45 protein-coding genes, 2 tRNA genes and 1 pseudogene (2 of these 48 cut by a window edge) are annotated in these 57,671 nt (G+C 54.9%); 30 read left to right on the forward strand and 18 right to left on the reverse strand.

Features of this window, described 5'->3' with window-relative positions; all coding sequences use genetic code 11:
* A protein-coding gene (locus ACK2JC_RS15960) for a carbohydrate kinase family protein (protein ID WP_320936951.1) crosses the window boundary here: on the reverse strand, positions 1-138 show its 5' end (the start). It extends 792 nt beyond the left edge of the window; the window shows 138 of its 930 coding nt (coding positions 1-138); its start codon is at positions 136-138; its stop codon lies beyond the left edge, outside the window.
* Between the two features lie 22 nt (positions 139-160).
* Positions 161-1,315: a hypothetical protein gene (locus ACK2JC_RS15965; RefSeq protein WP_276852161.1), complete on the reverse strand. Its 1,155-nt coding sequence runs from the start codon at positions 1,313-1,315 to the stop codon at positions 161-163.
* A gap of 252 nt (positions 1,316-1,567) precedes the next feature.
* Between ACK2JC_RS15965 and ACK2JC_RS15970 the strand changes: the two genes are divergently transcribed.
* The 5 genes from ACK2JC_RS15970 to ACK2JC_RS15990 all read left to right on the forward strand — a co-directional run bounded on the left by ACK2JC_RS15970 (position 1,568) and on the right by ACK2JC_RS15990 (position 6,082).
* Positions 1,568-2,890 carry an amino acid permease gene (locus ACK2JC_RS15970; RefSeq protein ID WP_092364629.1) on the forward strand — a complete coding sequence of 441 codons (1,323 nt, stop codon included), beginning with the start codon at positions 1,568-1,570 and terminating at the stop codon, positions 2,888-2,890.
* A 156-nt stretch (positions 2,891-3,046) separates the two neighbouring features.
* On the forward strand, positions 3,047-3,769 hold the full coding sequence (locus tag ACK2JC_RS15975) for a GntR family transcriptional regulator (RefSeq protein WP_118754481.1): 723 nt from the start codon (positions 3,047-3,049) through the stop codon (positions 3,767-3,769).
* A gap of 25 nt (positions 3,770-3,794) precedes the next feature.
* Positions 3,795-4,532 carry a BtpA/SgcQ family protein gene (locus ACK2JC_RS15980; protein WP_092364635.1) on the forward strand — a complete coding sequence of 246 codons (738 nt, stop codon included), beginning with the start codon at positions 3,795-3,797 and terminating at the stop codon, positions 4,530-4,532.
* A 62-nt stretch (positions 4,533-4,594) separates the two neighbouring features.
* Positions 4,595-5,554, forward strand: coding sequence for a carbohydrate kinase family protein (locus ACK2JC_RS15985; protein WP_320936952.1), 960 nt, complete (start codon positions 4,595-4,597; stop codon positions 5,552-5,554).
* A 15-nt stretch (positions 5,555-5,569) separates the two neighbouring features.
* On the forward strand, positions 5,570-6,082 hold the full coding sequence (locus tag ACK2JC_RS15990; RefSeq protein WP_320936953.1) for a hypothetical protein: 513 nt from the start codon (positions 5,570-5,572) through the stop codon (positions 6,080-6,082).
* Positions 6,083-6,477: 395 nt separating this feature from the next.
* On the opposite strand, the gene ACK2JC_RS15995 is transcribed toward ACK2JC_RS15990, so the two are convergent.
* From ACK2JC_RS15995 to ACK2JC_RS16005, 3 genes are all read right to left on the reverse strand, one after another.
* A complete protein-coding gene (locus ACK2JC_RS15995; protein WP_320936955.1) occupies positions 6,478-6,729 on the reverse strand; it encodes a hypothetical protein in 252 nt (83 codons plus the stop codon).
* Positions 6,730-7,127: 398 nt separating this feature from the next.
* Positions 7,128-7,198 (reverse strand) — tRNA-Gly (locus ACK2JC_RS16000).
* Between the two features lie 3 nt (positions 7,199-7,201).
* Positions 7,202-7,274 (reverse strand) — tRNA-Phe (locus ACK2JC_RS16005).
* A gap of 213 nt (positions 7,275-7,487) precedes the next feature.
* Here ACK2JC_RS16005 and ACK2JC_RS16010 point away from each other — a divergent pair.
* Both ACK2JC_RS16010 and ACK2JC_RS16015 read left to right on the forward strand, forming a co-directional pair.
* Entirely contained in the window at positions 7,488-7,907 is a 420-nt protein-coding gene (locus ACK2JC_RS16010; protein WP_320937868.1) for a hypothetical protein, read from the forward strand.
* A 1-nt stretch (position 7,908) separates the two neighbouring features.
* Positions 7,909-13,131, forward strand: a complete 5,223-nt coding sequence (locus ACK2JC_RS16015) for a DUF4132 domain-containing protein (RefSeq protein WP_411337420.1) — start codon at positions 7,909-7,911, stop codon at positions 13,129-13,131.
* Between the two features lie 136 nt (positions 13,132-13,267).
* Here ACK2JC_RS16015 and ACK2JC_RS16020 read toward each other — a convergent pair whose 3' ends face one another.
* Both ACK2JC_RS16020 and rpoN read right to left on the reverse strand, forming a co-directional pair.
* On the reverse strand, positions 13,268-13,801 hold the full coding sequence (locus ACK2JC_RS16020) for a DUF6199 family natural product biosynthesis protein (RefSeq protein WP_320937870.1): 534 nt from the start codon (positions 13,799-13,801) through the stop codon (positions 13,268-13,270).
* 41 nt (positions 13,802-13,842) lie between these two features.
* Positions 13,843-15,222 (reverse strand): RNA polymerase factor sigma-54, encoded by a 1,380-nt coding sequence (gene rpoN / locus ACK2JC_RS16025; protein ID WP_118754486.1) that lies wholly within the window; start codon positions 15,220-15,222, stop codon positions 13,843-13,845.
* A gap of 224 nt (positions 15,223-15,446) precedes the next feature.
* Between rpoN and ACK2JC_RS16030 the strand changes: the two genes are divergently transcribed.
* Positions 15,447-16,574 (forward strand): aldo/keto reductase, encoded by a 1,128-nt coding sequence (locus tag ACK2JC_RS16030; protein ID WP_320937871.1) that lies wholly within the window; start codon positions 15,447-15,449, stop codon positions 16,572-16,574.
* Positions 16,575-16,711: 137 nt separating this feature from the next.
* On the opposite strand, the gene ACK2JC_RS16035 is transcribed toward ACK2JC_RS16030, so the two are convergent.
* Positions 16,712-17,575: a YitT family protein gene (locus ACK2JC_RS16035; RefSeq protein ID WP_368271479.1), complete on the reverse strand. Its 864-nt coding sequence runs from the start codon at positions 17,573-17,575 to the stop codon at positions 16,712-16,714.
* A gap of 336 nt (positions 17,576-17,911) precedes the next feature.
* Between ACK2JC_RS16035 and ACK2JC_RS16040 the strand changes: the two genes are divergently transcribed.
* From ACK2JC_RS16040 to ACK2JC_RS16055, 4 genes are all read left to right on the forward strand, one after another.
* On the forward strand, positions 17,912-20,197 hold the full coding sequence (locus ACK2JC_RS16040; protein WP_320937872.1) for a ribonucleoside-diphosphate reductase subunit alpha: 2,286 nt from the start codon (positions 17,912-17,914) through the stop codon (positions 20,195-20,197).
* A 28-nt stretch (positions 20,198-20,225) separates the two neighbouring features.
* The gene (locus tag ACK2JC_RS16045; RefSeq protein ID WP_320937873.1) at positions 20,226-21,269 is read left to right on the forward strand and encodes a ribonucleotide-diphosphate reductase subunit beta; all 1,044 of its coding nucleotides are present in this window, start codon (positions 20,226-20,228) and stop codon (positions 21,267-21,269) included.
* Positions 21,270-21,324: 55 nt separating this feature from the next.
* On the forward strand, positions 21,325-21,708 hold the full coding sequence (locus ACK2JC_RS16050; protein WP_227167022.1) for a hypothetical protein: 384 nt from the start codon (positions 21,325-21,327) through the stop codon (positions 21,706-21,708).
* Positions 21,709-21,801: 93 nt separating this feature from the next.
* Complete coding sequence (locus tag ACK2JC_RS16055) at positions 21,802-23,184, forward strand: M20 family metallopeptidase (protein ID WP_320937874.1); 1,383 nt, start codon at positions 21,802-21,804, stop codon at positions 23,182-23,184.
* Positions 23,185-23,300: 116 nt separating this feature from the next.
* On the opposite strand, the gene ACK2JC_RS16060 is transcribed toward ACK2JC_RS16055, so the two are convergent.
* Positions 23,301-25,097: a sigma-54-dependent transcriptional regulator gene (locus ACK2JC_RS16060; protein ID WP_320937875.1), complete on the reverse strand. Its 1,797-nt coding sequence runs from the start codon at positions 25,095-25,097 to the stop codon at positions 23,301-23,303.
* Between the two features lie 201 nt (positions 25,098-25,298).
* Here ACK2JC_RS16060 and ACK2JC_RS16065 point away from each other — a divergent pair, with 201 nt between their 5' ends.
* The 9 genes from ACK2JC_RS16065 (at position 25,299) to ACK2JC_RS16105 (ending at position 36,179) form a co-directional block, all read left to right on the forward strand.
* Positions 25,299-26,588, forward strand: coding sequence for a four-carbon acid sugar kinase family protein (locus ACK2JC_RS16065; RefSeq protein ID WP_320937876.1), 1,290 nt, complete (start codon positions 25,299-25,301; stop codon positions 26,586-26,588).
* Between the two features lie 42 nt (positions 26,589-26,630).
* A complete protein-coding gene (gene pdxA, locus ACK2JC_RS16070) occupies positions 26,631-27,632 on the forward strand; it encodes a 4-hydroxythreonine-4-phosphate dehydrogenase PdxA (protein ID WP_206197047.1) in 1,002 nt (333 codons plus the stop codon).
* A 15-nt stretch (positions 27,633-27,647) separates the two neighbouring features.
* Positions 27,648-28,754: an Ldh family oxidoreductase gene (locus tag ACK2JC_RS16075; RefSeq protein ID WP_368271478.1), complete on the forward strand. Its 1,107-nt coding sequence runs from the start codon at positions 27,648-27,650 to the stop codon at positions 28,752-28,754.
* A gap of 30 nt (positions 28,755-28,784) precedes the next feature.
* Positions 28,785-30,077: a 2-hydroxycarboxylate transporter family protein gene (locus ACK2JC_RS16080; protein ID WP_320937878.1), complete on the forward strand. Its 1,293-nt coding sequence runs from the start codon at positions 28,785-28,787 to the stop codon at positions 30,075-30,077.
* Between the two features lie 83 nt (positions 30,078-30,160).
* A complete protein-coding gene (locus tag ACK2JC_RS16085) occupies positions 30,161-31,084 on the forward strand; it encodes a nucleotidyltransferase (protein WP_320937879.1) in 924 nt (307 codons plus the stop codon).
* Between the two features lie 263 nt (positions 31,085-31,347).
* Positions 31,348-31,947 carry a spore protease YyaC gene (gene yyaC / locus ACK2JC_RS16090; RefSeq protein WP_007705316.1) on the forward strand — a complete coding sequence of 200 codons (600 nt, stop codon included), beginning with the start codon at positions 31,348-31,350 and terminating at the stop codon, positions 31,945-31,947.
* A gap of 146 nt (positions 31,948-32,093) precedes the next feature.
* Complete coding sequence (locus tag ACK2JC_RS16095) at positions 32,094-33,689, forward strand: LysM peptidoglycan-binding domain-containing protein (RefSeq protein WP_320937880.1); 1,596 nt, start codon at positions 32,094-32,096, stop codon at positions 33,687-33,689.
* A gap of 111 nt (positions 33,690-33,800) precedes the next feature.
* Positions 33,801-35,111: a DUF5711 family protein gene (locus ACK2JC_RS16100; RefSeq protein ID WP_092364681.1), complete on the forward strand. Its 1,311-nt coding sequence runs from the start codon at positions 33,801-33,803 to the stop codon at positions 35,109-35,111.
* A gap of 123 nt (positions 35,112-35,234) precedes the next feature.
* On the forward strand, positions 35,235-36,179 hold the full coding sequence (locus ACK2JC_RS16105; protein WP_320937883.1) for an ROK family glucokinase: 945 nt from the start codon (positions 35,235-35,237) through the stop codon (positions 36,177-36,179).
* 92 nt (positions 36,180-36,271) lie between these two features.
* Here ACK2JC_RS16105 and ACK2JC_RS16110 read toward each other — a convergent pair whose 3' ends face one another.
* The 7 genes and pseudogenes from ACK2JC_RS16110 to ACK2JC_RS16140 form a co-directional block, all read right to left on the reverse strand.
* Positions 36,272-38,434 carry a pyruvate formate lyase family protein gene (locus ACK2JC_RS16110; protein ID WP_320937881.1) on the reverse strand — a complete coding sequence of 721 codons (2,163 nt, stop codon included), beginning with the start codon at positions 38,432-38,434 and terminating at the stop codon, positions 36,272-36,274.
* A gap of 2 nt (positions 38,435-38,436) precedes the next feature.
* Positions 38,437-39,273: a glycyl-radical enzyme activating protein gene (locus ACK2JC_RS16115; RefSeq protein ID WP_320937882.1), complete on the reverse strand. Its 837-nt coding sequence runs from the start codon at positions 39,271-39,273 to the stop codon at positions 38,437-38,439.
* Between the two features lie 585 nt (positions 39,274-39,858).
* Entirely contained in the window at positions 39,859-40,611 is a 753-nt protein-coding gene (locus ACK2JC_RS16120; protein ID WP_368275016.1) for a transposase, read from the reverse strand.
* 144 nt (positions 40,612-40,755) lie between these two features.
* Positions 40,756-40,989: pseudogene (locus ACK2JC_RS16125) on the reverse strand (transposase zinc-binding domain-containing protein); the annotation flags it as partial.
* A 163-nt stretch (positions 40,990-41,152) separates the two neighbouring features.
* Positions 41,153-42,157 (reverse strand): hypothetical protein, encoded by a 1,005-nt coding sequence (locus ACK2JC_RS16130; protein ID WP_320936381.1) that lies wholly within the window; start codon positions 42,155-42,157, stop codon positions 41,153-41,155.
* A 372-nt stretch (positions 42,158-42,529) separates the two neighbouring features.
* Positions 42,530-43,936: a sensor histidine kinase gene (locus ACK2JC_RS16135; RefSeq protein WP_092371006.1), complete on the reverse strand. Its 1,407-nt coding sequence runs from the start codon at positions 43,934-43,936 to the stop codon at positions 42,530-42,532.
* A gap of 38 nt (positions 43,937-43,974) precedes the next feature.
* The gene (locus ACK2JC_RS16140; protein WP_092371002.1) at positions 43,975-44,730 is read right to left on the reverse strand and encodes an AIM24 family protein; all 756 of its coding nucleotides are present in this window, start codon (positions 44,728-44,730) and stop codon (positions 43,975-43,977) included.
* Between the two features lie 177 nt (positions 44,731-44,907).
* On the opposite strand from ACK2JC_RS16140, the gene ACK2JC_RS16145 reads away from it, so the two are divergent.
* The gene (locus ACK2JC_RS16145; RefSeq protein WP_302325947.1) at positions 44,908-45,261 is read left to right on the forward strand and encodes a DUF4190 domain-containing protein; all 354 of its coding nucleotides are present in this window, start codon (positions 44,908-44,910) and stop codon (positions 45,259-45,261) included.
* A gap of 184 nt (positions 45,262-45,445) precedes the next feature.
* On the opposite strand, the gene ACK2JC_RS16150 is transcribed toward ACK2JC_RS16145, so the two are convergent.
* Both ACK2JC_RS16150 and ACK2JC_RS16155 read right to left on the reverse strand, forming a co-directional pair.
* On the reverse strand, positions 45,446-46,156 hold the full coding sequence (locus ACK2JC_RS16150) for a response regulator transcription factor (RefSeq protein ID WP_320936380.1): 711 nt from the start codon (positions 46,154-46,156) through the stop codon (positions 45,446-45,448).
* 36 nt (positions 46,157-46,192) lie between these two features.
* A complete protein-coding gene (locus ACK2JC_RS16155) occupies positions 46,193-48,610 on the reverse strand; it encodes an endonuclease MutS2 (RefSeq protein ID WP_320936379.1) in 2,418 nt (805 codons plus the stop codon).
* 211 nt (positions 48,611-48,821) lie between these two features.
* Between ACK2JC_RS16155 and ACK2JC_RS16160 the strand changes: the two genes are divergently transcribed.
* From ACK2JC_RS16160 to ACK2JC_RS16195, 8 genes are all read left to right on the forward strand, one after another.
* Complete coding sequence (locus tag ACK2JC_RS16160) at positions 48,822-50,132, forward strand: S1C family serine protease (RefSeq protein WP_092370993.1); 1,311 nt, start codon at positions 48,822-48,824, stop codon at positions 50,130-50,132.
* 77 nt (positions 50,133-50,209) lie between these two features.
* Positions 50,210-51,157: a 3'-5' exoribonuclease YhaM family protein gene (locus ACK2JC_RS16165; RefSeq protein WP_007705371.1), complete on the forward strand. Its 948-nt coding sequence runs from the start codon at positions 50,210-50,212 to the stop codon at positions 51,155-51,157.
* A gap of 131 nt (positions 51,158-51,288) precedes the next feature.
* Complete coding sequence (gene rlmD, locus ACK2JC_RS16170) at positions 51,289-52,743, forward strand: 23S rRNA (uracil(1939)-C(5))-methyltransferase RlmD (protein ID WP_368272330.1); 1,455 nt, start codon at positions 51,289-51,291, stop codon at positions 52,741-52,743.
* A 268-nt stretch (positions 52,744-53,011) separates the two neighbouring features.
* Positions 53,012-53,395, forward strand: a complete 384-nt coding sequence (locus ACK2JC_RS16175) for a hypothetical protein (protein WP_320936376.1) — start codon at positions 53,012-53,014, stop codon at positions 53,393-53,395.
* 102 nt (positions 53,396-53,497) lie between these two features.
* Positions 53,498-54,166 carry a hypothetical protein gene (locus ACK2JC_RS16180; protein ID WP_320936375.1) on the forward strand — a complete coding sequence of 223 codons (669 nt, stop codon included), beginning with the start codon at positions 53,498-53,500 and terminating at the stop codon, positions 54,164-54,166.
* The gene (locus ACK2JC_RS16185) at positions 54,160-55,647 is read left to right on the forward strand and encodes a hypothetical protein (protein WP_320936374.1); all 1,488 of its coding nucleotides are present in this window, start codon (positions 54,160-54,162) and stop codon (positions 55,645-55,647) included. The genes ACK2JC_RS16180 and ACK2JC_RS16185 overlap by 7 nt, the downstream gene beginning before the upstream one ends.
* Positions 55,647-56,792 (forward strand): hypothetical protein, encoded by a 1,146-nt coding sequence (locus tag ACK2JC_RS16190; RefSeq protein ID WP_368272528.1) that lies wholly within the window; start codon positions 55,647-55,649, stop codon positions 56,790-56,792. Before ACK2JC_RS16185 ends, ACK2JC_RS16190 begins: the two co-directional genes overlap by 1 nt.
* A gap of 257 nt (positions 56,793-57,049) precedes the next feature.
* A protein-coding gene (locus tag ACK2JC_RS16195; protein WP_368272530.1) for a hypothetical protein crosses the window boundary here: on the forward strand, positions 57,050-57,671 show its 5' portion. The gene runs 122 nt beyond the window's last position; the window shows 622 of its 744 coding nt (coding positions 1-622); its start codon is at positions 57,050-57,052; its stop codon lies beyond the right edge, outside the window.

Below are 57,671 nucleotides of genomic sequence, written 5' to 3' on the forward strand. Positions count from 1 at the left end.
GAGGTACAGGCAGTCGTCGCACCACAGCTTGATGCCCGCCACGCAGAAAATGGAGCCGCCCAGCACCTGATCCTTCCGGCTCTGGTCCGCGAAAATGATGTCGTTGATAATGGTCGGTCCTACTACAAGATATTTCATCGTCGTTTCACCTCGCCTTTCTCTATGCGATGCAGTCCAGCTGCCGCCTCAAATCCTGTTCCAGGTCCGTGCTGTTCTTCAACTCGTGTAAAATGACGCACTCCGGGGAGTGGACGGCCAGGGCGCCGATCATGGCCTTCACGTATTCCGGCTTCAGGGCGCCGGTGCCCAGCACCAGATGGTTGTCATACTTGGAGAGCACGATGCCCACGCCGTACTCCTCCCGCTCTTCCCAGGTCTTTAAGGCGGAAATGTTCTGGTAGTATTCCCCGGTGAAAATACCATTTGTAAAATACTGGGTATCCTTCAGGCCGCAGTCGGACAGATGGATGGACCCCACCTTTCCGGCCAGGTCCGGGTGCAGAATGTTGTGTTCCAGCCATTTGACGGCGAAGCGCTCAGGATCGCGGCCGTACTCCGCCTGGAGCAGAGCCATTTCCGGCGTGATCTCGCTGTCCGGAAGGTAGAAACGGGCCGCGCCGCTGCCGGCGTCCGCGCCCAGAGCGTGGAGCAGGTGGTTGATGTCCCAGCCCAGCTTTACCTTGTGGAAGGGATCGTAAATCTGGCGGTAGAGCATCGCATAATCCTCAGCGGTCTGCATGCCGTGCTCCAGCCCCCACCCCGCATTTTCCAGCTCGATCTGGGGGGAGTCCGGGCCGATCAGACCCCGGTCCAGCAGTTCGTTGAGAAAATGCTGCAGCATGGAGATCATAGCCTGGCGGATGTCCGCCTTGGAAATGGTGAAGTCCCACATGCCGTCGATGGGCGCGTAGTCAATCAGATGGAAGGTGTAGCTCTGCGCGCCCAGGGCCGTTGCCAGCTCGTACTCCTGGCACCAGCGGGCGTACATGTGGGCGCCGGTCAGGTCGCCGTAATATTCGCGCACCGCGGCCAGACCGCCGAACCGCTCTTCCAGCTGGGAAAAGCTGTGTTTGGTCAAAAATGAGGTGGGGTAGGCCCAGTAGGAACAGTGAATCCGCTTCACGCTGCCTGCTGTGAGACGATTTACAAGCTCTTCTTTTTCATGTTCCGCTGCAAATAAGACTTCCGTGCGGTTCTTGACGTCGTCCATAAAAACCTCGATGCCCTCCAGGCCGAAACGGCGGCAGAAGCCGGGGACATCCTGTAAAGCCGCCGGAGTGAGGCAGCCCTCTTTCAATGTGGTGTAATCCTTCATAGTCGGTATGCTCCTTTCGCATTCGCTTAAATACAATATAACACGTCTTAAAATGGGGTTCAATACCCAAAATCACAATATTATGCACAAAAAGTGGACCTAAAAAATGTGCACATTGTGGAAAATGGAAGAGAAAATGCCGTTCTTACCTTAATAAACGGAAAAACAGCTGCGAAATAATCGGTTGACTTTTGATACAAGACGTATTATGATGTATTACACAAAACGAAAATGTAAAGGAGCGGGATTTCAATGGATACTAAGTTGCAAAAGAAGATTGGCCTGGGAACGGCCATCGCGCTGTCGGTGGGAACTACGGTTGGCGCAGGCATTTTCACCTCCATCAGCGAGGTGGCGGCGGCTTCGGGCTGCGCGCTGATCACGATTCTGGCGTTTCTCATCGGAGGACTGATCATGATTCCCCAGAACCTGGTCATGGCTGAGATGGCCACGGCTTACCCGGAGGACGGAGGCCATTACGTGTATATCAAGCATGCGGGATGGAAGAAGCTGGCGTTTCTCTGCGGCTGGACCACCTTCTGGGGAAATGACACCACGGCTATCGCGGTGGTGGCCCTGGCGGGAGCCCAGTACATCGCCTACCTGGTGCCCATGAGCGCCATCGCCATTAAGCTTTTGGCCGTGGCCTCGATCCTGGTGTTTATGACCATCCACGTGGTGTCCGTGGAGGGCGGCGGAAAGTTCCAGACCATCATGACCGCCGTCAAGCTGCTGCCCTTCGTACTGCTCATCGGGGTGGGAGCGTTCTACATGAGAGGCGATTACATCAGCACGCCCGCGGTGGCCGGCGCTCCGGTGGGGCTGGCAGCTCTGCTGGCCGGTATCTCCGCCACCAGCTGGTCCTACGACGGCATGGGCGCCTGCTGCTACATGACCGGCGAGATCAAGGATCCCAAAAAGACCATGCCAAGGGCGTTGATCGGCTCGGTACTGTTCATTATCGTGCTGTACGCGCTGCTGTCTGTCGTGATCACCGGGATTATGCCCTTTGACGCGCTGCAGAGTTCCACGGCTCCTCTGGCTGACGCGGCCGCCATGCTGCCCGGGATCGGCAAGGTTTCCGGTATCTTTGTGGCATTGGCCGGAACCATTGTGACCATGGCGGCCTGCTCGGGAACGATCATGTTCCAGCCCCGTCTGGAGTACCAGATGGCGGTGGACGGACTGTTTTTCAAGAGCTTCGGCAAGGTGCACCCCAAGTACCACACCCCTTATTTCTCCATTATGATCCAGTGCCTGATCGCCTGTATCTTCGTGTTCCTGGGCAGCATCTCCGATCTGCTGGGATACTTTACGCTGGTGCTGCTGTTAAAGAACACCCTGACCTTTGTCACCATGTTCGCGCACCACAAGAATCCGGACTATGATCCCCTGTGGAGATGTCCGGCCTGGATGGTTATGACTCTCATTTCCATCGGCTCCAGCATGATCCTGGTGGTTTCCACCTTCCTCTGGGCGCCCATCCCCGGCCTGGTTGCCGGCGGAATCGCGGTGGCCACCGGAATGCCCGCATACTACATGTGGACCAGGAAAAATCAGTCGAAGTCCGCATAAATAAGCGGCCGCCCGCACCCCGCTGTGTACCCTGCGCCGTTCGCGCTGTGGACAGCAACTTTGTTTGACAGCACCGGGGGTTCGTGATATCCTAAACTTATGATGTGATGTTAAGTGATAATACGATTAAATACAAGGTGTAGGGCGGTCAGGCTTATGAAATTATTAAATTCAGATATTGCAATTCCTCTTTATCAGCAGCTTTACGATTTGCTTCTGGATCAGATTCGGAGCGGCGTATATCCGCCGGGAAGCAAGATTCCCTCGGAGGAGGAGCTTTGCAAGACCTACGACCTCAGCCGTGTCACGGTGCGAAACGCCCTGGGGCGGCTGGTGGACGACAATATTCTGGTGAAGAGGCATGGGAAGGGGACATTTGTGGCGACGCCGGTATTTACGGAGAGCGCCTATGCCAACGGCAGTTTTACCAAATCCTGTGAACAGATGGGGGCCACGCCCAGCACCCAGGTGGTTTCCCGCAAGCAGGTGAAGGCGGGGAAGGCCCTGGCAAAGCAGCTGCAGCTGGAGGAGGGCGCGAAGGCGATCTGCATCAAGCGGCTCCGGTGTATCAACGGGGTGGCGGCGATACTGGAAGTGGACTATTTTAACGGGGACATGGATTTCATGATGGAGGCGGACGTGGAGACGCGGCCCATCCTGGACGTGATCCGGGAGAACAGCGGGCTGGCCGGACGGCAGTACATCGATACCTTCGAGGTCCATTTTGCCAACCGGGAGCAGGCGGGCTGCCTGAAATGCCCGGCCAACACCCCTCTTTTGAAGGTGAGCCAGGTGGTGCTCAATGAGATGAGAGGCGTGTTATATTATAATGAACAGTATATCCGCAGCGATATCTATAAGTACGTTATGGGAAGTTAAATTTTAATGTGAAAGAAGGCAGGGTATGAATCAGTTTTTATCATGTTTTAAGGTTGCAAAGCCGGTGATCGGCGTGATCCACACGAAGGGCACGGACGATGCCGACATGCTTAGACGGGCCAAGGAGGAGATCCGCATCTATAAGGAAAATGGAGTGGACAGCTTTCTGGTGGAGACGTATTTTGGCACCTATTATCAGGTGGAGAAGGTTTTAGACTATGTGGCGGGGGCGGATCTGGGGATGCCTTACGGCGTCAACTGCCTCAATGTGGACGCCATGGGATTCGAGCTGGCGATGAAGTTCGACTGCGATTATTTACAGCTGGATTCGGTGGTGGGCCATGTAAAGCCCAGGGACGAGGATTCTTTGGACGCCTTTTTCAAGCTTTACCGGGAGCGGTGCAAGGCATACGTGATCGGCGGCGTGCGCTTTAAGTACCAGCCGGTGCTCTCCGATCGTACGGTGGAGGAGGATCTGAAGATCGCCATGACCCGCTGCGACGCCATCTGCGTGACCCAGGACGCCACCGGGCAGGAGACTTCCACGGACAAGATCGTGCAGTTCCGGAACGGCATCGGCGATTTCCCGCTGATTATCGGCGCGGGCCTGACCCCGCAGAACGTGGCGGAGAAGCTGGCTTTGGGCGATGGAGCCATTGTGGGCAGCTTCTTTAAGGACAATTATCAGGACAACGGCGACGTGTGCCCGGCCCATGTGGCGGAGATGATGGACGCGGTGAGAAGGTTCAGGGAGAAGCTGTAGGGCTTCCCCTTTTCCGGAATTTTGATAAGACGTGTTAGTACGTTTTGAAAGGAAAGAGATAGATGGGAGAGACGAAGACGGTATTTTTTATCGGGGACGTGGCGATGGATGAGTATTACAGCGCGCCCTATTTTCCGAAGATTAAGGAGAAGATTCTGGTGCAGACCCTGCCTGCGCAGATGGGCGGAATGATCGCCAACGCGGCCTGCGTGTACGCGGGATACGGCGCGCCGGTTTCATTTCTGACGGCCCTGAACCCGGGGGCGGTTTCAAAGGCGCTTTGCAAGGGGCTGAACGAGGCGGGGATCGACACGGAGTTTATGGTGTGGGATGAGTCGCTGCCGGACGCCAAGACCATTATTATTCTGGCGGAGGGGGAGCACACGGTGTTCATTCCAACCCTGAATCTGCAGCGGATCGAGCTGTCGGGGGAGGCCATGGAGGCGCTGCGGCAGGCGGATTATATTTATTCCACCTTCTGCGAGCTGCGGCCCCTGCGGTTCGAGAAAATGACGGCCTGCAAGGTGTTGGAGGATGTGAAGTCCCGGGGCTGCAGGCTGTGGGTGGATTTGGACGTTGCGGATATTCAGGATGGGGACGAAGCGCTGTTCGGGTATGTGGATACGCTGTTTGTCAACGAGAAGGGGTATGAGAACCTGGAGAAGCGGGCCGGGGGCGACGTGTGCGCCTGGCTTTACGGGAAGGGCGTGCAGCGGCTGATCGTGACTCAGGCGGAAAAGGGATGTACGGTGTATTGCCGGGATGAGGAGACTTTTTCCGTGGATGGACTGAAGGTGCCGGTGGTGGACGTGACCGGGGCCGGGGATACGTTTTGCAGTTCGTTCCTCTATGGGTATACCAGGGGGATGGGGCTGCGGCAATGCGCAAAATTTGCCAACTATGCGGCATCCAGGGCGGTGACGGAGCTGGGCGCCAGGGCGGGAGCCGTGGGCGCGGAGGCTGTGCTGGACTGGGTTGAGAGGCACGGGGGCGACCGGGCGGAATTTGAGAAATTTTTATAGTGGGAGGTTGGAAGAATGGGAGATTGCGGGAAGCGCTGCATCGTGAAACGGGCGGTGGAGATTACGGAGATTGATTACAGGCGCTATGGGATTCTTTATAATCTGAGCGGGGAAGGGGTGGATACGGGAAATACGAATCATTCCGCCGGGGACGGCTGGGAGGACACGGATACCAATGTGTCGCTTCTTGATACGCCGGGAGCGCTGGGGTATACGCTGGGCAGCGGGACGCCCTTTGAGGCGGTGGAGATGGAACGGCATCTGCATACCCAGGAGGCGCAGATTCCGGCGGGGGAGGCCATTGTATTCTGCCTGGCCCAGGCGTGCGACGGGGCGCCTAAGGCGGAGGATGTGGTGCCGGTGATTTTGAGGCCGGGGTTTGTGTTTGTGATTCATAGAGGGGTGTGGCATTCGGCTTCCCATGGGATTGGCGGGGCGGTGAGGTATTATTGGCAGGCGTTGGCTTATGTGAATGAGCCTACGGTTTGGGAGGAGATTGAGGGGGGAGCGGTGAGGGTGGAGGCGTAAAAGGGGAAGCGGGTGGGGCGTTGGATGCATCCGTTCGTGAGAGCCAGGAAAGCGGGGCCGGAGGTTCCGGTTTCCGCGGTTTGAGGGACTAAGGTCCCAGGACACGGAAAAGACGGGCACCGCTCCGAGCTCCAGCGCCGGCCTGATGCCGGCTCCTCCGCCTACGCTTTGCTCCGGGCTTTGAGAGCCCTGCGCAATCCCGCCTTTTCCGGGCCCTGGAACCTAAGTCCCTCTAAACCGCTCCAATAGTCACCTCCGGCCCCGCTTTCCTGGCTCTCACCCGCTGGGGGTTGGGACGCCCGCTGGCGTTTTCGGGCCTAGGGGAGAGGCGGGCGCGGGTTCTTTGTTCCTGTTGGATGGGGAGTGGAGCGCCCGCGGGGAGGTGGCTTGGGAAGTTAATAGTCGTCGTAGGTCTCGTTCTCATATAGGATGTAGGGACACCACAGGCCGACTTCGTTGACGTAGTAGCCGTTGGGAGTCCAGGTGTTTGTGACCAGGGCGCCGGTGGTGGCGTCGTGGTAGTACCAGTCGATTCCTTCGGCCTGGTATTCTCCGGCGGTCCAGTAGGCGAAGCTGGAAAAGGCGGTGCCGATGGTGATGGCTGTGGATAGGATGACGGTTGTAAATAGTTTCTTTTTCGTGATTATCCCCCATTTTCTGGATTTTTTTTGTTATCTCTCTTCTAGCGCGGCGGGGGAGAGAATGTAACGGGAATTGAGGGGGAATGGGAGAATTTTGTGGGTGGAGCGTAGCGGAAGTCACAGAAAACCTGAGGTCTACCCCAGGTCTACCCTGCGGGGATGGGAATAAAAAACGGGAAACTTTGATTTTTGCAAAGTTTCCCGTTTTTTGAGAGCGTAGTTTGTGGGGGACGTTTGTGTACTGAAATATCGGCTGCCGTGATGACGGTATTGTCTAAATAATAAGATTCGGGTATTTCATCAGGGATTGTATTAACTGCCATGCGTACTCAAACGTACACATGATAGACAGATAGAAAATCAAAAATCCCTCGATTTTTCGAGGGATTTCGATAAAAAAATAGAGCAGGTGATGGGAATCGAACCCACGTATCTAGCTTGGAAGGCTAGTGTTCTACCATTGAACTACACCTGCATGTGCCCAGAGCCGGAATCGAACCAGCGACACGAGGATTTTCAGTCCTCTGCTCTACCAACTGAGCTATCTGGGCAATTTTGTCGGTTTGAACTGACAACGTTAATATTTTACCCAGTAACGGGGGTTTTGTCAATATTTTTAGAGGAAATATTTTAAATAATTTTCCCGCTCTTTGAGCAGATATTGCTTGACATTTTCCGGTTATTCCCATTCAATAGAAGGTAGAGGTATATCAATGGCTGAGTCATTTTGATACCAGAGAGGAATACGGCGAGGAGGCAGGGACTTGGAAGTCAGGGTGAATGTGAAGCAGATTGGGAAGAAGAAAAATGGGGTGCGGGAGGTTCGGTATGAGATTCCCGGCTGCCCGGGCACGGTGGAGGAGCTGATCCGGGGGGTGACGGCGGCCTGCGTGGGCGATTATAACCGGCGCAAGGAGTCGGCGGAGCTGATCCGGTGCCTGACAAAGGAGCAGATCGAGGAGAGCGCTCAGGCGGGCAAGATCGGGTTCGGGGTCAATTACGGTGAGAAGGAGGCAGATTTGCAGCAGGCGGTGGAGAATGCGCTGCAATCCTTTGAGGACGGGATTTACCGGATTTTCCTGAACGACCGGCCCCTGGAACGGCTGGATGAGGGGATTCGGATAACGGATGAGGACAGTCTGACGTTTGTGCGGCTGACGATGCTGGCGGGAAGGATGTGGTGAGATGGCGGAAGCGGAGTTCAATTATAATTCGAGACAGAATATTACGAAAATGCGGTCTGAGCAGCTGAAGGAGCGGATCAGGCGGCTCACCGGCGAGGATAAGAAGATCGCCGAGGCGCTCTTAAAGAGCGGGGGCCGGTACTGCAATGTCACGGACCCGGGAATCCGGGAGGTGGCAGAGCTGTTCTATCAGAACCCGGGGATGAAACCTTCGGATTGGTTCGGGAAGAAGGGGTGGCTGCCGGGAACACGGGCCCACGGCGGGCTGCTGGACGCTTTTGTGCCTAGGGAAATGCAGGAGAGCTTTCTGTATATTGTGGATAAGCTGAACCGGTTTCCCTATTCCATTGGATGGAACCGCCGCTCGGTGCGCACGGCGGGGTACGGACCACAGACGATGATGGTGTTTACGCTGCTTGCCACGTATGAGAAGCTGTTTTACTGCGGGACCAAGCTGGAGGACGTGATTTTACAGCGCCTGGAGCCGGAGAAGCTGGATTATGTCAGGGCTGACTGGGTGAATTTCCGGCGGTGCTTCAGCTACCTGTACGCGGCGGAGATCGACCGGGGAAACCAGGTGGTGATCGGCGCGCTGAAGGAGCTGGTTTACAGCGAGAATAATACCGCCTATCTGACCCGGAAAATGATTTTGGGGATTCTGCGCTCGGACAACCGGGAGATGCACCGGATGCTGGGCGATCTGCTGCTGGCGGCCCGGCTCCAGGAGGGGCTGCGCCAGGCGATCTGCGAGGCCATGGACGAGGGTACGGTGGAGGCGTTTTTGACGCTGCTTCAGGTGATCGAGGAAAATGATCTGATCCGGTTCGCCTCCGTGAAGCGGGCAGTTTCCACCTGGATCGGCATTTTCGATGAGAACAGCGTGGACCGGGTGAACGGCAAGCTGCTGGGGCTCATGGGGCGCTGCCTGCGGGACGAGGCTTTTCTGCGGGAACAGCTGAAAACCAACGATTCCATCGCCATCAGCGTGGCGCTGTGGGCCCAGGGATTCCGGGATATTGACACGGCCATCGGGTCCATGCGGGAGCTGATCGACCACGGCACGAAAAATCAGCGGTTGACGGCTTCCTTCTATACTCATCTGCTGTATGACGACCGGTTTAAGAGCCGGATCGCGAAGGATGTGATCCTGGGGTATGACGGGGATCTGGAGCTGGCCGCCTGCTTTATGGGCGCGCTGACCTGCACCCTTTCCGGGGATATAGACAGGCTGTTTGAGAAGCGGGAGGGCGTCCGGTATGGGTATTATGAGATTCGAAAGCCCGTGACGCCGCGCCTGGAGAATTTCTATGAGGGGCGGCAGGAGGCGGAAGCCTTGTATGATAACCTGGGGAAGATACTGGCGCAGCTTCCGAAAAAGGGCGTGACTTACGATCCCTGCATTTTCCCGTGGTATCAGGTGTCCCTTGCGCCGTCCCAGGTGATCTGCCAGATGGCGTTGACCGCCTATGTGCTCCAGGACGAGGAGAAAATCACCTGGTGCGGGGAGCGGCTGAAGGATGTGACCACGGACGGGTACGGGGCGTACCGGAGCCGCCTGATCAATCTGCTGCTCTACGAGCCGTCTAATGCCCGGCAGAGGGAGATTTTGATCGGTTATGTGGGAAATGCGGAGGAAATGACGTCGAACAAGGCGTTCCAGATGGTGAAACGCCTGAAGCTGGGGGATAGGGACTTTGCGCTGATCGAGGACATGCTGCGGTTTAAGCGCAGCGCTCTGCGAAAGCAGCTGATCGACCTGCTGATGACGCGGGAGGACGAGGGGCTTAAGGTTTCTCTGGGCCGCCTTTTGGCGGATAAGAAGGAGGAGAAACGCACCGCGGCCCTGGATATGTTGATGCAGATTCGCAAGGACTCCCGGCGGAAGGAATTGGCCGCGTCCCTGGCCGGTCTGGAGCAGTCCATCGAGGCCCCAACTGACAAGGAAAAGATTCTGATCCGGGAGCTGTCCGGGCAGGGCGGGGAACAGGCGGAGAATTCTGTGGACGGGGAATCTGCCCTCTATGATCCGGCTGTGGAGCTTTCGGTGCCGGAGCGGGAGCCGGACCGCGGCGTGATCGGGGGCTGCCTGCCGCTGCCGGAAAAACAGGTGATCGGGATCATCAAAAAGCTGGACGATCTGATCGATCGGTACCGGGATTACGAGTACGAGTCGGCGGACGGGGAGAAAATTCTTCTGGGCGCCAAATATAAGTGGCTGGCCGGGGCTCAAAATCGGCTTCACCGGCTGGAATATTATCCGCTGGAGGACGTGTTCCGCGCGTTTTACCAGGAGGAGATCGGGAACTACGACGTTCTTGTGGAGATGGAGACGCTGCTGTTTTTGCGGGGAAATCTCTACGGCGCGGGAAAATGGGCCTATGAGGCGGTGTTTGGTAAGCCTCCGTTTAAGCCTGAGGCATTTTCCTTAAAATACCAGGGGCAGGTGCACCAGGTGCGGCAGGTCTACCGGACGGAATTTCTGGACCGTCCGCGGCTGTTTAAGGAGAGCGTGGAGGTCATCACGGCGCTGACCAAAGCAGCGGGGCTGAAAAATAAGCGGATCAGTTTCAAGTACCAGGGCTGGGGCGGCACGGAGTACAGTTCTTCCGCGGGGGTCAACGCCCTGCCCATGTTGAACCGCTATTTCGAGGGGCTGAAATACTGGGAAACGGACGAGGAGTTTACCCAAGCGTTCCAGACGGCCTGCCGGTTTGAGCTGAAATGCGCCGAGGAGCGGAGCATGAGGCGTTTTTTGTGGGAGAACCGGGAATCCATGACGCCGATCCGCTTTTTCTGGTTCCTGAAGGCCTGCCGTCTGGGGCTTGTGTCTGTGGACATTTTGTGTAAGGCGGTGATGGAGTATCTGGACATCACGTACTGCCTTGACGCGCTGTGCCAGTTTATGAAGGGGGACAGCCTGCGGCCGGAGAATTACCGGAGAACGGTGGAACTGCTGGGGGAGGCGTTCTACGAGGAGATGAAGGAAAAGGGCTGCGCTTACATGCGGGACAACACGGAGGAGGGCGCGCTCTGTAAGACGGTTTATGACCGCCTGGTGGGGCGCATCGTGGATGTGGAGCTGCGCAGGGGCGACAGCGAGACGGAGTTTTCCCACTGTATTCACGGGATTACCTACATAAGCGGCGTGGACTATCTGGTGCGGATTCTGATGGCCCTGGGCAGCGACACTCTGGGAAGGCAGTCCTATTACGGGTGGTTTGGCGGTCCGAGGATTCTGACCAAGAAGGAAAATCTGGGAAGCCTGCTGAAATACTGCTATCCCGGGGAGAACGAGACGGCGGCGGACCTGGCCAGGGGGCTGAAAGGCACCCGTATCCGGGAGCGGCGGCTGGTGGAGGTGGCCATGTACGCGCCCCAGTGGATCGATATTATCGAGGCGCATTTGGGGTGGAAGGGGATGAAGAGCGGCTGCTATTATTTTATGGCCCATATGGACGAGCGGTTCGACGACCGCAAGCAGGCCATGATCGCCCGGTACACGCCTCTGTCGCCGGAGGAATTGCAGGCCGGGGCATTTGACGTGAACTGGTTTAAGGAGGCTTATGAACTTCTGGGGGCGGAGCATTTTGATATGCTGTACGATGGTGCCAAGTACATTTCCGACGGGCAGAAGCACTCCCGGGCCAGGAAGTACGCGGACGCGGCCCTGGGGCGGGTGACCCTGGAGCAGCTGAAAACAGAGATTTCCGCAAAGCGCAACAAGGACCTGCTGATGAGCTTTGGCCTGGTTCCCTTCGGGGAGGACCGGGAGCGGGATCTGATGGACCGCTACCAGTTTATCCAGCAGTTTTTGAAGGAGAGCAGGCAGTTCGGGGCCCAGCGGCGGGCCAGCGAGGGACAGGCGGTGCAGACCGCGCTGCTGAATTTGAGCGTGAATGCGGGGTACGCGGATGTGACCAGGCTGACGCTGAACGTGGAGTCACGGATGACCTCATGGTACGAGCCCTATATGGAGTGGAAGCCTGTGGACGACGTGGAGGTGAAGCTGGAGATCGACAGCCTCGGCAGAAGCGCCATTTTGTGCCGGAAGGGCGGAAAGGCGCTGAAATCCGTGCCCTCCAGGCTGGGGAAACAGCCCCTTGTGCTGGAACTGAAGGACGTAAACAAGAAATTGAAGGACCAGTACAGCCGGACCAGGGCTATGATGGAGGAGGCCATGGAGGGCCGGACGGAATTTGCGGTCCGGGAGCTGCGGCAGCTCTTCGGAAACCCGGTAGTGCGGGCGGTGCTGGAGCCGCTGGTATTTGCGGGCGGGGAAATGCTGGGGTTCCTGAGATTTGGCGGAGAGGGGGAAGCGACGGCGGGAAGAAGCGCGGGAGAACTTGCGGGAGAATTTACGGAAGAGTTTACGGCAAGGCTCACGGCGCTGGATGGGACCGAATCCCGGCTGGGCGAGGATGAGACGCTGAGAATCGCCCATCCGCTGGACTTCTACCGCTCTGGCAACTGGCATGAGTATCAGCGGAAGCTCTTCGAGAACAAGATGAAGCAGCCGTTCAAGCAGGTGTTCAGGGAGCTGTACGTGAAGCTGTCCGAGGAGATAGGGCAGAGGTATTCCCGGCTGTTCGTGGGTTATCAGATTCAGCCGAAAAAGACGGTGGCCTGCCTGCGGGGGCGGCGCTGGGTGGCGGATTATGAGGAAGGGCTGCAGAAGGTCTTTTATAAGGAGAATATTGTGGCCAGAATCTACGCGCTGGCGGACTGGTTCTCCCCGGGCGACGTGGAGGCCCCCACGCTGGAGTGGGTGGAGTTCTCCAACCGCAAGACCTTTGAGGCATTGACCATTGACCAGGTGCCGGATGTTATCTACAGCGAGGTGATGCGGGACGTGGATCTGGCGGTGAGCGTGGCTCACGCGGGCGGCGTGGACCCGGAGACCAGCCATTCCACCGTGGAAATGCGCCGGGCCATCGTGGAGTTCAACCTGCCGCTGTTCGGCTTGAAGAATGTGACGCTGTCGGAAAGCCACGCCCTCATCAAGGGGACGCGGGGAAATTACACCGTTCATCTGGGAAGCGGCGTGGTGCACCAGGAGGGCGGTACCATGCTGAACATTCTGCCCGTGCACAGCCAGTCCCGGGGCAAGCTGTTCCTGCCCTTTGTGGACGAGGATCCCAAGACGGCGGAAATCATGTCCAAGATCGTGCTGTTAGCTGAGGACAAGAAGATAAAAGACCCGTTTATACTGGATCAGATCAGGTAGGAGAGGTATAAAAAACAGCCGCGCCCGGCGCGATCCGCTTTGTGATCGCAGGGGGCGGCTGTTTTGACCGGTGAAGGGGAAATTCTGAGGGATGGCTGTCCGTTGCGAAGCGAAATACATTAGGTCCCGACGTTTTTCAGACAAAGAATGCCAGGATTCCCAACAGTATGGCAAATATTCCCCCGGCCCGGGTGAGTCCCAGGGCGAGATCCGAGGGCTCGGCGTTTTTGTAGCGCCAGCCGTGGGAGAGATACCAGGAGGAATAGGGGGAAATGGCGTTCCACAGTCCTACGGCCAGAAAGAGCAGGCCGATCAGGGGATTGCCGGTGCGGCGGGAGGGCGGGGAGTCGGCATGCAGCACGCCGATCAGCACATCGCCAGGCACGTAACGGGCGTCGTCGTAGTTTTCCGTCCAGCCGCTGGCGATGGAGCCGCCGTAATCCGTCTGGCTGTAGGTGGCCTGGTTGGGATATTCCAGAGTGATCTCATTTCCCGAGAACTGGTAATGGTAGACGTCTCCGCTGTGGGTGATGGTCTGTTTCTCCTGATCCAAGGTATATTCCTGATCCATGTAGGTGACGGTGCGGATCAGGGAGGGCTTTTCACGGCAGCCGGTGAGCAGGAGCAGAAGCAGGAAGGTCAGGACCAATGCCGCTGCGCGGTTGTTCATGTGCAGATCTCCTTTTCATCCCCTTGCGGGGGTGCCATAGGTTAAAGATACTCTTTGCGCCCGCTGGCGTCCGGTATACCCTCTTCCTCACGGTATTTGGCTACGGTGCGGCGGGAGATGGAGATGCCGCGCTCGGCCAGCTTTTCGCCGAGAATCCGGTCGCTGTAGGGCTTCTTTTTCTCCTCGCCTTCGATGATTTCCCGCAGCGCCCGCTTGATGTCCTGGGCGGTCATGGCCCGGGCGGAGCAGTCCCCCTCGGACTTGGCCCCGGAAACCTCCCGGGAGAAGAAATAGTTCATGGGGTACACGCCCCAGGAGCACTGCAGATATTTTTTGCTGACCGCACGGCTGACCGTGGACTCGTGGATGTCCAGCTCGCCTGCGATATCCGCCAGGCGTAAAGGCGCCAGGTGATTGGGCCCCAGGGCGAAAAATTCTTCCTGGTGGGCCAGGATCGCCCGGGAGACCTGCATCAGGGTTTTACTCCGCTGGGCGATGCACTGCTTCACCCACTCCGCCTGGCGCAGCTTGGTGGTCAGATATTCACGGACCTCCGGGGATTCCGGATTCTGGCTCATCTGCCGGTAATAGCTGTTGATGCCGATGCCCGGATACATGGATTCGTTTAACAGGATGTCGAAGTGGTCCTTGAACTTCACGATGGTCACGTCCGGGATGATGTAGCGCAGCTGGTCACGGCTGGAGAAGGAGACGCCGGGCTTTGGGTTTAAGGATTTGATGATCTGGCAGCAGCCTGCGGCCTCGGCGGCGGTCAGGCGCAGCTTGCGGGCGATGGCCGGGATCTGGTTCTTGGCCACCAGCTCCAGGCAGGTGTCCACCAGGGATAAAAGAACCGGTGTGTCCAGCTGACGGCGCGTTAACTGCAAACGCAGGCATTCCTCCAGGTTCCGGGCGCAGACGCCCGCGGGGTCCAGCTCCTGAAGCAGCTTAAGAAGCGCCTCGATGCGCTGTTCGTCCGTGTGGAAATAGGCGGCAACGGACTCCACGGATTCGCTGAGATAGCCCTTATTGTCCAGGCATTCCAGCATGAATTTGATGATCTCGGTGTCCTCTTCCGAAAAATTCTCCGCTACCAGCTGGGACCAGAGATAGTCCTGGAGCGTCTCGCCGTCGGTGGAGTCGATGTTCCAGGAGTCGCGGAAATCGTAGTCGTCGTCATTGTTCTGGCGCTGATACAGGTAGTAGTTTTCCTCGTTAAAGGAGTTGAGCCACTGCTGCTGTTCGATGGATTCCTGGCGGCCGCCGGCGTCTGGCTCGGTAATGTCGATTACAGGATTTTCCAGTGCCAGATCGCTGACGTAGGTGTTCAGTTCCTGAGCAGTCATCTGTAAAATTTTGGCAGACTGGATCATGTGCTGGGACAAGGTCTGCGTCTGCTTGGCCTCCAGTTTTAAGTCCATAGGGGTTCCTTCTTTCGTGGATATTTTTCTAAACTCCAGTATAACACAGCCTGGCGTTTCAGGCAATCAAGGGGTTTGATTTTAAGATAACGCTTTGGTATAATTAAGGCATGTCATGAATTTGTGAAGAAGCGGGTTACGGTTCGCAGAACCGCGCTTTCCCGCGGCGCTGTGAACACCAACAACAGCGGAAATGGCCGGAGCAGCGGCCGGAAAGGATGTCTATGGAATACAGAGAGATGAAAATGCAGGCGGGAACGGAGCGGCCGTCCCTTCTGGGATTCGGCTGCATGCGGTTCCCCAAGACGCCGGAGGGGAAGATCGACGAAAATGGGGCGGCAGAGCTGATCGACGCGGCGATTCGAAACGGGGTCAATTACCTGGACACCGCTTACCCCTACCACGAGGGAGCCAGCGAGCCGTTTATGGGACGGCTGCTGAAGCGTTATGACCGGAAACGCCTTTATCTGGCCACCAAGCTGCCCATGTGGCTGGTAAAGAGCCTGGAGGACGCAAAGCGCCTGTTCGAGGAGCAGCTGGAGCGTTTGCAGGTGGATTACATCGATTTTTATCTTCTGCACGGGTTGAACCGGGATCGCTGGGATACCATCTGCAAGCTGGGTCTGATCGACTGGGCCGAAGAGCTGCAGCGGCAGGGACGGATCCGGTATCTGGGATTCTCTTTCCACGACAATTACGAGACCTTTGAGACGATTCTGACCAGCCGGAAGTGGGATTTCTGCCAGATTCAGTACAATTATATGGACCGCCAGGTGCAGGCGGGCGACCGTGGGTATGAGCTGGCGGAGAAGTCCGGTATCCCGGTGATCGTCATGGAGCCGGTGAAGGGCGGAACCCTGGCTTCCCTGCCGGAGGACATCGCGGGGATGTTCGCGGAGGCGGACGGGAAGCGCTCCTGCGCGTCCTGGGCCATGCGCTGGGTGGCAAGCCATCCGGGGGTAAAGGTGATTTTAAGCGGAATGTCCACCCCGGAGCAGGTGGAGGACAATCTGGCCACGCTGGGGCGGTTCGAGCCGCTTTCCGGGGCCCAGTGCCAGGTGGTGGAGTCAGTGGCCGCCGCGCTTCGCAGGCGGATGAACAACGGCTGCACAGGCTGCCGTTACTGCGTGCCCTGTCCCTTTGGGGTGGATATCCCGTATAATTTCTCCGTCTGGAACGAGGGAGCCATGTTTGGCATCCCGGAGAAAGCGAAGGCGGCTTACCGCCAGGAGATCGGAGAATCGGCACGGGCGGATCAGTGTCAGAAGTGCGGAAAATGCGAGAGCGCCTGTCCACAGGGAATTGCCATCCGGGCGGACTTAGAGCGGGTGGCGGCAGAGCTGGGGGGCTGAGCGCCAGCGGCCCATTGCATTCAAACAATCGCCCGCAGGCTGCGCCAGCGGCCCATTGCATTCAACAAAAAGAAGTGCGGTTTCGCCGGGAACGGCGGCCGCACTTCTTTAAAGCTTATGATATCGATATGTCCCGGTCAGCTGGCCAGGAATCCCTTTCCCACGATCTCACTGGAATTGGAGATCAGCATGAAGGCGTGGGGTTCCACCTGGCGGATATAGCTGCGCAGCTTCAACGCCTGTCCGCGGCTCATGGTGGTCATGATCACCGTCTTGTTGTGGTGGGTGAACGCTCCCTGAGCCTGGTAAATAGTGGCGCTGCGGTGCAGGGTGTTGATAATATAGTCGCAGATCGGGTCCGGGTTGTCGCAGATGATATTAAAGCACTTGCAGAGGTTGATGTTCTCGATCACATCGTCGATCACCAGGGACTTGGCGGCCAGACCGATGGTGGAGAACAGGCCGGTCTCCGGTCCAAAGACAAAGAACGAGGCGGCTACCGAGGCCACGTCCACCAGCATCAGAACGGTGCCGATGTTTAAGCTGGTGTGCTTCTTTAAAATCATGGCGATGATGTCGGTTCCGCCGCTGGAAGCGCCGATGTTGAACAGGATGGCGCTGCTGATGGCAGGCAGAAAGATGGCGAACATCAATTCCAAAAGCGGCTCCGTGGTCAGCGGACGGTCTAAGGGACACACGCGCTCAAGCACGGAAAGGCCAAGGGACATCACGACGCTGGCGTAAACAGTTTTCACGCCGAAGCTTTTGCCCAGAAACAGAAATCCAAGTACCAGAAGGGCCATGTTCACAATGGAGGTGAAGTCACTGGCGGACCAGCGCGTCATGGCGCTGATAACGGTGGAAAAACCGGTAACGCCTCCGAATGCAAAGTGATTGGGAAATTTAAAGAAATATACCCCAACTACCATGAGTATAATACTAGCGGTTATCAGCGCATACTCAGCTAATGTATGCATAATTGGATTCTTCATGTCTTTCATAATCCAGTCCTTTCCAGCCGGAAAGCATCCTCCCTCTGCGACCCCGTTGCCGCAGTTATAGTTTTATAAATCTAACTTTAGATTATATCCGGATTGCCCGTATGTGCAACCACATTTTTGGTTGAAAGAGGTACAATCCCGGCGTTGTAGGAAAAAACTGCCTGTTTTGGAACAATACAGGATTTGGTATAAAATTTTGAAAATATTGGTTGTAACCACAAGATATATGGTTTATAATAGAGCCCGTGACGTCGGCCCCGGCCGGCGGATCAGACGGGAATTGAGCGCCGTGCCGGGTATTTTTGCCATGGCGGCGCAGAAGGAGACACAGAGACTATGGAACAGACCAATCATTACGGCCAAAGGCCGGACGAGCATGCAGTTTTGGACATTGCCGCGCCCTTCGAGGGGGGAGCGGTCGGGGCGTGTCTGGAGGGGATCCGACAGGATTTTCCGGGGCAGGAATATGAACTGGAAATCCTTTCCAATAAATTCAGAAGCTTTCGAAAGCCCGGGATGAAGCGGACGGAGCTGTACGACAGCCTGATCCAGTCCGCGGCGGAGCTGACCTCCCGGGAGGCGCCCCGGTGGGAGTTCATCGCGGCCAGAATCCGCTACAGCCAGTTCGAGGAGGAGCTTGAGGAACGGCTGGCCGGGCTGGGAATCTCCGGTTTTTACGGCAAGCTGGTCTATCTCACGAAAGAGGGATTGTACGGCGATTACATTTTAGAGCATTACACTGAGGAGGAGATTCGGGAGGCGGAGACCTTTCTGGATCAGGAGCGGAACAAGCTGTTCACTTACTCCGGCCTGGATCTTTTGATCAAGCGCTATGTGATCCAGAATCACAAGCGCCAGCCCCTGGAGACGCCCCAGGAGATGTATCTGGGGATCGCCCTGCATTTGGCCATGGAGGAAAAAAGGGACTGCCGCATGGCCTGGGTGCGCCGTTTTTACGATATGCTGAGCAGCATGCAGGTGACCATGGCCACGCCCACTCTGTCCAACGCCAGAAAGCCCTTCCACCAGCTTTCCAGCTGCTTTATCGACACGGTACCGGACAGCCTGGAAGGAATTTACCGCAGCATCGACAATTTTGCCCAGGTCAGCAAGTTCGGCGGCGGCATGGGCCTCTATTTCGGCAAGGTCCGGGCCACGGGCGGCAGCATCCGCGGCTTTGAGGGCGCGGCCGGGGGCGTGATCCGCTGGGTGAAGCTGGTGAACGACACGGCGGTGGCCGTGGACCAGCTGGGCATGCGCCAGGGCGCGGTGGCTGTTTACCTGGACGCCTGGCACAAGGACCTGCCGGAATTTTTGCAGCTTCGGACCAACAACGGCGACGACCGCATGAAGGCCCACGACGTATTTCCGGCCATCTGCTACCCGGACCTGTTCTGGAAGATGGCGAAGGAGGACTTAAACCAGCCCTGGCATCTCATGTGTCCCCACGAGATTTTGCAGGTGAAGGGCTACAGCCTGGAGGACAGCTTCGGCGAGGAGTGGGAGCGGCGCTATCTGGACTGCGTGGCGGACGGGCGCATTTCCAAGCGCACCGTGGTGCTGAAGGATATCGTGCGGCTGATCCTGCGCTCCCAGGTGGAGACGGGGACGCCGTTTACCTTCAACCGGGACGTGGTGAACCGGGCCAACCCCAACGGCCACAAGGGTATGATCTACTGTTCCAATCTGTGCACGGAGATCGCCCAGAACATGGCGGGCATCGAGACGGTGAGTACAGAGATACGGGAGGAGAACGGGGACACCGTGGTGGTGACGACCACCAAAGCCGGTGAATTTGTGGTCTGCAACCTGGCCAGCCTGTGTCTGGGAAATATCGACGTGACCGACGAGGCGGCGGTGCGGGAGATCACCGCCAGCGCGGTGCGTGCCCTGGACAACGTGATCGGCCTGAACTTTTATCCCCTGCCCTACGCCAAAATCACCAACCGGCGCTACCGCAGCATCGGCCTGGGAGTCAGCGGCTACCACCACATGCTGGCAAAGAACGGCATCGCCTGGGAGAGCGAGGAACATCTGCGGTTTGCGGACGAGGTGTTCGAGCGCATCAATTTCGCCGCGGTGGAGGCCAGCAGCGACCTGGCGGCGGAGAAGGGCAGCTACGACTATTTTGAGGGCAGCGACTGGGAAACCGGCGCTTACTTTGACAAGCGGGGTTATACCGGGGAAAAATGGGACGGACTGCGCCGGAAGGTGGCCCGCCAGGGCATGAGAAACGCCTACCTGGTGGCGGTGGCCCCCACCAGCAGCACCAGCATTCTCTGCGGCACCACCGCGGGGGTGGACCCGGTGATGAAGCGGTATTTCCTGGAGGAGAAAAAGCACGCGATCCTGCCGCGAGTGGCGCCGGAGCTGACGCCGCGGACCTACTGGCTTTACAAGGAAGCCCATCTGGTGGATCAGACCTGGTCCGTGCGTGCGGCGGGCGCGCGCCAGCGGCACATCGACCAGGCCCAGAGCGTGAATCTGTATATCACCAACGAGTACACCATGCGTCAGGTGCTAAATCTCTACATCCAGGCCTGGGAGGAAGGGGTCAAGACCATTTATTACGTGCGCAGCAAGGCGCTGGAAGTGGAAGCGTGCGAGAGCTGTTCCAGCTAAACGAAAGAGGCAAGACAGGAGAAAGACAATGGCAGAACTGATTAAAAAACCGTTATTTAATCCCCAGGGCGACACGGAGGTGAACCTGCGCCGGATGATCGGGGGAAATACCACCAACTTGAACGATTTCAATAATATGAAATATGCCTGGGTCAGCGGCTGGTACCGCCAGGCCATGAACAATTTCTGGATTCCGGAGGAGATCAACATGAGCTCGGATATCAAGGATTATCCGGAGCTGCCGGAGGCGGAGCGGACCGCCTACGACAAAATCCTCAGCTTCCTCATTTTCCTGGACTCCATCCAGACCGCCAACCTGCCGAACATCGGGCAGTATATCACGGCCAACGAGGTGAATCTGTGCCTGACCATCCAGGGGTTCCAGGAGGCGGTGCACAGCCAGAGCTACAGCTACATGCTGGATACCATCTGCTCGCCGGTGGAGCGCAACACCATTCTCTATCAGTGGAAGGACGACGAGCACCTGCTGCGCAGAAATACCTTCATCGGAGAGCTTTACAACGAGTTCCAGGAGAAGAAGGACGCCCAGACTCTGCTGCGGGTGATGATGGCCAACTACATATTGGAAGGAATTTACTTTTACAGCGGGTTCATGTTCTTCTACAATCTGGGGCGGAACGGGAAAATGCCGGGCAGCGTCCAGGAGATCCGCTACATCAACCGGGACGAGAACACCCATCTGTGGCTGTTCCGCAACATGATCCTGGAGCTGAAGAAGGAGGAGCCGCAGCTGTTTTCGCCGGAGACCGTGGAGATGTTAAAAGCCATGGTGGAGGAGGGCGTTGAGCAGGAAACCGCCTGGGGCCACTATGTGATCGGGGACCGCATTTCTGGACTTACAAGGGAAATGGTCACCGAGTACATCCGTTACCTGGGGAATCTGCGCTGGACCAGCCTGGGCTTTGAGCCGCTCTATGAGGGGTACGAGGAGGAGCCGGAGTCCATGAAGTGGGTGGGGCAGTATTCCAACGCCAACATGGTGAAAACGGACTTTTTTGAGGCCAAGAGCACGGCCTACGCTAAGAGCACGGCGCTGGTGGACGACCTGTAGGGGTGGAAAATGCCTGGCAAACCTGCGCTCACGAAACCCCGAAAGCCGGAATACAATGGTAATAAAAAGCTGCGGGGCTGCCATGGTAACGGAGCGGTACATTATCAGTTTTTATGGGATCGATACAAAGTATTATACCAATGAATTTGTGGGAAAATGCTGGGAGATTGCGGCCGACGAGGTGTACAGGGAACGGCAGGTCTACGTCACGGGATCGGTGCTGACCACCAACATCATCTGCGGGGAGGTCCGGGGCTGCAATCTGGGCAATACCGGTCATGTGATCACATCGGTGCGCAACCCTGCGGAGATTCACGATGGGGAATTGTATCGGGAAGCGATTAAACGGGTGCTTCTCAAGACGCGGAAAATGCTGGATAACCCCAATATGAGCGTTGTGATCGACAAGGTGGAGTATTATTATTTTTGCCAGATATGAGGGGCGGAAAAGACGCCACAGCGGGTGAAAGATTCAAATAGTTAATTTACGGACGCGCAGGGAGGACGGCGGCGCGGCGGGAGGAGAAGAAAAATGGAAATGGTAAATGAAGCGGAAACGAAGTCGGAGGTCTGGGAGCTGGCCAGGGATCTGGTGCGGATCGACAGCTCCGATCCCGGGGCGTATGAGAAGGAGATCGGGAAATTTATCTACGGATGGCTGAGAGGGCGGATTCTGGAAGCAGGGCTGGAGGCGGACGAGCGGGATGAGGCCGGAGTGGGGGAGGAAAGCCGCCTGGAAAGCGCTTGCGGCGGGGTGGCCGGGAACTGTAAAGACGCGGATGAGAGCGCGGAAAGCGGGGCCGGACGAGGGGCGGAAGGCCGGGCCAGCCGGGGGGCGGTAGCGGCTGCGGACCGGAAAAACGGTAAAATTCTGCTCTGCCGTCGTGAGGCCCTGTCGGGACGCTACAACGTGATGGCCCGGATTCCCGGGGAGAAGCCCGGCCCGGCTTTGACTTTTATCTGCCACATGGACACCGTGATGCTGGGGGACGGCTGGGACGAAGCGCGCCCGGCGCTGGGGGCGGTGACGGAGAACGGGCGTCTGTACGGGCGGGGAGCCTGCGACATGAAGAGCGGACTTGCCTGCGCGCTGACGGCGTTTTCCGGGATTCTGAAAAAGGTGGGACAGGGCATGCGGCCCGTGCGGCCCCTGGTGTTCATCGGAACCGTGGACGAGGAGGATTTCATGCGGGGCGTGGAGGCGGCTATCCGCTGGGGCTGGGCCACAAAACAGGACTGGTATCTGGACACCGAACCCACGGACGGGCAGATCCAGGTGGCCCACAAGGGGCGGCTGTGGTTTGAACTGACCATGGAGGGAATCACCGCCCACGCCAGCAATCCCTGGAAGGGCGCGGACGCCATCGCGGCCATGGCCGAGGCCGTAAGCCTGATCCGCAGGAGGATCAAGGACTGCCCGGCCCACCATGACCTGGGAATCTCCACCGTGACTTTCGGCCAGATCGAGGGCGGCTACCGGCCCTACGTGGTGCCGGACCGCTGCCGGGTGTGGATCGATATGCGTCTGGTGCCGCCCACGGATACGGCGGCCGCAAAGCGGATCATGGACGAAGCGGTGCGGACGGCGGAAGCGGAGATTCCAGGGGTAAAGGGAAGCTACGTGGTCACCGGGGACCGGCCTTATGTGGAGAAGGATGATCAGTCGCCCCTTTTGGCCGCTCTGCGCCGGGCTGCGCTGGAGGTAACCGGGCAGGAGGCGGAGGTCGGCTCCTTCAACGGTTACACGGACACCGCGGTGATCGCCGGAACCCTGGGCAACAAAAACTGCATGTCCTACGGCCCCGGCAGCCTGGAACTGGCCCACAAACCCAATGAGTCTGTGCCCTTTGAGGATGTTAGAAGGTGCGGGAAGGTGTTGGGGAGACTGGCGGAGGATGTGGTGTTTGGGAATTGACAGAGGCCTGCATCATATGTCCGGCATGTTTATGCTATCAGAAAAAGAGATGAAAAAGGCTGCCAACCACATGAATGTTATGAACACATAACACATGCGGCTGGCAGCCTTTTTGGTCAGCTTCGGTTAAGATAGCGCCAGAGAGTGGTCCGGCTGATTCCCAACTGTCTGGCGGCAGTTGTCTGATTACCGCCGGAAGCGGCGACTACGCGGTTGATGATATCGCGGGTTATTTCGTCCAGAGGCCGATTCAGATTGATATTCGGATCTGGCGCGCGGTGATATCCTCCGCTGCTGCGTCTGAAGATTGCCTTTTCCTTGGTCAGAACCGTCTCGGTATCACGTTTCTGAATATACGGGGCATTGGTGATAGCTGCCAATTCATTTATCACTCGTTTGAATTGTGTATAGTTTTGGGGCCAGTCATATTCTCTGAGTAAATCCATGGCGTCCGGAGAAAACCCGGTCAGCTGCTTGCCAAGGGTGAGATTTAATGTATTCAGATAAAGGCTGGAGAGCGTGGGGATTTCCTGAGTCCGCTCCCGCAGCGGGGGGAGACAGACGGTCAGGCAGGACAACCGTTTGATAAACTCCTGGCAGGCTTCGGGGAGAGGATGCCCGTCCTCTCCTGTGCAGGAAAAAATCAGTCGGTTGCGCCGGTACAAGCCCGTATCAATGATTAGCGAGAGCAGCAGGCGGCTCCTTTGGGAGGGCAATTCTTCTATATTTTTAAAATAGATCGTGTTTTGGTCATCGTTGAAGGGGGAATTGTAGTGGTTTGTCAGATACTCCCAGCCGCGGTCATTGATCAGACCACAGTCTATGGAAACCAGAGGGTTACGGTTGTAGATACTTCCAGCATATATAGCCCTGGCAATCTGTTCTTTTCCGGTTCCGCTCTCCCCGGTGATCATCACGGGAAATGTGCTCTGACCGATCTGATCGATGGAGTTCTGCAGATCTCCCATAGCTCCGGTAATGCTGTAGAAACTGTTGAAAAAACGCTCTTGTGTATCGCGAAGCGAGTGAAAGCTGATGCCGTATCGCCCTGTATTGATTGGGATCTTGGAGGCGGTGATGTAGAATACGGCGTACTCCTGTCCCATACTGTCAATGATGCGGCTGTCGATGGAAAACAGTGTGTTATCGATATTCCGAAAAAACTTGTGGCTGCCTGTGGGGGGGATTTGAGGCCTTTCCCCCCGTAAAAGCGCGTAAAGTTCATCGGCTTTCTCGCGGTCCCAGGAGGAAAAGCAGATATCGTCGGAGGCGTCAAGTATGACGGTGTCTCCGGTGTGAAATTTCACTACTTCCTCCAGAAAACGATTTTCCTCCTGGAGCCGCAAATAGCCGGTACTGACCTTGACAGCCTGATCGAACGCGCTCTCAATGCTTTCGGAACCGGATGTGATCAGGATCGCGTTTAACCCCAGATTCTTGGCGGTAGTGTGCGTGATCATGTCACAGATTACCATACGGTATCCGTTCTGCTTCAAACGCTGAAGCGTTCCAAGCACTTCCTCCGAGCCGTGGATGGTTACAATATCGATTCTGTATTGGAGCAAATCGCATAGAAGATGAGCGCTGCCGGTAATGCTGGGGAAGCCAACAATGGCATAGCGGTCCGCGTAGTTTTCCGCCAGTTTGATGGAGCGGAGGATATCATAGACGGATAGAGAAATCTCAATGACAGGTATATAAGTGATTCTCCCGATCAGTTCAGCAGTCCCTCCTCGGGATATGATGACATCGTAGCCGTTGTTCAGGTTGTGCCGGACTATTTCTGCGCCGTATTCCAAATCCCCTGAATAAACATCCAATTCCAGATCGTCCCGCTGTGCCGCCAGCTTTTGCATGGCGGTTTTCATCGCTTCGTAGGGGGCGATTCCTAATATACGGATTTTTCGGTCCATTTTCCCCTCCCTTGTTCTGTTTTGAAATAAGTGTATCATAAATGAACGAACGTGTACAGGAAATATATGGAAATGTTAAAAAAATAAACAAAAAATACAAAATGTTCAGTTGATTCTACGATAATGGTTGTTTATACTATAAATATAAACAAATATAAGCAAATTAAATGTTCATAAATAAAACAAATAGGTGGTGAACCGATGCTGGAATTGCTGATCATTGCAGATGATTTTACCGGAGCACTGGACACAGGCGTTCAGTTTGCCGGGGGCGGCGCAGAGACTCGGGTTGTGACAGACCGGAATTATGATTACCGCGCGGCGGAAGCGGGAATTCAGGTTTTGGTAATGGATGCGGAGACAAGACATCTGCCGGCGAAAGAGGCCTATGATGTGGTATATGGGATCGCGATTCGCGGAATCGCCAGTGGGATTCCCTATATTTATAAGAAAACAGACTCGGCGTTGAGGGGCAATATCGGTAGTGAGCTTACCGCCCTGCTGGCTGCCTCAGGGAAAAATATCCTTCCATTTTTCCCGGCGTATCCCAAAATCGGCAGGACCACTGAAGCCGGATATCATTATATTAATGGAATACCGGTGAAGGAGAGCGTGTTCGGACAGGATCCCTATGACCCGGTGGAGTGCTCCTATATTCCAGAGTTGATTCAACGGCAGAGCTCCGTTCACGTCCGAACGATCCGCTGGAACGAAGCGATTGGTGGCACACAGGTTGCTCCGGAAATTGTGGTATTGGACGCCCAGGAGGACGAACAGCTGGAAAAACTTGGAAAACAACTGCTTGACATGGGGGGATTATCCGTGATGGCGGGTTGCGCCGGATTCGCGGCGGTATTACCTGGACTTTTGAAATTGAAAGGGGTTCCGCCTGTGCCGGAGGGATTCTCGGGGAAATTCCTGGTGATCAGTGGGAGTCTGAATCCGATTACCATTCGGCAACTGAGTTATGCCCAGCAAAATGGTTTTTTGAGGCTTAGTCTGACACCGGAGCAGAAACTGGAAACTGGGTATTGGAGCGCAGAGAAGGGAATTACAGTTCTGAATGAGTGGAAAAACAGAATCCGGGGGAGCACATGTTGTATTATTGACAGTACCGACCCGCCCGGAGACGGAAAGACCGCCAATTATGCCGGGGTATTGGGGCTTACCGCCAAGGAGGTGCGGGAACGGGTTGCGAAGTCGCTGGGATGCGTGTTGGAAGGCCTGATATCAGGTGGTGAGCCTTTTTCATTGCTCATTACAGGCGGTGATACGCTGCTGGCCTGTATGGAGCGCCTTGCGGTGGTTGAGATGGAACCAGTCAGGGAGGTGGGGCCCGGAATTGTTCTGTCGCGTTTTCAATATCAGGGGATATGGTGCCAGGTAATTTCAAAATCGGGCGGGTTCGGGGCAGAGACGCTGCTTAACGACCTGGCGGGACAGATATTGGGGAACCGTCATACGGCCCAATGCTGTGTGTGCAGCCGGTGAGGAGGACGAACAGTGGAGAAAAGAAACGTAATTGGAATTACAATGGGGGACCCAGGGAGCATCGGCCCGGAAATTACGGTAAAAGCTCTGGGGAATCCGTCGATCTATGAGAAAATCCGCCCTTTGGTGATCGGGGATGCCTGGGTAATGGAGGAGGCTCTGAAGATTACGGGGCGGGAAGATCTTGCGATTCACCCTGTGGATTCAGTGGAAAAATGCAGGTTTAAACCGGGGATAATCGATGTTTTCGACTTGAAAATTGTGGATAGAGGGGAGTTACTGCGGGCGGAGGTAACGAAGATATCCGGAGAGGCGGCATTTCGCTATGTGGAGAAGGTGATCCGTCTGGCTAGGGACGGGGAAGTGGACGCGACGGTTACCAATGCACTGAATAAAGAGGCGCTGAATCTTGCGGGCCACCATTATTCAGGCCATACAGAGATTTATGCTCATATGACAGGCACGAAATCATACACGATGCTGTTGGTACACGAAAACCTCAGGGTGGTCCACGTATCCACTCATGTCTCACTGCGCCAGGCCTGCGATCTGGTCAAAAAACCGCGCGTTCTGGAGGTGATCCGAATTGCAGATCAGGCGTGCAGGCAGATGGGAATTCAAAAACCTAAGATCGGTGTGGCGGGGCTCAATCCACATAGCGGTGAGAATGGATTGTTTGGAAAGGAGGAGATTGAGGAGATAATACCTGCAATTACAGAGGCGAGAGATGAAGGTATTTTGGCAGAGGGCCCTGTGCCGCCGGATTCCCTGTTTCCGAAAGCCAGAGGGGGCTGGTACGATATTGTGGTCGCAATGTACCATGATCAGGGACATATACCGCTTAAGGTAGCGGGATTTGTCTATGACCGGGAACATGGAAAGTGGGAAACGGTATCAGGGGTGAATATTACGCTGGGACTTCCTATTATCAGGACTTCTGTAGATCACGGAACGGCTTTTGACCAGGCGGGTAAGGGGACGGCAAGTGAGGCCAGCCTGTTAAATGCCATTGAATACGCAGCATTATTGGCGGGACACCAATAACGGAGGGGGTATCTTATGAAGAATACATCACATTATCATTTTAATCAGACGATTACAGTTCCATTTGAGGAAATGAAGGCCTGGATCAGTGATATTTTCAGGGCAGAGGGTCTTAAGGGCGGGGAAGCGGAGCTGGTGGCTGATTCACTGGTGGATGCGGATGCCAGAAGCGTTTACTCACATGGAATTCAGCGGGTAAAGTTGTATACAAAACGGATTATGTCGGACTGTATCAACCGTGATGGACGTCCGGTAATTGTGGTGGACCGGGATGCCACGGCCGTGGTGGACGGGGATAACGCTATGGGCCAGACGGTGGGAAAATTTTGTATGGAGCTGGCAATCCAAAAGGCCAGACAGTATGGAGTGTCTTTTGTGACTGCCAGAGGCAGCAACCACTATGGGAGATGCGCCTATTATACCCGCATGGCCCTGGAATACGACATGATCGGTTTCTCGGCGACCATTGGAGGGGGAAATCTGATGGCGCCATGGGGAGGCACGGATTCCCGGGTGGGGAACAATCCTTACAGCTATGCGATACCGGCTTTCAATCACTATCCGGTTGTGCTGGATATGGCGATGAGCGTGGTGGCAAAGGGGAAAGTGGATGTGGCCTCCAAAACCCACAGCCCTATCCCGGATACATGGGCTTTGGATCAAAACGGCCTTCCCACCACGGATGCGGAGGAAGCGTTAAAGGGAAGCCTAAGGCCGATTGCAGATTACAAAGGGTCCGGTATGGCGATTGTGATTGGCATGCTCTGCTCGGTCATTAGCAACGGGGCCATTGGACCTACTTTAAAGCGGGTATATGGAGACTTTGACGGGGGATTAAATAAAGGACAGCTGTTTATGGCGGTGGATATCAGCCGCATGACGGATGTACAAGCCTTTAAGGAGCGGATGGACCGGCAGATTGATTTTATAAAAGCGTCGCCGGTTGCCTCCAATACGGAGGAAGTGTATTTGCCGGGAGAGCTGGAGTACAGAAGTTTTGACCGGCAGATGAAAGATGGCATCGTGTACCCGGTGGAAATTATTCGGGAAATCCGGGAGATTGCCGGGGAATTTAAGGTTGCGGATCCTGAATGGCTGAAACAGTCAGGGGTTGGACAATAAACGCTGTATCAATTTATGGAGGGGTGTAAAATGGGGAATCAGTTAAAAAATAGCAGTGTGGGTTTCTTTCCAATGAAGTATTTTTTGGTACTTTTGGTACTCACGGTTTTAGGTATCATGACGGGAACCTCATGTGAGGGATTTTTGGGGGGCTTCGTGGTGTGTACGGTTCTGGGGCTTTTTATGATGTACATTGGCGACGCGTTGCCGATTGTCAACACGTATTTCGGGGGAGGCTCCTTTATCGCGCTGTTCGGATCAGCGGCTTTGGTTTATTTTGGAGTATTTCCGGAGGCTACGATTGGGTTAGTCTCGGATTTTTGTAAAAATATGGATTATAATGGCTGGCTGGTGGGCGCTCTGATTTGTGGCAGCATACTGGCAATGGACCGGAAGCTTCTGCTGCGCGCCGGTATCCTGTATTTTATCCCCATTGTGCTGGGAATTGCATGTGCGTTTGGTATGTGCGGTCTGGTGGGCGCTTTAACCGGATATGGGTGGCGCGAGGCGATTCTGTTTATTGCACTTCCGATTATGGGCGGTGGTACGGCAGCGGGCGCTGTGCCCACGGCGGCCACCTATGGAATGTCTATGACAAAGGACAGCGCCTACTATTTGTCCCTGATGATGCCGGCAGTGGTGATGGGCAATGCCCTGGCCATTGTGGTAGCTGGTCTGTTAAACGGCGTGGGCTTAAAATTCCCCAAGACAACCGGGAATGGCAAATTGATGAAAAAAGAGGATATAATTGCAGCTGCTTCTGAAAAAATGAGCCAGATTGATTTTGGGGCGCTTGGAAGAGGCTTTGTGCTCACAGGCATTTTCTATACGTTAGGAAAAATGTGTGCACTGGCTGTGCCGGGGATTCACTACTACGCCTGGACGATTATTCTGTGTGCAGTATGCAAGATTTCGGGGATCGTGCCGGAGCAGGTTCAGGAGGACGTGAAGCAGTGGTACCAGTTGGTAATGAAAATCGGTATTCCAGCGATTTTGATTACGATTGGCGTTGTCTATGTAGACCTGGATGTGGTGATCGCCAATCTGAATCTGGGGTTTGTACTCATGGTTTTGGCAACCCTGATCGGCTGCGTGATCGGTCCCTGGCTGATCGCGGGTATTCTGGGCTTCAACAAGGTTGAAATCGCCATGACAGCCGGTTTGTGTATGGCCAATATGGGCGGTTCGGGGGATGTGGCGACTCTGGGAGCCGGAAAGAGGATGGAGCTTATGCCCTTTGCTCAGATCTCCTCAAGGATCGGGGGCGCTTTGATAATCGTGCTGGCCAGCATTATAGCGCCGATCATCGGCGCAGGATTATAAACTTCTGTCGCAATTAGCCGTTTGCCTTTTCCCTCCTCCTGTGCTATATTATAGTCAGTTTTTAAAAGAGGAGATACAGGAAAATGAAAGAGACAGCATTAGTGATAATGGCGGCCGGCATCGGCAGCCGGTTCGGCGGCGGGATCAAGCAGCTGGAGCCTGTGGGGCCAAACGGGGAGATCATTATGGATTACTCCATCCACGACGCTCTGGAGGCGGGATTCGACAAGGTGGTATTTATCATCCGCAGGGATCTGGAGAAGGATTTTAAGGAGATCATCGGTAACCGCATCGAGAAAATCGCAAAGGTGGAGTACGCGTTCCAGGAGCTGGATGCCCTGCCCGCGGGTTATGAGGTGACGTCGGGGCGCACCAAGCCCTGGGGGACCGGCCAGGCCGTTCTGATGGTCAAGGGCCTGGTGAACTGCCCGTTCCTGGTGATCAACGCGGACGACTACTACGGCAAGGAGGGCTTCCGCCTGATCCATGACTACATGGTGAGCGAGATGGACGAGAGCGGGGATGTATACGATATCTGTATGGGCGGCTTCATTCTGTCCAACACCCTGAGCGACAACGGCAGCGTGACCCGCGGCGTGTGCCGGGCCGGGGCGGACGGCTATCTTGAGACGGTCAACGAGACGTACAACATCCGCATGACGGAGGAAGGACTGAAGGCGGAGGACGAACAGGGCAACCCTGTGACCGTGAGCCCGTCCCAGCCGGTTTCCATGAACATGTGGGGGCTGCCGGTGAAATTCCTGGAGGAGCTGGAAAAGGGATTCCCGGAATTCCTGGATCATTTAAAAGAGGGAGATGTGAAATCAGAGTACCTTCTGCCCCGGATCATCGACGAGATGGTTCAGTCCGGCAAGGCCCGTGTGCGTGTGCTTAACACCCCGGACAAATGGTTCGGCGTGACCTACAAGGAAGACAAGGCGGCGGTGGTGGCCGCCATCCGCAAACTGATTGCGGACGGCGTGTACAGCGAGAAGCTGTTCAGCTGATAAAAGCCACTGTTTCTGATGAAAAAGAGGGATGGATGCCTGCGGGTGTCCATCTTTTTTTGATTGCAAAATGCCGCTGGCACAGCCTGTGGACGGGAAGTTTGTCGATCAAACGAACCCCGCCGAAGCGGCGATGCGTGTCGTTACATTCTTCGTCCGGGGAGGCATAATTTCCGGAGTTGGAGCCTATACTATAAAAAAGCTTGAGCCCGCCGGCGGTGACTCACAGCAATTAATCGGATCATCAGGTGGACAACTCTATTATGAAATTATGGAAACAGTTTAGTATACAGAAACAGGATACAATCGACTATTTTAATACGCGCAAGGATTTCCGGCCCGATGTATTTGCGGCCCGGCTGAATCAGCTGATTCTGGAGGAGCTGGACGCCAAGGAGAAGGTGGGGGTGATGTTTCTGTGCATCGGAACCGACCGCTCCACCGGGGACAGCTTAGGCCCCCTGGTGGGCCATAAGCTGAGGGCGAGGAAGCTGCGCAGGGCCGCGGTGATCGGCACGCTGGACCGGCCGGTTCACGCCATGAACCTGGATTTGTACTCCCGCTATATCCGGCTCAATTACCCGGACTACGTGGTGGTGGCCATCGACGCCTCGGTGGGAAGCTCGGACCACGTGGGCTACGCAACCCTTGGGCGGGGCGCTTTAAAGCCGGGATTGGGCGTGAGCAAGGAGCTGGAGGCGGTGGGAGATATTTCCATTACCGGAATCGTGGGCGGCTGCGGCAACTATGACCCGGTGATGCTTCAGAGCGTGCGGCTCTCCATGGTGATGCAGATGGCGGACTGCATCTGCGAAAGCATATTTCTTGTCGAACGATTATGGGAAAACGCGGTCATCGTTTGACAAAATTCGCCCATAGAATGTGCTAAGCTTGTTTGGATCAGAAAATAAGAGTAATGGTCCGGACGGCGGAAAATTGACGCAAAAAGCAGGTCAAGCTTTCTTGTAAACGGTCTGAGCTGTTACGAATAAGACAGTGGGGTGATTCTATGGGAGAATTATATGAACCCTATCCCAAACTGCCCAAAAATATCCGGCAGATTGGAGAACGGGACCAGGTTCTGAAATTATATTTGGAAGATTATGTAAATTCGTATCTGAAACGGCTTCGCCCGGCGGGCGGTTCCGACCTGCGGGTGGGACTGCTGTTGGGAAATGTTGAGATGCATGAGGACACGCCCTATGTGTTTGTGGACGGCGCCCTGGAGATGGAAAACGTCACCGAGGAAGGCGAGAAGGTGGCCTTCACCGAGGAAGCCTGGAAAAAGGCCTACCAGGATGTGGAGCAGATGTTCCCCAAACGCACGGTCCAGGGATGGTTTCTCTGCGGCAGCCCGGGATGTAATCTGAGCCCTCTCAATTATTGGCGGCAGCACGGACAGTATTTCACCGGCAAACACCAGCTCATGTACTTAAACTCCGGCCTGGAGGGAGAGGAAGCCATTTACATAACGTCCTCGGACGGCTTTTACAAGCTGCGGGGGCACAGCATTTTTTATGAGCGTAATCAGATGATGCAGGATTATATGGTGCTGCGGCGCGAGGCCAGGCGGGTGGAGACTGGCGTGGACGACAAGGTGATCCGGGATTTCAGAAAACGGATGGATGAGCGTAAGGCAGAGGCCACCCATCACAGGAGCACCGTGGGCGCCCTGACCGGTCTGTGCAGCGTGCTGACCATCACGGTTTTTGCCGGCGGCGTGGCTATGTTCAACAATTATCAGAAAATGCAGCGGATGGAGAGCGTGATCGCCTCCGTTGTCCCCGGCGGCAGCGTGCTGACCGGCGGAAAGCAGGTGGAAAGCCCCTCGGGCAAGGGTTTTGTGGACGCCAATGGCCCGGATTATGTGATCGAGGAGGCTAAGGGGCAGGTTTATCCCACCACTGCGCCCGCAGATGAGAGCGCGGACGCGGCGGCTCAGACGCAGGTGCCCATGGGCGCGGGGAGAGACGAGTCGCCTCAGTCCGGCAAGGAGCAGCCATCCCCGGTCAAGGTGGAGACCATGCCTCCAGGCGGGACGGCCGGAGCCGGACAAGCTGCGGCCGGAAACAGTGAGGGAGCGGCGGGAGTTACTCAGGGCAATGGAAATGCGCTGAGCGGTTCCGATGCATCAGGCGGCCAGGGTGGAAATGGAGAGAGCGGCAGCGGACAAGGCGGCGGCAGTGGGCAGGGCGTCAGTAGCAGTCAGGGCAACGGTAGCAGCCAGGGCAGCGGTAGCGGTCAGGACAGCAGTGGCAGTCAGGGCACCGGCAGCAGCCAGAGCACCGGCAGTACCAACGGCCAAAGCGGCAGCTCCCAGAACGCCTCACCCAGCGGTTCCAACGGCCAAGCTTCCAGCGGCGGACAGGCCACCGGCGGTTCCACGTCCACGGACAAATCCTCCGGCAACAAGGACGGCTCTTCCCAGGCTCCCGCGGCGGCTCCTGCGGACTACAAGGTCTACACCGTGGAGGCAGGGGATACACTCTACGGAATCTGCTTCAAATTGTATTCCAGCATTGGGCAGCTGGACGACATCATGCGGGTCAACGGGCTGGAGAACCAGGATAGCATTTACGCCGGACAGAAGCTGCTGGTGCCGTAAACCTTGGCCAAAAGACGGCCCAGGCGGGAGAGGGCTCATAAAAAGGTAATGCGGATTGTCAAAAAGTGTTGTATAATGTCTCATATATGGGCTTTTTTAGGAGATAATGAGATGAACAACACCAGTTCGACGAGCCGGGAAAACAAAAAAAAGCAGCTGCGGCGCCAGATCGTGCAAACAAATCCCGAACCCTTCGGACGGGGCGGTTACGACGAGGACGATGAGGACAGCCGTGAGGTGGTGTACAACGCGCACCGCAAGGTAATCCGCAGGCGGATTCGGATTGTGCTGATCCTTCTGGCCCTGGCGGCCATTGCGGGCCTGTGCATTTACCGGTACAGCATCTATCATGAATATACGGATTACCAGGTGGTCTGGGAAAAGGACTTTACCGTGGAGGACACCGAGGGCGTCACCAAGGGCGAGGGCAATTTCAACGGCTATGTGGATTTTGCCGACGGCATTTTAAAGTACACCAAGGATGGCGTTTCCTATCTGGACGCCCAGGGCAAGGTAGTCTGGAACCAGAGCTATGAGATGAAGTCCCCCATTATCTCGGTCAACGGGGAGTTCGCCGCCGTGGCGGACCAGCAGGGGACGAGCATCTATATCTGCGACAAGAGCGGAAACCAGGGAAAAGCCACGTCGCTGCTTCCCATCATGCGGGTGGCGGTGTCCGCCAAGGGCGTGGTGGCCGCGCTTTCCGAGGATTCCAAGGCCAGCTACATCAACATGTTTCACAAGGACGGTTCCGATCTGAAGATATCCGTCAAGTCCCTGCTCTCCAAGGACGGCTATCCGGTGGACATCAGCCTTTCGCCCAACGGAACGCAGCTGGTGGCCTCCTTTATGTATTTGGACAAAGGCATGCTCAAATGCAAGGTGATCTTTTATAACTTCGGCCTGGGGAAAAATGATCCCAAGCGCGTGGTGGGAATTCTGTACCCCGAGACCCTGAACGACGGCATGGTGGGCCGGGTGCGTTTCCTGGACGAAAGCCACTGCGTATTGTTTTCCGATAAGGGTCTGGTGTTCGTTTCCACCCGGGTGGAGACGGAGCCTGAGGCCGGTGAGCCGGTGAACATTGAGGAGGAGATCCGCACGATCTATTACACGGACCGCTATGTGGCCGTGATCACGGACAATGTGGAGGGCGGCGATCCCTACCGCATGCGGATTTACGGGGTGGACGGCGCGCCTGTGCTGGATCAGACTTTTAATTTCCAATATTCGGGAGTTAATATTGACGGCGATCTGATTCTCCTCTATAATGACAGCGGCTGCCAGGTGTTCAATCTGAACGGAGTCCAGAAATTCACAGGCAGCTTTGATTTCACGGTATCCAAGGTATCGGCCGGACGGTTCCCAGGCACGCTTCTGGTCACGGGGCCGCAGATGATGAAGGAGATCCGGCTTCAGTGAGCCGAACGATGTAGATTCAGGCGTTCCGGGCGGGGAAATTCTCCGCCCGTGCGCTGTTAAAATATTACAAATCACAGCCGTGGAATGTAGTATTAAAATACAAAACGAAAGGGAGTCTGAATGATGGGGATGAAATGTATCGGTATCGATGTAGGAGGAACCACCGTTAAGGTGGGCCTGTTTGAAACGGACGGAACGCTGCTGGACAAGTGGGAGGTCAAAAGCCGTAAGGAAGAGGACGGGAAATACATTCTGCCGGACGTGGCGGCGTCGATTCGCGAAAAGCTGGCCGGTCTGGGGCTGGATTTAAAGAAGGACATCGTCGGCGCAGGGCTTGGCGTGCCGGGACCGGTGATGCCGGACGGATCGGTGGAAGTGTGCGTGAATCTGGGCTGGCACCATGTGAATCCCCAGAAAGAGCTCAGCGGACTGCTGGACGGAATTCCGGTGAAGAGCGGAAATGACGCCAATGTGGCGGCTCTGGGCGAGATGTGGCAGGGCGGCGGCAAGGGCTACAGCGATATTATCATGATCACCCTGGGAACCGGAGTGGGCGGAGGCGTGATTCTGGACCAGAAGATTTTGAGCGGACGCCATGGGCTGGGCGGCGAGATCGGACATATCCACGTGCGGGACGACGAGTGGGAGCACTGCAACTGCGGTGGAGTCGGCTGCCTGGAACAGATCGCCTCCGCCACCGGAATCGCCAGGGAAGCCAGGCGCAAAATGGCCGCGGACAGCCGGGATTCCATGCTTCGCAAGTTCGGGGACGACGTGACGGCCAAGGACGTGTTGGATGCGGCCAAGGCTGGGGACGAGCTGGCCGACGAGGTGTTCGAGGTGGTGGCCCGGTATCTGGGCCTGGCCCTGGGACAGGCGGCGCTGATCGCGGACCCGGAGATCTTTGTAATCGGCGGCGGCGTGTCCAGAGCCGGACAATTTCTGGTGGACCGGGTATTTAAGTATTATGATTACTTTACGCCGATTTCCAAGTTTAAGGCGAAGATCGGGCTGGCTACCCTGGGAAATGACGCGGGGATTTATGGCGCGGCGCGGTTGATTCTGTAGAGAGCGTGTGAAAAGAGTGAAGGCGGGAGGTCGCAGATGACCTTCCGCCTTTGTTGCTTCAAGCTCTGTTCCAGCCCAGGCATCGGGCCATTTTAGACTGATTCCACCATCCGGTCCACCACAAGCTGCCGCATCTGAGGCGACAAGGCCGCAAAGTATGCGGTGAAACCGGTCACGCGCACCACCAGCTCGGGATAATTTTCCGGGTGCCGGTTGGCATCCAGTATCCTTTCCCTGTTCAGGATATTGACGTTCATCAGCGTTCCGCCCAGGTCCGCATGGCCCTTTAACAACGCCATGACCCGCTTGATTCCCCCCTCCTCAGCCTTGAGGCCGGGGTCGAGCTCCAGCTGCATGGGGGCGGGATTTCCATAGCCGGGCTGTACCATGGCGATGCCGTTGGACATTGCGGTGGCCGCGCCGTCGCGCCGGAAGTTGTTGTTTGGGTTTGCTCCCTGGGTGATGGGCATACCGGCCTTTCTGCCGTCCGGTGTAGCGCCGATATTCCGTCCAAGCTCCGCCATAAATGCCCAGCTGAACCAGCCGGGGATCATGATCGCGTTCCCTGGAAGCTTCGTATCTACGACGCGGCGTGTGAATTCCCGGTTGATCCGGTCCGCCCATTTGTCTCCCAGACTGGCGCCTTGGCAATAGCGCTCCGAGGACTTCAGGATCAGCTGCACCCGCTCGTGCTCCGGGCCGGAAAAATTCCGGTCGATGGCGGCGGTTACTTGGTTCCAGGACAACAGGCTCTCCCGCTCGATGCGCTGTTCCAGGGCCGCAAATGAGTCCGCCGCAATGGCCAGACCGCAGCCGTCCACACCGATGTTGATGAACTCCGCAGCCTGAGTGACATCCAGCCCCTGCTCGATTGTATTGTGCATCAGCAGATTGCCCACCAGTTCCGGAAATACCTTGTGCATGTGCTCCAGATGAAATGCGATTCCCTCCGCCGTAACCTGGACGGCTTCTGTCAGGCAGCACAGGAAGCGGTCCCAAAGCTTTTGCACGCTGGGAGCTTCTTTGTACGCCACTTCGTGGAAGCACCGATCAAAAATGTGAGCCACATTTATTTTGACACAATCATTTAACGGATACTCTCTTCCGGGTAAGGCCATCCAGTTGCAGCCCAGTGCGATCCGGTCGATGGCGGCCTGACGGTCGATTCCCCTGTTTTTGACATAATTCATCAGGCCCTTATCTCCTGAGAAGCGCGGCCATCCGTTTCCATCCTCAAACAGATAGCGCACGCCGGCTTCAAATAGTCTGGGATCGATCCGGTCGTGTAGGCGGATGGTGATATTGGCGGTGGAATTGAGCCAGTGAGCCGCGCGCAGCACGAGAAACGACACTTTATTGCTCATGTCGTTTCCGTGGATATCCGGGCCGGCCAGCTGAAAATAATCCGGGTTCAGCACCAGCAGGTTCGTCAGTATGAACGTGGCCTTTTCGTCGTCGAGAATCCCCGCCTCCTTATCCCGCTTGTAAAATGGGTACAGGAATCGGTCAATCTGTACGCCTGCGGCCAGATCGTTAAACGACCAGCCCATCTGTGAGAACCATGCGTACCACTGGCACACCTCCAGAAATGTTTCCGGCGGCCGTTTCAGCAACGCCTGGTTGCAGTCCAGCATCTCCAGCAGATTCTGACGGTTCTGTTCCTCCTTTTCCACGGATAGCAGGAAGGCCATATAATCCACATGGCGCTGGATCAGCCGCAGAATTGCCAATAAGACCCGCTCTTCGGCGTCGTAAAACTCGCGCCGGTCCGGGCCGTGCATCTCCCGGAAGCTGCGTATTTTGTCCAGCAGCCCTGTAAATCCCAGCCGTATGCCCATATCGTAGTCGCAGGCATAGTGCTGGCTGGAACCTATGCCGGGAGTGATGCCGTAAAGCTCCTGCTTTTCGATCAGGTGTTCATAGCTTGCGATATGGTGGGGCCATTTTGTGGGCCACTCCCCATCCCCGATATAGCGGATCAGCTTGGGCATGCGCCGGCCTGCGATCAACTCAACCGGATCCACGTAGAGGGGGTACACATCCAGCAGCCGCGTGAAATTAACGGATTGGGCTACATAGCCGTAAAATCCGCCGTCGCTGTCATTGGCCAGCGGGATGAAACGGAAATCATCAGACATGGGCAGTGCGCCGTCATCGTCCGTGTCCATATCGTTACGCTGTTTTATTTTCTGTCCTGTATACTCCAGTTTCTTTTGGCGGACGTATTCCGCCCGTTCTCTGTATGTCAGTGCCATGCTCATTGCGCTCCAATCTTTATATTGGCGAACCTAAGTTCCATATTCAATTTTTTGTCCATACGTTCAAGGATTTGTCTCAGCTGCTTTTTGTCCGGCAGCGGAAACTGGCGGACAAAGCCGCTGTCCTCCACGGTTTTGCTGAGCCCAAGGGGGTGATAGGGAAGTAACTCGTAGTACAGAAGATTTTTCAGCCTGGAAGCGAATTCACCAATCTGCCAGATCTCCTCCTCGCAGGCGTTCACACCCGGCACCGCAGGAGTGCGTATGATCAATTTCGCCCCCAAATCATCCAACGTTCGAATATTTTCCAAAATATGCCGATTGCTGATTCCCGTATATTTTTGATGGAGATCATCGGAAATACACTTGATATCCACCATAAAGAGATCGGCGTAGGGTACGGCCTGTTCCCAGAGCGTCCGGGGAAGAGACAGATTCGTCTCAAGACCCACATGAAGCCCCGCTTGTTTTGCCGCGCGGCACAAGGTCACTGTAAAATCAGTCTGCATAAACGGTTCCCCTCCTGAGATGGTGACGCCGCCGTCGCTTCCATAATATGGCGCGTCAAGCAGCACCTGCTCCATCACCTCCTCCTTTGTCATCGCCCGGCCGCACAGCCTGCGCGCGCCGCTGTAACACCCTTGTTCGCAGTAACCGCAGTGGATACACAGCTTGGGGTTTACCACGTATTCCGGCTGCATTTTGACCGTTTCCGGGTTGTGGCACCACGCGCATCGCATGTTACAGCCCTTCAAAAACACCGTGGTGCGAATCCCCGGACCGTCGTGCACGGACATGCGCTGAATATCGGCCACAATTCCCTTTACTTCCCCCATACTTTCACCTCCTGTTTTTGATATAATGCAGCTTCTTCTATTATAAAAAGCAGAATTAACCTGTGAAAATTCAGATGTGAAAAACTATTTTCCAGACCGGTTTGCGCTTTTTGTGCAAAATTCTCCCTGCCATAGGCAGAAAAATCCGCTGCTTTGCTTCTGAACAGATCAATCTGGGCGAATACCGGCTCCAGACAGCCGGAAATAATGATTTTTCGGTATAAAACAGATATGTTATCAGCTTTTTAAAACCAATTTGTAATTATCAGTATAGAGCAAGTTTCAGGACCGGGTCAATAGAATATCTCACCAAAGATGCCGGCTCTGTTTTGGTTTAAAGTTCAGGGGATTATGGGATAAACGGGCGCATTGTACTCAATAAAAGTCCGGGGACCTGCCCCGGACTCTGTTTTTACTTTATAGGAAACTTCTCAAATCAGCGAAGATGGTGTATAATAGATTGGAAATAAAAAAGGCATAGCAAAAGAGCGAAGGTGTGACTTCGCCATGACGTTGTCTATGTATTTTTTGTTTTTGGTTTAGGCTGCACTATCTGACGGTAGAGAAAGAATAGGGCATATGGAACTATCCATATCCCATAACCTTTCGATAGCGTTCAAATAGTGCAGTTTTTTTGTGGTAAACTTCTAAAACCAACATAGAAGTGCCACACTCCGGGCATCTGAGCGGATCATAGCCAAAGGTCAGAAGAATCAAATTCCGCCAATCTAGGAGCTTAGAAAGATAATGCTGCTTCTGCTTGGATAAACATTTCCGGAGATTTTTTTCCTGTTTGTGGTGCTTTGCATAAATGCCGTAGTAGCGGACCATTTTAAAATGCTTGTCAGGGATATGCAGGATCAGGCGTTTGATAAAGTCAATGGCGGGGATGCATTCTGTGATCGTTTTATGGTCCTCATGTCGCTGATAATGGAACGTCACAGAATCCCCGTCATAGGCATCCATCCTGGAAGTGGCAATGACAGGCCGTCCAAGGTATCTGCTGATGTATTTAATGGTGATATCAGGAGAACACAAATTAGGTTTGGCTCTCACATAAAAGCCTTCGGGATGGTCTTTGTAGATTTGATTTTTAAGCTTCTTAAAAGGCGGCCCCAGTTTAAGAGAGAGCTGATCCAAAAGGACTTTCCGAAAAGCCAGGCGCAGGAAATCATAATCAAAATGGGGATTGGGTCGCCAGGGAGTAATGTTGCCAGCACCGCCTTCCGAAATCAGGGCATGGATGTGAGGATTCCACTTTAAATCTCTACCGAAGGTATGAAGGACGCAGATAAAACCAGGAGTAAAGAGTTCGGACTTATTCATCTTGAAGAACATGCGTAGGACGACATCCCTGACAGAATGGAACAGGCAGTTAAGGAGTGAGTGGTCCTTAAGAAAGAAGATGCGCAGTTCCTCAGGAATGGTAAAGACACAGTGTCTGTGGATACAGGAAACGAGTTTACAAGACATACGAAAAGCACGTTTCTGGTTATAGACGTTGCCGCATGAGGGACAGAACCGGCTTTTACAGGAAAAGGGAACAAATTTAAGGTTACCACAATGAGGACAGCCAAAGAAAGCTCCGCCATAAGAAGGATCATGGCAGAGGATCATCCGGTTGATGTTATCCAAAACATTTTTATCAGGTCGAATAACATATTGGATATATTCAAAGTGGTCAGAAAAAATAGTTTGGAGGATGTTCTTATGCATAAGAACATTTTACAATAAAGCAGCAAAAAAGGAAATCCCCTAAAACCCCTCATGAGTGAGGGGCAGGGGAGTTGAGAGTGCCGAAGGCACTTTGTTCTTTCCATATGATTTTTTCTGAAAGCGCCGCTTAAAACCGTTCCTGGCCGGCGCGTTTCCGTTCTGCCTACTGGCCGGGCACATACACTCCATCCCCGTTAACCCAATATCCGTCCGGCGTGCGCTGGTTCGCCCACATAGCGCCGGTGGCGGGATCCAGGTAATAGTAGGTTCCATTTAATTCCAGCCAGCCGGTGCACATGTAGCCTTCCGCGTCGAAGTAATACCAGGACCCATTGATGGGCAGCCACTGGGAGGCGGGATAGGAACCGTCATTGTAGCGCCACCAGGACCTGACGCCGTCAGCAGCCTTCTGCCAGGAGCCGGACTTGGAGACAAGCTGGGCGGCCTCCTCCGCAGAGACGGACCAGGTGCCGGAGGTGACCCAATCGCTCTTGGAATTGGTTCCGGTTTCCACCGAGCGCACCCGGAACCGGTAGGAGCCGGATTCCGTGATCATGCCAGCGAACTGGTACTGGGGGTTCTGGGCGGAGTAGGTGCTGCCGGTGACGCTTCCGTTCTTTAAGAGCTGCACCTGGTAGTATTTGGCTTCCGGAGCCTCCTCCCAGTAGCCGAAACCGTCGTGATTGGTGGACCAGTCCACATTTGTGGGGGCGGCCACGGAGCCGGTGTCGTTGTCCTTGTCGTATACAAAGCGGGCCTTCACGATGACCACGGTCTTGTCGCTGCCGCTCTCATAGCGAACGTCCAGAACCTTGATGTCCTCGTAGCTTCCTCCGTACATTTTCATCTTGTAATTGCTCTTGGAGGTGCTGTTAAAATAGTAGTCGTCGCTGTCGGCGGACAGGGTGATTTCAATGATGGGCGGTTTGGAGCGGCTCCAGTCGTCGCCGTCGCTGTTGGTCACTTCCACGCCGTCCACAAAACAGTACCCATTGTCCGTGGTCACAGTCACATCCTCGCTGCTGTCACCGATGCGGATGCGCGAGTGAACCTCCAGATTCACCTTGCCAATCTTCGTGCGGCTTTCCGCCAATGCGGTCCCCGGCAGCATGGTGGCCAGGAGCGCCGTCGCCAAAAACGCGGATATTGCCTTTTTGATCTGTTTCATACACATAACCTTTCCCTTTCTGAATTGCAGCTGTCTGCGAACATTATGTTGCTTTTTTGGTACATTGTCGGCAGTCAAAGGCTGTCGGTAGGAGATACGTTTCTTTGATTATACATTGTCGGCAGCCGCAGGCTGTCGATAAGAGATACGTTTCCTTAATTATACATTGTCGGCACCCGCAGGCTGTCGATAAGAGGAGATACGTTTCCTTAATCATACATTGTCGGCAGCCACAGGCTGTCGATGAGAGATACGTTTCCTCAATTATACATTGTCGGCAGCCACAGGCTGTCGATAAGAGATACGTTTCCTTAATTATAGCAAATATTGGGAGAGAATTCTTTACAAATCTCTGAAGGTTCGGAAAATAACTTATAAATTGGTGGAGCGGGGCAGGGAGAAAATGAACTCGGTCCCAACGCCCTCAGTGCTGACCACGTCGATATTTTCCCCATGGGCCTGTATAATTTCTTTTACGATGGAAAGTCCAAGCCCGGTGCCCCGTTTATCCTTGCCGCGGGAGAGATCAGTTTTGTAAAAACGCTCCCAGATTTTCTTCAGGCTGTCCTTGGGGATGCCGATGCCGGTGTCCTTTACGGAGATGAAAATCTTTTCGTAGCGGCTGTTTGCCTGGATGTAGATAGTGGAATCGTGGTGGCTGAACTTGATCGCGTTGTCGATCAGGTTGTAGAGCACCTGCTGTATTTTCCCAAGGTCCGCGTAGACCATCTGAATATTATCAGAGAAGGTCAGGTCAAAGACAATGTTTTTGTTGTCGCAGGTCCCCTCAAAGGACGCGGCCGTGTCCTTGATCACCCGGTTGATGTCAAAATTGGAGCGGGACAGGTAGCCCCGGTTGTCCAGGGAGTTGAGGGTGAGCATACTCTCGGTCAGCTTGTGCAGGCGCTCGGTCTCGGAGATCACACGGGAGAGGTATTTCCCGTACATCTCCGGCGGAATGGTGCCATCCAGAATGGCCTCCAGATACCCTTTGATGGAGGTTAGGGGGGAGCGGAAGTCGTGGGAGACGTTGGCGATGAAGTTCTTCTGGTATTCCTCCATCTTGTTCAGCTCATCGGACATGTAATTCAGGGTGTTGGCCAGATAACCCATCTCATCGTGGGTGTGCACGGCGATGCGGTAGTCCAGGTTCCCGGCCGCGTACTCGTTGGCGCCCACCGTGATCTTGCGCAGGGGCAGATAAACGGTTTTGGTGAACACCAGCAAAATGATGGAGGACAGCACGAAGATCAGAAACGAGGTGATGTAGAGAATGTTCAAAACCCCGTTCTGCGCGTCTTTCACCTGGCTCATGGGCAGGTGGATCAGCACATAACCGTAGGTGTTGTAATTCCCGGTAATGGGGGCGGAAACGCTGAGCACGTCCTCGGCGAACAGGCTGTTGTAGCGCCCGATGGAGTAGGAACGATTGCCGATGGCCGTGGGATCGAAATTGTCGATCACGGTGTGCACCCGCGAGCCGCCGGTGCTGTCCACGATAATGGTGCCCTGGCGGTTTACCACCATGACCTCGGCGCCCAGGAACTGGGCCACGGCCCGCAGCTGGGGGGAGGCGTCGGAGAGGTCCTGGGGCTGCCCCTGATACATGGTGCTGTAGGAGGACGCGATCAGGCAGGCCTCGTCGTACAGCGTGTTGGCCCGGCTCTGGATCAGGTAATCCCGCGTCATGCGGGAGGAAAAGGTGGCGATGAAAACAAAGCCCAAAAGGCCGAACACCAGGTAGCCGAGAATGAATTTTGAATAAAGGGAATGTGTCATTGTTATACCTCGAAACTGTGCGTGTCGTAAAATCCCGCTTATTCGGTGGGTGCCATGAGGATTCTTCCGGTGCCGCGGTACACGTTAACCAGGCCTTCGCCGGAGACCGCGGAGCCCATCAGGGACTTGGAGGAGCGCTCAACGGTAAACTTTAAGGAATTGGACCAGGCGATGGCCATGTTGCCGTCGATCTTCACCTCGTCGTCCTGCAGATTAAACTCAATCAGCTCGTCACGGGGCACCGGGCTTTCCAGGACGGCCATACCGCTGCCGCTGAGACAGAGGTTGAAAAGTCCCTCTTTTCCGGCCACCGCTGAGGACAGGGTGGATCTCGCCACCACATTCTGTTTGATTCCGGAGTCGCAGGCCAGGAATAAACCGTCCTCCAGCACCAGACTGCCCCACTCGGACACTTCCTCCAGAAGAATGTACTTGTAGGTGGGCTCCAGCATGATCAGGCCCGTTCCGGTGTACTCCGGTTTGACGGCGGCCTCCTTGGTCACCTTGGAAGCGATGGCTTTGCCGAAAAAGTCTCCCACCCCCTTGATGCCGGACCCCATTTTCACGTTTCCAGCGGTCCACTGCATGGCTCCGGCCTGGACGGTGAAACCGCTGTTTTTTAGCTCAATCAGCACCTGGCGCTTGCGGATGTTCATCTCAGCGGCAAAGTAGGCGTTCATGGCGGAACCTGGGGTGACGCTTAAATCGCGCTGATGCTCGAATACTTTTATGTTTCCGCGCTCGGCGATCTGTATCATATTGGAGTTATTATAAAGATTCTGATAAGATATCATGGTTGATCCTCCTGGTGTTTTACTGTGGGATTCCAGGGCCGCGGCCCCGCCCCTCTATCATAACACGGTCCGGTGTCCCTGTAAATGAAGATGCGGGCCGGCTTTTTACATTTACTTTTTTCGCTGCATTTGGTACAATAAATCAATATGAATCAAACCGAAACTGGAGGTAATGAGATGGAGGAAATGGTAAAGCAGAGTAAGGGAATGGCGATTGCGTCCATGGTTCTGGGAATTGTGGGCCTGGTGCTGTCCTGCCTGGTGATCGGGATTATTCCCTGCGTGATCGGCCTGATTCTGGGAATTGTGGTACTGGTGAAGCAGAAGGCAGGCCAGGGGATGGCGATTGCGGGCATCGTCACATCCCTGATCGGGATCGCTTTCTTGATTATGGCGCTCATCGGATTCGGCTCTTTTATGAGCCAGTACGGTACTGAGATTATGAATCAACAGATCGGGGCCGCCGGGCCGGCCTGGGAAACCGTGGCGGAACTTGGCGCGGATTCCCGGGCGGCGGTCCGGCCGTTTTGACGGTGGAACAGCCGGGATGGCCGGGACAGCGTAAAGGCAGAGATAAAACAGGTGAGGCGGGATTCGTTGGGAATCCCGCCTTATTGATTCTGAAGAGCGGCAGGTGCAGCCCATGGGGCCGCCTGCCGTTCGCCTGTAGTTTTTTTGCCGCGGATCGTCCGGCCGGGGGTGTTTGCCGTCAGGCTTACCGCTTTACCTCGAATTTGTAACCGATGCCCCACACCGTGGTGATGGCCCAGTTGGCGTGGTCCTTGATCTTCTCCCGCAGACGCTTGATATGTACGTCCACGGTGCGGGTGTCGCCGATGTACTCGTAACCCCAGATATGGTCCAGAAGCTGCTCGCGGGTGAATACCTGGTTGGGCGAGGCCGCCAGGAAATACAGCAGTTCCAGCTCCTTGGGGGGCATTTCCACGGAATGGCCGCGGTAGATCACGGAGTAGTTGGTCAGGTTCACGATCAGGTCCGGGTACTCCACGTACTCGCCCTGCTGCTCGGAGGCGGAGGTGGCGGGAGCGGGAGCCACCTGATAGCGGCGCAGCACCGCCTTGACGCGGGCCACCAGCTCCTTGGAGTCAAAGGGCTTGATCATGTAGTCGTCCGCGCCCAGCTCCAGGCCCAGAACCTTGTCGAAGATTTCGCCCTTGGCGCTGAGCATGATAATGGGCACCTGGGATGAGGTGCGCAGCTCCCGGCACACCTGGTAGCCGTCCATACCGGGGAGCATCAGGTCCAGCAGGACCAGATTGGGTTTGAAATCGGGAAATACCCGCAGGGCTTCCTCGCCGTCCCCGACGATCATAGTTTCATAACATTCTTTCATCAGATAGAGGGAGATCAGCTCCGCGATGTTCGCGTCGTCGTCCACAATCAGAATCCTCTGTTTTTCTGCCATAATAATTACTCCTCCTTAAAACATGCTGTCTGGCGGTTACTTAAATGTTACGATGGTCACGCCGGAATCTCCTTCACCAAAGACGCCCAGGCGGAATTCTTTTACATATTTTAACTTTTTGAGCCGGGTGTGGACGGCATTTTTCAGCGCCCCGGTGCCGCGGCCGTGAACCACGCGGACCGTGGTGAGATGGGCCAGGTAGGCGTCGTCCAGATATTTTTCCATCACAGGCATGGCCTCGTCCACTGTCATGCCGATCAGGTTCACCTCCGGGGAAATGGAGGCCGATTTCGATACTTTGATATTGCTGCTTCCGGTGCCGCGCCCCTTGCCGGAGAATTTGCCGCCGCCGGAGGACGGGATGGAAGGCCCGGTGATGTCCTGTTCGGACAGCAGCTCCAGGTCTTTTACATTGACCAGGGAGCGGAGAATGCCCATCTGCACATAGAGGTCGCCCCGGGCGTTGGGCAGGGTGCTGACTGTGCCTTTGAGGCCCATGGACAGGACTTTGACACCGTCCCCGACCTTCAGCTTCTTGGGGGAAATAGGCTGGCTGGGGCCTTTGGCCTTGATGGCCAGCTTGTCGTCGGCCTCCTTTAATTTCTCGCGCAGCTTTGCGCGCTGGGCTTCCAGCTGTTTGTTCAGGCCGGAGTCCGCGGAGAGCTTGTTGATCTGCTTGATGGTCTGATCCGCCGTCTCCTTGGCTTCCCGGAGAATCCGCTGGGCCTCCTCGGCGGCATTTTTGAGCAGCTTATCCTTGCGCTCGTCCAGGCGCTCCTCCTTCTGGGTCAGGCGGGCCTTCAGCTGGGCGATCTCGTCCTTGTAGGCCTTTAATTCCTCCTGCTCCTTCTCAATGGTCAGACGGCTTTTTTCCAGGCTGGAGAGCAGGTCCTCAAAGGATTCGTCCTTGGCCTCCAGGTGGGTTTTGGCGTCGTCGATGATATAGTCGGGCAGACCCAGCTTGCTGGAAATGGCGAAGGCGTTGCTCTTGCCGGGAACGCCGATCAGCAGGCGGTAGGTGGGCTGTAAGGTTTCCACGTTGAACTCGCAGCTGGCATTTTCCACGCCGGAAGCGCTGAGGGCGAATACCTTCAGCTCACTGTAGTGGGTGGTGGCCATGGTGCGGCATTTCATGTTGTGCAGGAAGCTTAAAATGGCGATGGCCAGGGCCGCTCCCTCGGTGGGGTCCGTGCCCGCGCCCAGCTCGTCGAAGAGGCACAGGGACCGGGAATCCGCCTCGCCCAGAATCCGCACGATGTTGGTCATGTGGGCGGAGAAGGTGCTCAGGCTCTGCTCGATGCTCTGTTCGTCGCCGATGTCCGCAAATACCTGGTCGAACACTGCAAGCTCGGAGCCCTCCCAGGCGGGAATGTGGAGTCCTGCCTGGCCCATAAGGGTGAACAGGCCCACGGTCTTTAAGGAGACCGTCTTGCCGCCTGTGTTAGGGCCGGTGACGATCAGCAGGTCGAAATCCTTGCCAAGCCAGACGCTTATGGGAACCACGGTTTTGGGGTCTAAGAGCGGATGGCGGCCGTCCTTGATGTGGATGTAGCCGCGGTCGTTAAATACCGGGGCGCTGCAGCGGTAGTGCCGGGCCAGGGCGGACTTGGCGAAAATGAAGTCCAGCTGGGCCAGGAGCTGCATGTCGATGGCCAGGTCCTCGCAGTGGGGAGCGGCCTGGTTGCTTAAATCGGCCAGCACCGCCTCGATCTCCTTCTGTTCGCGGATTTCCAGCTCGCGGATCTCGTTGTTTAAGCGCACAATGGCCATGGGCTCAATGAACAGGGTGGAGCCGGTGGCAGACTGGTCGTGAACCATGCCGGGAACCTGGTTCTTGTACTCGGATTTGACGGGCAGGCAGTAGCGGCCGTCGCGCATGGTAATCACCGCATCCTGCAAATAGGTGCGGTTGGAATTCAAAATGGAGTTCAGCTGGGTGTGGATCTTGTCCGCGGCCAGCTTCATGGCCCGGCGCACGTGGGAGAGCCCGGGGCTGGCGTCGTCCGCCACCTCGTCCTCGCTGAGGATACAGCGCTTGATCTCCTGATTCAGCGGGGTTAACGGCTCCAGGGCCGCGAACATGGGCTCCAGGGAGTCGGCAAGGTCGTCATTTTCCTCATCCACGTCCTCGTGGCGGCCGTAGGCCTTGGCCCGGGCGGCGCAGGTGAGCAGAGAGCTGATGGAGAGCAGCTCCGGGATGCTCAGGGAACTGCCGATCTCCAGGCGTTTTAAGGAATCGCCGATGTCCCGGACTCCGGAGAAGGAGGCCGTGCCCTTTAAGCGCACCCGGTTGACCGCGTCCGTGGTCTGCTGCTGCCAGGTGCGGATCTCCTCCAGGTCCGAGGAGGGCTCTAACGCCGTGCAGAGGGCCTTTCCCAGGGGGGAGGCCGCGTACTCGGTGAGCTGGGCGATGATTTTATGGTATTCCAAAGTTTTTAATGCTTTTTGATTCATGAATTTCACCTATAATAAACGTATAATTTGCGTGGTTTGGCGGAGCTTTTTTGGCGCAAAGCGCCATATACAGTATATCATAAAATCGGATATTTACTATCATTTTTAATATCTTTTCATATTTACGAGCTTGCATAAAGAGTGGAAGAAACGTATAATAGGGATATGTGGGTTTTTTGAGCATACCAGATTCTTGACAGGGAGGGGTTCTATGCCGGAAAAGAATGGGGACAAGCCTCACCGTTTTATCAATGAAAAGATTGTCCGCCAGCCTCTGTCCAAACGGCAGATTGCCAGACGCATTTTGCTGACTGCTTTCTGCGGGGTTTTGTTCGGCGTGCTGGCGGCTGTTTGTTTTGTGGTGTCCAAGCCCCTGGCGGAGCGGTATCTGGGCCAGGAGCAGCCGGAGGAGAGCAGCCAGATCACCATACCCAAGGACGAGCTTGAGACCACCACCGCAGCGCCGGTGGAGACCACGCAGGCGGTCAGCCAGCCGCCCAAGGAGACAGAGCCGATTTCACAGATCGTCAAATCTGAGATGGAAAACTATCAGTACACGGTGGACGATTTAAACACCATGTACGGCAGTCTGCGCTCTGTTGCCACGGAGGTGGGCAAGGGTGTTGTGGCGGTTCACTCCATTCAGCACCAGGTGGATTGGTTTGACAATCCCATCGAGACCACCGGGCAGTACGCCGGGGTTCTGATCGCCAAGACCAAGACGGAAGCTCTGATTCTCACGCCGGAGGAAGCGATTGAGGCGGCGGACTCCATTGAGGTGGTATTTCAGGACGGCACGGTGGTGCCGGGCAAGATAAAGCAGCGGGACACCGTGGCCAACATGGCGGTGGTCAGCATCGAGCTGTCTGCGCTCACAAACGACCAGACCAAGAAGCTGACCCAGGTGGAGTTGGGCAATTCCTACTCCGTGAAGCAGGGCGACATGGTGATCGCCGTGGGCGGACCTGCGGGGATCGTTCATTCCACGGACTACGGTTTCGTGTCCTATGTGGTGAAAAGTGTCCAGGCGGTGGACGGCATCTCAAGGGTGTTTTACTCGGATGTACAGTCCAATTCCGGGATGGGGACCTTTATCCTCAATACCAACGGCCAGCTGATCGGCTGGGTGACGGACAAATATGACCGGGAAGACGAGTGCAACATGACCACTATCGCGTCCATTTCCGACTATAAAGGTGTGCTTCAGAACCTGAGCAACGGCTTCGCGGCCCCATATTTTGGAATCCGTGGGCAGGAGGTGAACTCCGCCATGGAGGAGAGCGGGCTTCCCCAGGGGATTTACGTGACCGATTGCATTGCGGACAGCCCTGCGTACAACGCGGGAATCCAGCCGGGCGACATCATTACTTGGATCAACGGCTCCAAGACCAACACCATGAAGGATTTCCAGAATCAGGTGGAATCCCTGAAGCCGGGGGACAAGGTGAACGTTGCGGTACAGCGGAACGGGAAGGACTCCTATAAGGAAATTGAGTATCCGGTGACCATTGGGGCGAGGTAAAATGGCGTTGGAACGGGCTGTTGCCGGGCCGGCCAATGAGTTGACATAAAAAAGAGATTTGGAAAGGAATCAAAATAATGAAATATATTGATACACTCAGGGAGGGTATGCACACCACGGATGTGTACCTGTGCAAGAACAAACAGATCGCCGTGACCAAGAACGGTAAGGAATACGGCAATCTGGTGTTGCAGGACAAGACGGGTACCATCGATGCCAAGATCTGGGATTTAAATTCCCCTGGAGTGGGCGAATTTGAGACCATGGACTACGTGCACGTGGAAGCGGATGTGACCCTGTTCCAGAATTCCCACCAGCTGAACGTGCGGCGGATCCGCCGGGCGTCCGAGGGGGAGTACGTGGAGGCGGATTACCTGCCTGTATCAAAGAAAAATATTGACAAGATGTACGAGGAACTGCTGGGCTTCATCGCCAGCGTGAAGAATCCGCATCTGAACCAGCTTCTGAGCAAGTTTTTTGTGGAGAGCCCGGCATTTGCCAAGGCCTTCAAGTTCCATTCCGCGGCTAAGAGCGTACACCACGGTTTTGTGGGCGGACTGCTGGAGCACACGCTGAGCGTGGTAAAGCTGTGCGATTATTATGCGGGGTATTATCCGCAGCTGAACCGGGATCTGTTGATCACCGCGGCTATTTTCCATGATTTGGGAAAAACGCGGGAGCTGTCAACATTTCCGGAGAATGACTATACGGACGACGGGCAGCTTTTAGGGCATATTATTATCGGAACTGAGATGGTGGGGCGCATGATCCGCGCGATCCCGGGATTCCCGGAGCGGACGGCGGTGGAGCTGAAGCACTGTATTCTGGCCCACCACGGGGAGCTGGAGTACGGCTCGCCGAAGAAACCGGCGCTGCTGGAAGCTCTGGCCCTGAATTTCGCGGACAACACGGACGCGAAGATGGAGACCATGATCGAGGCGTTAAACGCAGGCGGCGAGAATACGGGGTGGCTGGGGTATAACCGGCTGCTGGAGACGAATATTAGAAAGACGACGGAATTGTAGAACGCGCTGTACATAAAAATTGGCTTTATATTAATGAATGAAAGTGTGTGGGCCGGAAAACATACGGTAACGGCATGGGCCGGGTATGTTTTCCGGCTTGCATCGGTTTTGGGAAGAGGAGATTTGAGAAGATGAAGAAGAATGACGAATTTGTGGTGGCGATTGAGGATATGAGCGAGGACGGCGCGGGGATCGGCCGGGTGGACGGATATATCTGGTTTATTAAAGATACCGTGATCGGGGACGTGGTGAGGGCTGGGGTCATGAAAATGAAAAAGACCTATGGTTTTGCGCGGCTGATCGAGGTGGTGGAACCGTCAAAAGATCGCGTGGAGCCCAGGTGTCCGGTGGCGCGGCAGTGTGGGGGCTGCCAGCTACAGATGATGGATTATGAGGCGCAGCTGAGGTTTAAGGAGCGGAAGATTTATAATAATTTGAAGCGGATTGGGGGGATGGAGAATTTGAGGCTGCCGGGGGAGGAATGCGGGAGCGAGGATGAAGGGGCTGGGACGGGCGAAAGGGCCGGAGCGGATGGCCGGAAGATCGTGCGGATGGAGCCGATCATGAGGATGGAGGAGCCGTGGCGGTACCGAAATAAGGCGCAGTTCCCATTTGGGGTGAGTAAGGATGGGAGAGTGATCACCGGGTTTTATGCGGGGCGGACCCATTCTATCATTGAAAATGAGGATTGTTTGCTGGGGGTGGAGGAGAATCGGGAAATATTACGGATTGTCCGGGAGTTTATGGAAGAATTTGGGGTGAAACCTTATGATGAAGAGGGGCATCGGGGGCTGGTGCGGCATTGTCTGATTCGGAAGGGGTTTGCCACCGGGGAGATTATGGTGTGTCTGGTGGTGAACGGGAGGAAGGTGCCGAAGGATGAGGTGCTGGTGGAACGGTTGAGGCAGGTGGACGGGATGACCAGTATTTCGCTCTGCGTGAATATGGAGAAAACCAATGTGATTCTCGGGGATGAGGTGGTGAATCTCTGGGGGCCAGGGTATATCACGGATTATATCGGGGATGTGAAGTATCAGATTTCGCCGCTGTCGTTTTATCAGGTGAATCCGGCGCAGACCGTGAAATTGTATGGGACGGCGCTGGAGTATGCGGGACTGACGGGGGAGGAGACGGTCTGGGATTTGTATTGTGGGATCGGGACGATTTCGTTGTTTCTGGCGCAGAAGGCGAAAAAGGTTTATGGGGTGGAGATTGTGCCACAGGCCATTGAGGACGCCAGGCGGAACGCAGAGATTAATGGGATTGATAACGTGGAGTTTTTTGTGGGGAAGGCGGAGGAAGTGCTGCCGAGGGAGTTTGAGGAGAAGCAGATTTATGCGGACGTGATCGTGGTGGATCCGCCAAGGAAGGGCTGCGATCAGGTTTGTTTGGATACGATTGTGAAGATGGGGCCGAAACGGGTGGTGTATGTGAGCTGCGATTCGGCGACGTTGGGGAGAGATGTGAAGTATTTGGGGGAGAGAGGGTTTGAGGTGGAGAGGGTTAGAGGGTGTGATATGTTTGGGATGGGGGGGCATGTGGAGTCGGTGATAATGATGCAGAATTGTGGTTTTAAGAAAAAATAGAGGTTTAAACCACAAGATATAGTGGTTTTTGAGCGAAAATCGAGCGAAAAACAGGGCAAAAAATGGCCGTTTTTAGCCCCGATTTTTAGCCCCTTCCGCAGATGCAGGAAGGTATTTCAGTGATATATGGGAAAAATTCAAGGTCAGCCGACGAAAAATTGGCTGGCCTTTTTACGTGATATAAATGAAATTGGGTGATGGGATTTAGGCAGTGAAAAATGGATAAAAACAACACCATAAAAACGAAAAAAGCATATGGAGGTAAAGAATGGGAACAGAGCTTGATAAGGATAGGGACTTTGATGTAGACGTAAAATTGAAAATTACATTTAAAAACAGAGAGTTTAACTGTCTGATGCAGCCAGAAATTGAAGAAGGGATTGTGGAATTCCTGAAAGGGATTAATGGTGACTACATGATAACGGAAAGTGAAAGCATAGAGTTCCTTGGGGATGAGGCAGTCATTGCAAAATACAGTTTCTGCTGCAATGACACAAGCGAAGCAGAGGCAGAGGGTTTTGCAAAACACATGGTCCATGAGGCAGATTATAAATTTAAGGAGATGGGGTACACGTTGGAAGCAGAGAGCTACCATGCACAGGAATCGGATATGAGCTGGCTTGATGAATTTGAACGGCAGATTTTTGGATAGGGTAAAGGCAGAAAACGCTCAGAATGAAAAGAACAGCAGAACACCATGCAGATGAGTGGAATGCAGGCGATCTAAAACAGAAAAGAAAGAGGGAGGATAAGCATGACGGCAAGGTTTATGAAGGGAACAACCATGGAGGCCCTGGAGGCGGAAATGCAGCGGATACCGGGCTTTGGGCCAAGAAAAAGCGGAGTCATCCGAAGCCGGTATTCCCTGCGGGATTTAAAGGGTGCCAACTGTCCGTGGGAGGAAAAGAAAACGGAGGCGGTGGAGAAGAACGAAGCATTTTATCAGTCTCTGCTCCAGCTGTTGGCCGCAGAACTGCCGGAGGGGACCTTTCTGGTGCGGGTGATGAAGCTCCAGAACCGGCGTGAGGCAGAACAACGGTTTTTCAGGAATGAGGAGCACCGAAGGCGGTTCCTGCTTTTGTTACGGTGCGGTCTGTTTCCCGGACTACGGACTGATCCTGGATTTGCAGCGGCTGTATTCCTGTTAAGTTCCGATGCAGGGCTCTGGGAACAGGCGGTCCCTCATGTGTCAGAGAGGGGAATTGATTATAAAGCATTTCATGTACATGGCGTAGACTTAGATGGCTACGCTATTTTTTGTGCTGCAAAGGAGCTGGGGACAGGGAAACCTTATTTAAAACTTTCAGAGCTGGGGGACGCTGAGCTGATCCACGATGGCCTGCTTCTGTTAATTCTCCACAGCATCTTAATCAGCAGGCATGGAATCGGAATCATTTACGGAGAGGAGGAAGAAACATGTTAAGAATACGAATCGGTTATGACGAAAGGAGTGCTTCCTGGCTGACATTCCCGCAGCAGCCAGGAAAAATCGATCTGCTTTACACGGAAATGCAGAAAGATCCTCCAATGATTGTTTACGAGGCGGAATCTTCTATCCCGGCGCTGCCGGAAGTGTTAAAAGGTATGAGGACCGATGCGGAATCCGCGAGGGCGTTGGCGTGCTTAGCAAAGCGGCTGGAATATTTAACACAGGCAGAACAGGAGTTGTTTTCTGCGGTTTTGAAGGCTGAAACCCAAAAGTCAGGGAAGGATATCCTCAACCTGTCTTATAACCTTGACAATTACGAACTTGTGGCAGGGAATCATGATCCCGGGCAGACGGGGCAAACCGTACGGAAAGTGGAGGGTAAAACCTTTCAGGATGTGTATCATGGGGAGTTTCCACCGGATGCCGGCTACGATAAAAATTCGGTGTTCCTTCTGCATATTTACACAGGGAGAAAGGGGTATTCCCTGGCCGTACCGACAACACCGGAGAAGATGGAGATGGCAAGAGTAGCTCTGGATCTAAAAAGTCTGAACCAGTGTAAATTCAACCAATATGGAGGACCATTCCAGGAACTGTGGGGATATCTTCCCACAAAGAGTGATCTCAAGGAAGTGAACCGTATCGCAACTATTTTAAAGGAGAAAGTGTTATCCAACCATAGCTATACACTGAACTTTTTGAAGGCTGTTTTTCTGGCGGAATGCCCGAGGACTATGAAAGAGGCGCTCTCGGTTGTGCGGAATATGGGAAACTATGAGTTCCTGGATCAGGTACAGGAGCCAGGGACCTATGCCAGGGAGGTAATCAGAAGTTATGGAGATCCTTCTCTGGAACCGCTGTTGGACCGGTATGTGGACTGGGATGCCATAGGCCAGGCTATGATGAAGGAGCATGGGGCTGTTCAGACCAGATATGGCATCGTGACGAGTAAGAAGTGGTGCTGCGAACGGCTTTCGGATGAAACGGTGGTAACGCGCCTCTATAACCAGTTGACGGGGGTTTTTTGTGGTTCCGAAGGTTATGACGAATCATTTAGTGCAACCGAACTGACCATTTTTGAAAAACAAATCCGGGAGGAATTGGAACAGGACTCTATATTTGAGCAGAAAACGGGACTTGCAGAGTATATGGACAACCAGTTGATGAAACAGAGAATCCTCAGTATGTTTCCAGCGATTGAGGTTTACCACCATGCTCTTTGGGGGGTGCTGCAGATCGAGATCAAAGGAGAGTTGACGCCGGATGAATTGGAATGGACAAAAAAATACTGGATGGGTCAAGCTTCAGATGGCTGGGGAGAAAGCTTTGAACAGACCGATATTGAGTGTGAAGATGGCGGGATTCTCAATGTCTATTTTTATAATTCATCGATGATTTATGGCCCCCGGACAGAGCAGGAACTAAAGGGAGTAGAATCTGTACAGCAAGGTCCACAGATGGGAGGAATGTGGTAATGCAGGTCTGTATCTATGCAAAACGGTATCAGAGTGATTTCTGGTATCAGGGATATACCCTGACACTCCCAGCCCACCAAATGGCGATGGAAAACGCGAAACAGTGTGCGAGAGTTGCAGATGGGGAGGGATACTCCCTGGAACTTGTCGGCCAGTGGCCTGATTTTCTATATGAGCCGCTGGAAACGTGCAGTGCTACGTTGGAGGAACTGAATTTCCTGGCGCAGAAACTTTCCCAGATGAGTCAGGAAGAGATGGATACCTACGAGGGTGTGATACAGTCTGTACCGGAACGGGCCATCAGGAACCTGATTAATGCGGCTTACAATCTGGACTGCTTTGAGCTCCTGCCAGGAATTATGGATGAGGAGGAGCTTGGCGAGGTATCCATGGAAAATGACTTAGTGCCGGCCATTCGGAACCTGCCGGATGAGGTCTATCCTCTCCTGTCCCTCAAAAAGGTGGGGCATTATGTGAAGGAACAGGAGCAGGGTGTTTTTACCTCGAAGGGATACTGCTGCCGCAACACGGAAGGCTGGGTGGAACCGTATGATGGGAGGGAGCTTCCGGAACAGGTGACGGAGGTGGATTGTATTTTTTGTCTGCGTCTTCAGTCGTTAAAAACAAAGGCTGATGCCAGGCTGGAACTTCCCTGTGATGAGGGGCGGATACGGCAGACCCTTGCTGATTTGGGGATTCACACATTTCAGGAATGTACCATCATGGAAATACGCAGCCCGATTCCCCAGTTCGAATATGTCTTCAGCCAAGCGGCGGAAGTCGAAAAGATGAATGCATTAGCGAAGGAATTGGCCACCTTGTCCCCCAAAGAACTGATTAAGTATAAAGCGATTGCATCTTATGAGTCCTGTGACAACCCGGAGCAGGCCAGGATCTTGTACCATACCATGGACCGCTATACCTTTGATCCCATTCAGGTTACATTTGCTACCTACGGCAGGGAGTGCCTCCGGGAAGGGGGAGCCAACCTGGAGGCTGAGGCGTTCCAAAATTTTGATTTTGAAAGTTATGGGAAGGCAGAAAGCAGGAGAAGCAGGCTGAGTATGACGCCGTATGGAGCCATTTCCTATGAACCGCCATTGGAGGAAGCACAGGGACATGGGATACAGATGGGAGAAATGTGATAATGCAGGTTTGTATCTATGCGGAACGGCATAAGAGTGATTTCTTGTATCAGGGATATACCCTGACACTCCCGGCCGATCCAATGGCGATGGCAAACGCCAAGCTGTGTGCGAGGGTTGCGGAGGGAGAGGGATACTCCCTGGAACTTGTTGGCCAGTGGCCTGATTTTCTATATGAGCCGCTGGAAACGTGCAGCGCTACGTTGCAGGAATTGAATTTCCTGGCGCAGAAACTTTCCCAGATGAGTCAGGAGGAGATGGATACCTACGAGGGTGTGATACAGTCTGTACCGGAACGAACCATCAGGAACCTGATTAATGCGGCTTACAACCTGGACCGCTTTGAACTCCTGCCAGGAATTATGGATGAGGAGGAGCTTGGCAAGGTATCGATCAAAAATAACTTAGTGCCGGTTATTCGGAACCTGCCGGATGAGGTCTATCCTCTCCTGTCCCTCAAAAAGGTGGGGCATTGTGTGAAGGAACAGGAGCAGGGTGTTTTTACCTCAAAGGGATACTGCTGCCGGAGCACGGAAGGCTGGGTGGAACCATATGATGGGAAGGAGCTTCCAGAACAGACGATAGAGGACTATATTTTTTTTGTGCATCTGCAGGTATCAAAAACAAAAGAAGATGTCTGGCTGAAACTTCCCTGTAGTGAGAAGAGGACACGCCAGGTCCTTGCCGATTTGGGAATTCACACATTTAAGGAATGTACCATCACGGATATACGCAGTCCGCTTCCCAATTTTGAAAATGCCTTCGGCCAGGATGTAGACGTCGAAACGTTGAATGCATTAGCATTTACCATCTACGGCATGGAATGTCTTAGGGAAGGGGGAGCCGATCTGGAGGCTGAGGCGTTCCGGAATTTTGACT

Source organism: Enterocloster lavalensis (genome assembly GCF_046603895.1).
GTDB classification, from domain to species: Bacteria; Bacillota; Clostridia; order Lachnospirales; family Lachnospiraceae; genus Enterocloster; species Enterocloster lavalensis.

Coding starts and splice junctions, on each gene's coding strand:
- ACK2JC_RS15965 (WP_276852161.1), bottom strand. CDS start 1,315: ATGAAGGATTACACCACATTGAAAGAGGGCTGCCTCACTCCGGCGGCT.
- ACK2JC_RS15970 (WP_092364629.1), top strand. CDS start 1,568: ATGGATACTAAGTTGCAAAAGAAGATTGGCCTGGGAACGGCCATCGCG.
- ACK2JC_RS15975 (WP_118754481.1), top strand. CDS start 3,047: ATGAAATTATTAAATTCAGATATTGCAATTCCTCTTTATCAGCAGCTT.
- ACK2JC_RS15980 (WP_092364635.1), top strand. CDS start 3,795: ATGAATCAGTTTTTATCATGTTTTAAGGTTGCAAAGCCGGTGATCGGC.
- ACK2JC_RS15985 (WP_320936952.1), top strand. CDS start 4,595: ATGGGAGAGACGAAGACGGTATTTTTTATCGGGGACGTGGCGATGGAT.
- ACK2JC_RS15990 (WP_320936953.1), top strand. CDS start 5,570: ATGGGAGATTGCGGGAAGCGCTGCATCGTGAAACGGGCGGTGGAGATT.
- ACK2JC_RS16015 (WP_411337420.1), top strand. CDS start 7,909: ATGGCGGAAGCGGAGTTCAATTATAATTCGAGACAGAATATTACGAAA.
- ACK2JC_RS16020 (WP_320937870.1), bottom strand. CDS start 13,801: ATGAACAACCGCGCAGCGGCATTGGTCCTGACCTTCCTGCTTCTGCTC.
- rpoN (WP_118754486.1), bottom strand. CDS start 15,222: ATGGACTTAAAACTGGAGGCCAAGCAGACGCAGACCTTGTCCCAGCAC.
- ACK2JC_RS16030 (WP_320937871.1), top strand. CDS start 15,447: ATGGAATACAGAGAGATGAAAATGCAGGCGGGAACGGAGCGGCCGTCC.
- ACK2JC_RS16035 (WP_368271479.1), bottom strand. CDS start 17,575: ATGAAAGACATGAAGAATCCAATTATGCATACATTAGCTGAGTATGCG.
- ACK2JC_RS16040 (WP_320937872.1), top strand. CDS start 17,912: ATGGAACAGACCAATCATTACGGCCAAAGGCCGGACGAGCATGCAGTT.
- ACK2JC_RS16045 (WP_320937873.1), top strand. CDS start 20,226: ATGGCAGAACTGATTAAAAAACCGTTATTTAATCCCCAGGGCGACACG.
- ACK2JC_RS16050 (WP_227167022.1), top strand. CDS start 21,325: ATGGTAATAAAAAGCTGCGGGGCTGCCATGGTAACGGAGCGGTACATT.
- ACK2JC_RS16055 (WP_320937874.1), top strand. CDS start 21,802: ATGGAAATGGTAAATGAAGCGGAAACGAAGTCGGAGGTCTGGGAGCTG.
- ACK2JC_RS16060 (WP_320937875.1), bottom strand. CDS start 25,097: ATGGACCGAAAAATCCGTATATTAGGAATCGCCCCCTACGAAGCGATG.
- ACK2JC_RS16065 (WP_320937876.1), top strand. CDS start 25,299: ATGCTGGAATTGCTGATCATTGCAGATGATTTTACCGGAGCACTGGAC.
- pdxA (WP_206197047.1), top strand. CDS start 26,631: ATGGGGGACCCAGGGAGCATCGGCCCGGAAATTACGGTAAAAGCTCTG.
- ACK2JC_RS16075 (WP_368271478.1), top strand. CDS start 27,648: ATGAAGAATACATCACATTATCATTTTAATCAGACGATTACAGTTCCA.
- ACK2JC_RS16080 (WP_320937878.1), top strand. CDS start 28,785: ATGGGGAATCAGTTAAAAAATAGCAGTGTGGGTTTCTTTCCAATGAAG.
- ACK2JC_RS16085 (WP_320937879.1), top strand. CDS start 30,161: ATGAAAGAGACAGCATTAGTGATAATGGCGGCCGGCATCGGCAGCCGG.
- yyaC (WP_007705316.1), top strand. CDS start 31,348: ATGAAATTATGGAAACAGTTTAGTATACAGAAACAGGATACAATCGAC.
- ACK2JC_RS16095 (WP_320937880.1), top strand. CDS start 32,094: ATGGGAGAATTATATGAACCCTATCCCAAACTGCCCAAAAATATCCGG.
- ACK2JC_RS16100 (WP_092364681.1), top strand. CDS start 33,801: ATGAACAACACCAGTTCGACGAGCCGGGAAAACAAAAAAAAGCAGCTG.
- ACK2JC_RS16105 (WP_320937883.1), top strand. CDS start 35,235: ATGGGGATGAAATGTATCGGTATCGATGTAGGAGGAACCACCGTTAAG.
- ACK2JC_RS16110 (WP_320937881.1), bottom strand. CDS start 38,434: ATGGCACTGACATACAGAGAACGGGCGGAATACGTCCGCCAAAAGAAA.
- ACK2JC_RS16115 (WP_320937882.1), bottom strand. CDS start 39,273: ATGGGGGAAGTAAAGGGAATTGTGGCCGATATTCAGCGCATGTCCGTG.
- ACK2JC_RS16120 (WP_368275016.1), bottom strand. CDS start 40,611: ATGTTCTTCAAGATGAATAAGTCCGAACTCTTTACTCCTGGTTTTATC.
- ACK2JC_RS16130 (WP_320936381.1), bottom strand. CDS start 42,157: ATGAAACAGATCAAAAAGGCAATATCCGCGTTTTTGGCGACGGCGCTC.
- ACK2JC_RS16135 (WP_092371006.1), bottom strand. CDS start 43,936: ATGACACATTCCCTTTATTCAAAATTCATTCTCGGCTACCTGGTGTTC.
- ACK2JC_RS16140 (WP_092371002.1), bottom strand. CDS start 44,730: ATGATATCTTATCAGAATCTTTATAATAACTCCAATATGATACAGATC.
- ACK2JC_RS16145 (WP_302325947.1), top strand. CDS start 44,908: ATGGAGGAAATGGTAAAGCAGAGTAAGGGAATGGCGATTGCGTCCATG.
- ACK2JC_RS16150 (WP_320936380.1), bottom strand. CDS start 46,156: ATGGCAGAAAAACAGAGGATTCTGATTGTGGACGACGACGCGAACATC.
- ACK2JC_RS16155 (WP_320936379.1), bottom strand. CDS start 48,610: ATGAATCAAAAAGCATTAAAAACTTTGGAATACCATAAAATCATCGCC.
- ACK2JC_RS16160 (WP_092370993.1), top strand. CDS start 48,822: ATGCCGGAAAAGAATGGGGACAAGCCTCACCGTTTTATCAATGAAAAG.
- ACK2JC_RS16165 (WP_007705371.1), top strand. CDS start 50,210: ATGAAATATATTGATACACTCAGGGAGGGTATGCACACCACGGATGTG.
- rlmD (WP_368272330.1), top strand. CDS start 51,289: ATGAAGAAGAATGACGAATTTGTGGTGGCGATTGAGGATATGAGCGAG.
- ACK2JC_RS16175 (WP_320936376.1), top strand. CDS start 53,012: ATGGGAACAGAGCTTGATAAGGATAGGGACTTTGATGTAGACGTAAAA.
- ACK2JC_RS16180 (WP_320936375.1), top strand. CDS start 53,498: ATGACGGCAAGGTTTATGAAGGGAACAACCATGGAGGCCCTGGAGGCG.
- ACK2JC_RS16185 (WP_320936374.1), top strand. CDS start 54,160: ATGTTAAGAATACGAATCGGTTATGACGAAAGGAGTGCTTCCTGGCTG.
- ACK2JC_RS16190 (WP_368272528.1), top strand. CDS start 55,647: ATGCAGGTCTGTATCTATGCAAAACGGTATCAGAGTGATTTCTGGTAT.